At 59.7% G+C, this 57,671-nt stretch carries 46 protein-coding genes, 2 tRNA genes, 3 rRNA genes and 2 pseudogenes (2 of these 53 running past the window's edge); 38 read left to right on the top strand and 15 right to left on the bottom strand.

The genetic code is table 11. From position 1 onward, the window contains the following. A protein-coding gene (gene sfsA / locus GJU48_RS20530; protein WP_094950175.1) for a DNA/RNA nuclease SfsA crosses the window boundary here: on the top strand, positions 1–111 show its 3' portion. The gene continues 603 nt to the left of window position 1, outside the view; only the last 111 of its 714 coding nucleotides appear in the window; the start codon falls outside the window, past its left edge; the stop codon is at positions 109–111. Here sfsA and GJU48_RS20525 read toward each other — a convergent pair. Further along, positions 108–425, bottom strand: coding sequence for a Rieske (2Fe-2S) protein (locus tag GJU48_RS20525; RefSeq protein ID WP_094950174.1), 318 nt, complete (start codon positions 423–425; stop codon positions 108–110). The two genes, sfsA and GJU48_RS20525, sit on opposite strands and share 4 nt — an antisense overlap. A 156-nt stretch (positions 426–581) precedes the next feature. On the opposite strand from GJU48_RS20525, the gene GJU48_RS20520 reads away from it, so the two are divergent. From GJU48_RS20520 to GJU48_RS20510, 3 genes are read left to right on the top strand one after another with little or no spacing between them, the layout of a single operon-like run. Further along, positions 582–1,460 (top strand): heme/hemin ABC transporter substrate-binding protein, encoded by an 879-nt coding sequence (locus GJU48_RS20520; protein WP_094950173.1) that lies wholly within the window; start codon positions 582–584, stop codon positions 1,458–1,460. After that, positions 1,457–2,494, top strand: coding sequence for a FecCD family ABC transporter permease (locus GJU48_RS20515; RefSeq protein WP_094950172.1), 1,038 nt, complete (start codon positions 1,457–1,459; stop codon positions 2,492–2,494). The genes GJU48_RS20520 and GJU48_RS20515 overlap by 4 nt, the downstream gene beginning before the upstream one ends. An 8-nt stretch (positions 2,495–2,502) precedes the next feature. Then, complete coding sequence (locus GJU48_RS20510) at positions 2,503–3,267, top strand: heme ABC transporter ATP-binding protein (RefSeq protein ID WP_452603461.1); 765 nt, start codon at positions 2,503–2,505, stop codon at positions 3,265–3,267. Between the two features lie 222 nt (positions 3,268–3,489). Here the strand turns inward: GJU48_RS20510 and GJU48_RS20505 are convergent, their stop codons facing one another. From GJU48_RS20505 to GJU48_RS20495, 3 genes are all read right to left on the bottom strand, one after another. Continuing rightward, entirely contained in the window at positions 3,490–3,762 is a 273-nt protein-coding gene (locus GJU48_RS20505) for a TfoX/Sxy family protein (RefSeq protein WP_094950170.1), read from the bottom strand. 202 nt (positions 3,763–3,964) lie between these two features. Further along, a complete protein-coding gene (locus GJU48_RS20500; protein WP_094950169.1) occupies positions 3,965–4,309 on the bottom strand; it encodes a pentapeptide repeat-containing protein in 345 nt (114 codons plus the stop codon). 93 nt (positions 4,310–4,402) lie between these two features. Continuing rightward, a complete protein-coding gene (locus GJU48_RS20495) occupies positions 4,403–5,959 on the bottom strand; it encodes a bifunctional aminoglycoside phosphotransferase/ATP-binding protein (protein ID WP_094950168.1) in 1,557 nt (518 codons plus the stop codon). A gap of 118 nt (positions 5,960–6,077) precedes the next feature. On the opposite strand from GJU48_RS20495, the gene mrcB reads away from it, so the two are divergent. The 20 genes from mrcB (at position 6,078) to GJU48_RS20395 (ending at position 33,466) form a co-directional block, all read left to right on the top strand. Then, a complete protein-coding gene (mrcB, locus tag GJU48_RS20490; protein ID WP_094950167.1) occupies positions 6,078–8,402 on the top strand; it encodes a penicillin-binding protein 1B in 2,325 nt (774 codons plus the stop codon). Positions 8,403–8,418: 16 nt separating this feature from the next. Then, complete coding sequence (locus tag GJU48_RS20485) at positions 8,419–9,153, top strand: tetratricopeptide repeat protein (protein WP_094950166.1); 735 nt, start codon at positions 8,419–8,421, stop codon at positions 9,151–9,153. Next, positions 9,153–9,482, top strand: a complete 330-nt coding sequence (locus GJU48_RS20480) for a YqcC family protein (RefSeq protein ID WP_094950165.1) — start codon at positions 9,153–9,155, stop codon at positions 9,480–9,482. The genes GJU48_RS20485 and GJU48_RS20480 overlap by 1 nt, the downstream gene beginning before the upstream one ends. A gap of 431 nt (positions 9,483–9,913) precedes the next feature. Then, entirely contained in the window at positions 9,914–11,638 is a 1,725-nt protein-coding gene (locus GJU48_RS20475) for an acetolactate synthase 3 large subunit (protein ID WP_094950231.1), read from the top strand. A gap of 2 nt (positions 11,639–11,640) precedes the next feature. Beyond that, positions 11,641–12,132: an acetolactate synthase small subunit gene (gene ilvN / locus GJU48_RS20470; protein ID WP_003176102.1), complete on the top strand. Its 492-nt coding sequence runs from the start codon at positions 11,641–11,643 to the stop codon at positions 12,130–12,132. 46 nt (positions 12,133–12,178) lie between these two features. Continuing rightward, positions 12,179–13,195, top strand: coding sequence for a ketol-acid reductoisomerase (ilvC, locus tag GJU48_RS20465; protein WP_007948647.1), 1,017 nt, complete (start codon positions 12,179–12,181; stop codon positions 13,193–13,195). A 145-nt stretch (positions 13,196–13,340) separates the two neighbouring features. Beyond that, complete coding sequence (pssA, locus tag GJU48_RS20460; RefSeq protein ID WP_094950164.1) at positions 13,341–14,198, top strand: CDP-diacylglycerol--serine O-phosphatidyltransferase; 858 nt, start codon at positions 13,341–13,343, stop codon at positions 14,196–14,198. Positions 14,199–14,261: 63 nt separating this feature from the next. Continuing rightward, positions 14,262–15,275 carry a protein-methionine-sulfoxide reductase catalytic subunit MsrP gene (gene msrP, locus GJU48_RS20455; protein WP_094950163.1) on the top strand — a complete coding sequence of 338 codons (1,014 nt, stop codon included), beginning with the start codon at positions 14,262–14,264 and terminating at the stop codon, positions 15,273–15,275. Then, on the top strand, positions 15,275–15,895 hold the full coding sequence (gene msrQ, locus GJU48_RS20450) for a protein-methionine-sulfoxide reductase heme-binding subunit MsrQ (protein WP_094950162.1): 621 nt from the start codon (positions 15,275–15,277) through the stop codon (positions 15,893–15,895). The genes msrP and msrQ overlap by 1 nt, the downstream gene beginning before the upstream one ends. Before the next feature lie 545 nt (positions 15,896–16,440). After that, a 16S ribosomal RNA gene (locus tag GJU48_RS20445) occupies positions 16,441–17,976 on the top strand. Positions 17,977–18,058: 82 nt separating this feature from the next. Then, positions 18,059–18,135 (top strand) — tRNA-Ile (locus GJU48_RS20440). Between the two features lie 30 nt (positions 18,136–18,165). Beyond that, a tRNA-Ala gene (locus GJU48_RS20435) sits at positions 18,166–18,241 on the top strand. 251 nt (positions 18,242–18,492) lie between these two features. Further along, a 23S ribosomal RNA gene (locus GJU48_RS20430) occupies positions 18,493–21,384 on the top strand. A 170-nt stretch (positions 21,385–21,554) separates the two neighbouring features. Further along, positions 21,555–21,670, top strand: a 5S ribosomal RNA gene (gene rrf / locus GJU48_RS20425). Together the 16S, 23S and 5S rRNA genes with 2 tRNA genes alongside form the textbook arrangement of a ribosomal RNA operon. A gap of 130 nt (positions 21,671–21,800) precedes the next feature. Further along, positions 21,801–25,253 carry an exodeoxyribonuclease V subunit gamma gene (gene recC / locus GJU48_RS20420; protein WP_094951805.1) on the top strand — a complete coding sequence of 1,151 codons (3,453 nt, stop codon included), beginning with the start codon at positions 21,801–21,803 and terminating at the stop codon, positions 25,251–25,253. Further along, positions 25,250–28,921, top strand: a complete 3,672-nt coding sequence (recB, locus tag GJU48_RS20415; RefSeq protein WP_094951804.1) for an exodeoxyribonuclease V subunit beta — start codon at positions 25,250–25,252, stop codon at positions 28,919–28,921. Before recC ends, recB begins: the two co-directional genes overlap by 4 nt. Continuing rightward, a complete protein-coding gene (recD, locus tag GJU48_RS20410; RefSeq protein ID WP_094951803.1) occupies positions 28,918–30,984 on the top strand; it encodes an exodeoxyribonuclease V subunit alpha in 2,067 nt (688 codons plus the stop codon). The genes recB and recD overlap by 4 nt, the downstream gene beginning before the upstream one ends. 160 nt (positions 30,985–31,144) lie before the next feature. Then, positions 31,145–31,711: a YfiR family protein gene (locus tag GJU48_RS20405; RefSeq protein ID WP_094951802.1), complete on the top strand. Its 567-nt coding sequence runs from the start codon at positions 31,145–31,147 to the stop codon at positions 31,709–31,711. Beyond that, positions 31,708–32,970 carry a diguanylate cyclase domain-containing protein gene (locus GJU48_RS20400; RefSeq protein ID WP_094951801.1) on the top strand — a complete coding sequence of 421 codons (1,263 nt, stop codon included), beginning with the start codon at positions 31,708–31,710 and terminating at the stop codon, positions 32,968–32,970. The genes GJU48_RS20405 and GJU48_RS20400 overlap by 4 nt, the downstream gene beginning before the upstream one ends. 4 nt (positions 32,971–32,974) lie before the next feature. Further along, positions 32,975–33,466, top strand: a complete 492-nt coding sequence (locus tag GJU48_RS20395) for an OmpA family protein (protein ID WP_094951800.1) — start codon at positions 32,975–32,977, stop codon at positions 33,464–33,466. Positions 33,467–33,762: 296 nt separating this feature from the next. On the opposite strand, the pseudogene GJU48_RS20390 reads toward GJU48_RS20395, so the two are convergent. The 3 genes and pseudogenes from GJU48_RS20390 to GJU48_RS20380 all read right to left on the bottom strand — a co-directional run. Next, positions 33,763–33,924 (bottom strand): annotated as a pseudogene (locus GJU48_RS20390) (DUF3077 domain-containing protein); the annotation flags it as partial. A gap of 196 nt (positions 33,925–34,120) precedes the next feature. Then, positions 34,121–34,411 carry a DUF3077 domain-containing protein gene (locus tag GJU48_RS20385; RefSeq protein WP_094951799.1) on the bottom strand — a complete coding sequence of 97 codons (291 nt, stop codon included), beginning with the start codon at positions 34,409–34,411 and terminating at the stop codon, positions 34,121–34,123. 323 nt (positions 34,412–34,734) lie between these two features. Next, positions 34,735–35,682, bottom strand: coding sequence for a LysR family transcriptional regulator (locus GJU48_RS20380; protein WP_094951798.1), 948 nt, complete (start codon positions 35,680–35,682; stop codon positions 34,735–34,737). Positions 35,683–35,811: 129 nt separating this feature from the next. Between GJU48_RS20380 and GJU48_RS20375 the strand changes: the two genes are divergently transcribed. Continuing rightward, positions 35,812–37,329: a CoA-acylating methylmalonate-semialdehyde dehydrogenase gene (locus GJU48_RS20375; protein WP_094951797.1), complete on the top strand. Its 1,518-nt coding sequence runs from the start codon at positions 35,812–35,814 to the stop codon at positions 37,327–37,329. A 15-nt stretch (positions 37,330–37,344) separates the two neighbouring features. After that, a complete protein-coding gene (gene mmsB, locus GJU48_RS20370; RefSeq protein WP_094951796.1) occupies positions 37,345–38,232 on the top strand; it encodes a 3-hydroxyisobutyrate dehydrogenase in 888 nt (295 codons plus the stop codon). A 35-nt stretch (positions 38,233–38,267) separates the two neighbouring features. Here the strand turns inward: mmsB and GJU48_RS20365 are convergent, their stop codons facing one another. Beyond that, positions 38,268–38,612, bottom strand: a complete 345-nt coding sequence (locus GJU48_RS20365; RefSeq protein WP_003194115.1) for a cupin domain-containing protein — start codon at positions 38,610–38,612, stop codon at positions 38,268–38,270. A gap of 386 nt (positions 38,613–38,998) precedes the next feature. On the opposite strand from GJU48_RS20365, the gene kynB reads away from it, so the two are divergent. Further along, complete coding sequence (kynB, locus tag GJU48_RS20360; protein WP_094951794.1) at positions 38,999–39,649, top strand: arylformamidase; 651 nt, start codon at positions 38,999–39,001, stop codon at positions 39,647–39,649. Continuing rightward, the gene (gene kynA, locus GJU48_RS20355; protein WP_094951793.1) at positions 39,646–40,503 is read left to right on the top strand and encodes a tryptophan 2,3-dioxygenase; all 858 of its coding nucleotides are present in this window, start codon (positions 39,646–39,648) and stop codon (positions 40,501–40,503) included. Before kynB ends, kynA begins: the two co-directional genes overlap by 4 nt. 161 nt (positions 40,504–40,664) lie before the next feature. Here the strand turns inward: kynA and GJU48_RS20350 are convergent, their stop codons facing one another. The 4 genes and pseudogenes from GJU48_RS20350 to antA all read right to left on the bottom strand — a co-directional run bounded on the left by GJU48_RS20350 (position 40,665) and on the right by antA (position 45,037). Beyond that, entirely contained in the window at positions 40,665–42,068 is a 1,404-nt protein-coding gene (locus tag GJU48_RS20350; protein WP_094951792.1) for an amino acid permease, read from the bottom strand. A gap of 71 nt (positions 42,069–42,139) precedes the next feature. Continuing rightward, entirely contained in the window at positions 42,140–43,147 is a 1,008-nt protein-coding gene (antC, locus tag GJU48_RS20345; protein ID WP_094951791.1) for an anthranilate 1,2-dioxygenase electron transfer component AntC, read from the bottom strand. Between the two features lie 10 nt (positions 43,148–43,157). Further along, positions 43,158–43,646: pseudogene (gene antB / locus GJU48_RS20340) on the bottom strand (anthranilate 1,2-dioxygenase small subunit); the annotation flags it as partial. After that, positions 43,646–45,037, bottom strand: coding sequence for an anthranilate 1,2-dioxygenase large subunit (gene antA / locus GJU48_RS20335; protein WP_094951789.1), 1,392 nt, complete (start codon positions 45,035–45,037; stop codon positions 43,646–43,648). The pseudogene antB and the gene antA, both read right to left, overlap by 1 nt. Before the next feature lie 326 nt (positions 45,038–45,363). On the opposite strand from antA, the gene GJU48_RS20330 reads away from it, so the two are divergent. Further along, entirely contained in the window at positions 45,364–46,356 is a 993-nt protein-coding gene (locus GJU48_RS20330; RefSeq protein ID WP_094951788.1) for an AraC family transcriptional regulator, read from the top strand. A 131-nt stretch (positions 46,357–46,487) separates the two neighbouring features. Here the strand turns inward: GJU48_RS20330 and GJU48_RS20325 are convergent, their stop codons facing one another. Beyond that, positions 46,488–47,363, bottom strand: coding sequence for a LysR family transcriptional regulator (locus tag GJU48_RS20325; protein ID WP_094951787.1), 876 nt, complete (start codon positions 47,361–47,363; stop codon positions 46,488–46,490). Between the two features lie 114 nt (positions 47,364–47,477). Here GJU48_RS20325 and GJU48_RS20320 point away from each other — a divergent pair, with 114 nt between their 5' ends. The 3 genes from GJU48_RS20320 to catA are packed head-to-tail and all read left to right on the top strand — an operon-like array spanning position 47,478 to position 49,879. Further along, a complete protein-coding gene (locus GJU48_RS20320) occupies positions 47,478–48,605 on the top strand; it encodes a muconate cycloisomerase family protein (protein ID WP_094951786.1) in 1,128 nt (375 codons plus the stop codon). Positions 48,606–48,617: 12 nt separating this feature from the next. Continuing rightward, positions 48,618–48,908, top strand: a complete 291-nt coding sequence (gene catC / locus GJU48_RS20315; RefSeq protein WP_094951785.1) for a muconolactone Delta-isomerase — start codon at positions 48,618–48,620, stop codon at positions 48,906–48,908. Positions 48,909–48,949: 41 nt separating this feature from the next. Next, positions 48,950–49,879, top strand: a complete 930-nt coding sequence (catA, locus tag GJU48_RS20310) for a catechol 1,2-dioxygenase (RefSeq protein WP_094951784.1) — start codon at positions 48,950–48,952, stop codon at positions 49,877–49,879. A gap of 146 nt (positions 49,880–50,025) precedes the next feature. On the opposite strand, the gene GJU48_RS20300 is transcribed toward catA, so the two are convergent. Next, entirely contained in the window at positions 50,026–50,499 is a 474-nt protein-coding gene (locus tag GJU48_RS20300; RefSeq protein WP_003176072.1) for an Lrp/AsnC family transcriptional regulator, read from the bottom strand. 143 nt (positions 50,500–50,642) lie between these two features. On the opposite strand from GJU48_RS20300, the gene kynU reads away from it, so the two are divergent. Then, positions 50,643–51,893 (top strand): kynureninase, encoded by a 1,251-nt coding sequence (gene kynU / locus GJU48_RS20295; protein WP_094951783.1) that lies wholly within the window; start codon positions 50,643–50,645, stop codon positions 51,891–51,893. A gap of 157 nt (positions 51,894–52,050) precedes the next feature. Next, a complete protein-coding gene (locus GJU48_RS20290) occupies positions 52,051–53,457 on the top strand; it encodes an amino acid permease (protein WP_094951782.1) in 1,407 nt (468 codons plus the stop codon). Here GJU48_RS20290 and GJU48_RS20285 read toward each other — a convergent pair. After that, positions 53,403–54,299: a LysR substrate-binding domain-containing protein gene (locus GJU48_RS20285; RefSeq protein ID WP_094951781.1), complete on the bottom strand. Its 897-nt coding sequence runs from the start codon at positions 54,297–54,299 to the stop codon at positions 53,403–53,405. The genes GJU48_RS20290 and GJU48_RS20285 overlap by 55 nt on opposite strands. A gap of 189 nt (positions 54,300–54,488) precedes the next feature. On the opposite strand from GJU48_RS20285, the gene GJU48_RS20280 reads away from it, so the two are divergent. The 4 genes from GJU48_RS20280 to GJU48_RS20265 form a co-directional block, all read left to right on the top strand. Next, entirely contained in the window at positions 54,489–55,253 is a 765-nt protein-coding gene (locus GJU48_RS20280; RefSeq protein ID WP_094951780.1) for a sulfite exporter TauE/SafE family protein, read from the top strand. Positions 55,254–55,375: 122 nt separating this feature from the next. After that, positions 55,376–55,966, top strand: a complete 591-nt coding sequence (locus tag GJU48_RS20275) for an NAD(P)H-dependent oxidoreductase (protein ID WP_094951779.1) — start codon at positions 55,376–55,378, stop codon at positions 55,964–55,966. A gap of 31 nt (positions 55,967–55,997) precedes the next feature. Next, positions 55,998–56,894 (top strand): LysR family transcriptional regulator, encoded by an 897-nt coding sequence (locus GJU48_RS20270; RefSeq protein ID WP_094951778.1) that lies wholly within the window; start codon positions 55,998–56,000, stop codon positions 56,892–56,894. 103 nt (positions 56,895–56,997) lie between these two features. Further along, a protein-coding gene (locus GJU48_RS20265) for an NAD-dependent epimerase/dehydratase family protein (protein WP_094951777.1) crosses the window boundary here: on the top strand, positions 56,998–57,671 show its 5' portion. It continues 220 nt past the right edge of the window; 674 of the gene's 894 nt are visible here — the first part of the coding sequence; its start codon is at positions 56,998–57,000; the stop codon falls past the right edge of the window.

The following is a 57,671-nucleotide window of genomic DNA, read 5'->3' as shown; positions in this document are numbered from 1 at the left end:
GCGTTGCGCGAGGCCAAGGCCGCCGGTGTGGAGGTGCTGGCCTACGGTGTGCACGTCACGCCTGAGGAAATTTACGTCGACCGCCGTTTGGATGTGCTGATCGGCGACTAGAGTTCCACCCACAAGCCCTGTGCGTCTTCGCGGCCGGGCAGGGCGGTGAGGCTTTGGCCCGCGCAGGGGCCGGCGATGCATTCGCCGCTCTCGATCAGAAACAGTGCGCCGTGGGTGGCGCACTGGATCAGGCTGGCGCTGGTGTCGAGGAACTGGTCGGGCTGCCATTCCAGCGGGATACCGCGATGGGGGCAGCGGTTGATATAGAAGTAGGCAATGCCGTCCCGGCGTACGGCCAATAGCTTGCAACCGTCGATCTCAAAACCGAGGCTGCTGTTGGGCGCGAGGGTATCGGAGGGGCAGAGAAACTTCATTTCAATCCTTAAGTGCCTTGACGCACAAATGCAAACAATTATCAAATACCGGCTTCGCCCGTCAGCTGATTGGGCGCTCAGTACGATGCCAGGCAGGCTGAATCTGTCACATTGATGAGTGCTTGAGTGGCTCTGCCCTTGGAAGGAAACCCTGTTATGCGCTTGAGTACCAGCGCTATTGCGCTTGTTGCCTCACTGCTGGTCAACCACGGGGCGCAAGCCTCTGAACTGCCACAACGCTGGGTCAGTGCGGGTGGGGCGCTATCGGAATGGGTGACGGCCTTGGGCGGTGAGTCGAAGTTGGTGGGAGTCGATACCACCAGCCAGCACCCGGCGTCGTTGAAAGCGTTGCCGAGTATCGGTTATCAGCGGCAGTTGTCGGCTGAAGGCATCCTCAGCCTGCGCCCGCAAGTACTGGTGGGTACCGAAGAAATGGGGCCGCCGCCGGTGCTCGCGCAGATTCGTGGTGCGGGCGTGCAGGTGGAGATGTTCTCGGCCGAGCCGGACCTTCCAACCCTGAAGGGCAACCTGCAGCACTTGGGCAAGTTGCTGGGCAGCGAGGCAAAAGCCAACGAATTGTTTACCGGATATGAACAGGCACTTGAGCAGCAGAAGTACTGGGTCACCCAGGCCCAAGCCACGCAGAAGGCGCCGGGTGTGCTGTTGTTGCTCGGCCATGCGGGCGGCAAGCCGCTGATCGCGGGTAAAGACACCGCCGCTGATTGGCTGTTGCAACAGGCGGGTGGGCGCAACCTTGCGACCCACACTGGCTACAAACCCTTTTCGGTGGAGTCGCTGGCTGGGTTGAGCCCTGATGTACTGGTGTTTGCTGACCGTGCCCTGACCGGCGATGCCGCGCGTGCGGCCTTGTTCAAGGAAAACCCGATTTTGGCCTTAACGCCGGCGGCCAAAAATGGCCGGGTGTTCGAGCTGGACCCGACCCTGCTGGTCGGCGGCCTGGGACCGCGTTTGCCGCAAAGCCTGGTGCAACTGTCTGCCGGGTTTTATCCGTCCCAGGCTAACCCTGCCCCATGACCACTCTGGTTAAACCGAAAACGCTGTTTATCGGGCTGGCGCTGTTGTGTGTCTTGGCGATCTGGCTCTCATTGGCTCTAGGGCCTGTCAGCTTGCCGTTGTTGGATACACTCAGGGCCGCCTTGCGCTTGATGGGCGTGCCGATTGAAGCCCAAGGCCTGGAACAGGCCGAGCTGATCCTGGGGCAGATCCGCCTGCCGCGCACATTGCTCGGCCTGGCGGTCGGCGGCGTGCTGGCGTTATCGGGTGTGGCAATGCAGGGGTTGTTCCGTAACCCGCTGGCTGATCCGGGGTTGGTCGGGGTGTCCAGTGGCGCGGCGCTGGGGGCGGCGGTTGCGATTGTGGGTGGTTCGTTGTTTGGTGGGCTGCCGGATGCGGTTGGGCCGTACTTGCTGTCGTTATGTGCCTTTCTCGGTGGCTTGGGGGTCACGGCGCTGGTCTACCGCTTGGGGCGCCGTAACGGCCAGACCAATGTCGCAACGATGCTGCTTGCGGGCATCGCCCTCACGGCCCTCGCCAGCTCGGCGGTGGGGTTGTTTACCTACCTGGCGGACGACGCCACCTTGCGCACCCTGACCTTCTGGAACCTGGGCAGCCTCAATGGCGCAAGCTATTCGCGGTTGTGGCCGTTGCTGCTGGTGAGCGCCGGTGTGGCGCTGTGGTTGCCGCGCCGGGCCAAGGCGCTGAATGCATTGTTGCTGGGTGAGTCCGAGGCCAGTCATCTTGGGATTGATGTGGAAGGGCTCAAGCGTGAGCTGGTGTTCTGCACTGCCTTGGGGGTGGGCGCAGCAGTGGCGGCGGCGGGGATGATCGGGTTTGTCGGGCTGGTGGTGCCGCATCTGGTGCGGTTGCTGGCGGGGCCGGATCACCGGGTACTGTTGCCGGCCTCTGTGCTGGCGGGGGCGAGTTTGCTGTTGTTTGCGGATTTGGTGGCGCGCCTGGCCTTGGCGCCGGCGGAGTTGCCGATTGGTATCGTAACGGCGTTTATCGGCGCACCATTTTTTCTCTATCTGTTATTGCGGGGGCGTGCCTGATGCTGCGAGTGGAAGCGCTGCAGATCCGGCGCGGTCGCAAGACTGTGTTGGCTGATGTCAGCCTGGACCTGTTGCCGGGCGAAGTGCTCGGCGTGCTGGGGCCCAATGGTGCTGGCAAAAGTACATTGCTCGGCGCGTTGTGCGGTGAGCTGCATCCGGACCAGGGCAAGGTGTGGCTGGACCAGCACGAGTTGAAGAACTGGAGGGGTTCGCAGCGTGCCCAGCGGCTGGCGGTATTGCCGCAAACGTCGACCCTGGATTTTGCCTTTCGGGTTGAAGAGGTCGTTGGCATGGGGCGTTTGCCGCATCAGACCGGGCGAGTGCGTGACGACGAGATCATCAATGCAGCGTTGCACGCGGCGGATGTCGGGCACTTGAGTGGTCGCAGCTACTTAGCGTTGTCTGGCGGCGAGCGCCAACGTGTGCACCTGGCGCGGGTGCTCGCGCAGTTATGGCCGGGGGAGGCGGGCCAGACGTTACTGTTGGATGAGCCAACGTCGATGCTTGACCCGTTGCACCAGCACACGACCTTGCAGGCCATCCGCAGCTTCGCCGATCGAGGCGCGGCAGTCTTGGTGATCCTTCATGACCTGAACCTGGCGGCTCGCTACTGTGACCGCATTCTGTTGCTGGAGGATGGGCGTCCACATGCCTTGGATACACCCGCAGAGGTGTTGCGACCTGAGCCGCTCAAGGCTGATTGCGCGCTGAGGCGCGCTTTCTGTCGGCAGCTTTTTACAGGCAGCTTTTTACAGGCAGCTTTCTATAGGTAAAAAAGACCCGGCAAGAGCCGGGTCAAATAACCGTGATTAGCCTGATGAGGAGATAATCTGAGAGTCCGAACCAATGGTCTTTCAGTTATCGGCTGATCTCGCGACCAGTTGTGATAATCATAACGATTCTCATTTGAGAGTCAACATTTGTTTTTGTGCATCCTGCTGGTTTTCTCAATCACGTGTTCGCAAGGCTCGTAAACATTGGGTTTGGTCGCCGAACTAATTCTTCTGACGCGTTGAAAGGGCATCCAACTGACGGTTCAGTGCTTCCTTTCGCTCCGCAGAAATGTCGTTCCAGTGCACATCCATCAACGCGCCTTCAATTGCATACAGCAGTACTTTCGATGCTCGGAACCCGCGAGTTCTCACGGCCCGGTAGGCATCAACCGCTCCCAGGCGGCGCAAGTCGGACGCGCTGTGGATGCCCACCGCATGCAGCCACTGCGCCGACGTCTTGCCCAGGTTTTTCAGGTGTTGCAGCTCATCGTTCATCAAGCCTCCTTGCGACGGCCGAATGGTGCGGTGGGTATCGTGACCAGGCAAGCCTGAAAAGGAGTGTAGCGCTCAGTAGGAAAAGCGTGGTTCTTTGGTCAGGAAGGGCTGAAAAGCTTATAAGAATAGCTAGGAGGATTTGCGGTAGGCAGGCGCGAATCACCCGGCACGCAGGATGCGTAGCCGGGGTCGGTAGGTGGCGTCACTTGGTGCGGTAGCGCAGGCGAGTGCCGAAATTGACCGACATGAGGATCTCGTCGGCAGTCAGTTCAGCGGGGAAGTAAGTGCCGGAAATCTGTGCATGGGCCAGGCTGGCGCCTTCCAGCGAGCAGTCGCGCAAGTCCAGGCCGCGCAGGTCGGCAGAACGGAAGTAGGCGTCGGTGAAATCGACACCACCGGCGTTCAGGTCGCGCAGGTCCAGCCCTCGGAAGTCACCACCGCGCATGTCGATGATCCCGTCTTTAGGGCGTTCCTGGTTGAAACCTCGAATGTCGTCCTTGTGCAGGAGCGCGTAGAGCGGGGTATCAAGAAGCTTGGGGTGACTCATGACGGCGACTCCTGTTGGAATTATGACGCCATTATAGTGCCACTATTTCTCGGTCGTGCACCGTAGATCGGTGACACGACCAAGAAATATTTCTTACAGGCCTGGCAGGCGCTGGCGAATATGCGCCACCAGAGCATCCAAGGTTCCGCTTTCATTGGTCTCTACACGCTTGCTGAGCAGCAGCTCTTCGGCTGTCAGCGGGTCGCGATTGGCCTGTTGCTCTTCGATGACGGTCAGCGTCGCGTCGGACGGGTCGTTTTTATCCGCCTGACGCTGTGCCAGCCAGCTGGCGATAACGGCTTGTGGTGCGTTGCAATCCAGGATCAGGAAAGGCGCGCCGGTGGCTTCAGCAACCTTGGCGGCGGCGTCGCGCTGTTCGCGTTTCAGGAAGGTGGCATCCAGCGCGACTGGGTAGCCGGCGCGCAAGACCGTTTCGGCGATTTCGTTCAAGCGTGCATAGGTAGCAGCGCTGGCGTCGGCAGCGTATATGCCGGCCTGTGGCGTGTTCTCCACCTGCTGCTCGCCAAACAGGCGCTTGCGCTCTACATCCGAACGCAGGCGCACAGCGCCCAGCGCTTCTACCAGGCGCATGGCAACGTGGCTTTTGCCGACTGCCGATACACCGTGGGTAATTGCGAGGAAGCGCGAAGGAATGGTGCTGTAGCTTTCCGCCAGGTTGGCATAGTTGCGGTACTGGCGCAGCGTGGTGGCGCGTTGCACCGGGCTGGCTTCGCTCGGCATGCTGAACAGCGCAACCTTGGCGCGTACCAACGCGCGGTAGGCTTTATAGAAGTTCAGCACTTCGAGGCCTTGGTAGTCGCCGGTCAATTCCAAGTACTGGCTGATAAAACGGCGTGCCAGGGATTTGAGGCCCCGGTCTTCCAAGTCCATCGCCAAGAAGCCGGTGTCGGCCCATACATCGGTAAATCGGAACGGTTCGTTGAACTCGATGCAGTCGAAGATCACTACTTGGCCGTCGATCAGCGTGGCGTTGCCCAAGTGGATATCGCCGTGGCATTCGCGAGTGAAGCCTTCCAGTTTGCGCTGTGCCAGCAGTGGCTTGAGGCGCTCGAAGCTGCTTTCAGCCCAGGCTTGCAGGGCTTCCAGTTGTGCCAGGTCAGCCTTGTCGCTGAGGAAGGGGCGGATCTGCTCGAAGTTCTGACGTACTGGCGCCATCACCTCGTCCGGCGTGCCGGCCGGGTGCTCCTGGGGAACCTTAGGCGCGGTGAGATGGAAATGTGCGATCTGCGTGGCCATTTCATCAATGTGCGCGCTGGTCAGTTCACCATTGGCTTGCAGGGTGCTGAGCAGTTGGCTTTGCGGGAACTGGCGCATTTTCAGCGCGTACTCGATCGCCGGGCCGTCGCCGCCCAATTGCGGAGCTTCGGCAGTGCCGGTAATCGGCAACACTTCAAGATACAAATCTTCAGTCAGGCGCTGGTTGAGGCGCAGCTCTTCGTTGCAGAAGTGGCCTCGATCCTTGAGCTGGGTGAAATCCAGGAAGCCGAAGTTCATCGGTTTCTTCAATTTATAAGCGAAGGGGCCAGTCAGGATGACCCAGGAAATATGGGTCTCGATAACTTGAAACGCTTCAACCGGATGGGGATATAAAGCCGGGTTTTGCAGGGCAGCGATCAGGGACTGGCTCACGGGCGATCCTTCAAAGTCGGGGGGAAATCATGGCGGGCATTATGGCTGTTACAGCTGGTCGTGCAAACCGCTGTCCGGCTCATGTTGATCATCAATAAAGTGCGTATAATCCGCCGCCATGACTCGAACCCGATCTCCCCGTTCCCGTAAAAAACCTCCTTCGCGCGGCCTGCGCCCGTGGCTCGGCTGGGCGCTCAAGCTCAGCCTAGTGGGCCTTGTGGTGCTCGCTGGCTTCGCGGTGTACCTCGATGCCGTGGTCCAGGAGAAGTTTTCCGGCAAGCGCTGGACCATTCCGGCCAAGGTGTATGCACGCCCGCTGGAACTGTTCAGCGGCCAGAAGCTGAGCAAGGAAGACTTCCTGACCGAGCTCGATGCGCTGGGCTACCGCCGCGAAGCTGTGAGCAACGGCCCGGGCGCCGCAGCGGTCAGCGGCAATACCGTCGACCTGAACACCCGTGGCTTCCAGTTCTATGAAGGCCTGGAAAAAGCCCAGCCAGTGCGTGTGCGTTTCTCTGGTGATTACGTCGCCGAGCTGTCGTCGCTCAATGGCTCGAAGTTGCCCGTGGTGCGCCTCGAGCCGCTGCTGATCGGCGGTATTTACCCGAAGAACCTTGAAGATCGCATCCTGATCAAGCTCGATCAGGTGCCGCCATATCTGCTCGAAACCCTGGTTGCCGTGGAAGACCGCGATTTCTACAGTCACTGGGGCGTGTCGCCGAAGTCGATTGCCCGCGCGATTTGGGTCAACACCTCCGGCGGTAAGATGACTCAGGGCGGCAGTACGCTGACGCAGCAATTGGTTAAGAACTTCTACCTGACCAACGAGCGCAGCCTGACGCGTAAGCTCACTGAAGCCATGATGGCGATGTTGCTGGAGCTGCATTACAGCAAGCAGGAAATCCTCGAGGCGTACCTCAACGAGGTGTTCGTCGGTCAGGATGGCCAGCGCGCCGTGCACGGTTTTGGCTTGGCCAGTCAGTTCTTCTTTGGCCAGCCATTGTCCGAATTGAAGCTGCATCAGGTCGCATTGCTGGTGGGCATGGTCAAAGGGCCGTCCTACTACAACCCGCGTCGCAACCCGGAGCGTGCGCTTGAGCGCCGTAATCTGGTGCTGGATGTGCTGGAGCAGCAGGGCGTAGCCACCGCTGAACAAGTCGCGGCGGCGAAGAAAATGCCACTGGGTGTAACCACCCGCGGCAAGCTGGCCGACAGCTCGTTCCCAGGCTTTATCGACTTGGTCAAACGTCAACTGCGTGAAGACTACCGCGACGAAGACTTGACCGAAGAGGGCCTGCGGATCTTCACCAGCTTCGACCCGATTCTTCAGATGAAAGCCGAAGCGTCGGTGAGCGACACCTTCAAGCGCCTGACCGGCCGTAAAGGCTCCGATGAAGTCGAAGCTGCCATGGTCGTGACCAACCCGGAAACCGGTGAAGTGCAGGCCATGATCGGCAGTCGCCAAGCCAGCTTTGCCGGTTTCAACCGTGCGCTGGATGCCGTGCGGCCGATTGGCTCGCTGGTCAAGCCGGCGGTTTACCTCACGGCCCTGGAAAAACCGAGCAAATACACCCTGACCAGTTGGCTCTCGGATGACCCACTGTCGGTCAAAGGTGCCAATGGCCAGGTGTGGACGCCGCAGAACTTTGATCGACGCTCCCACGGTACGGTGTTCCTGTACCAGGGGATTGCGCACTCCTACAACATTTCCACCTCACGCCTGGGGCTGGAAGTGGGGGTGCCGAATGTGTTGAAAACCATCGCGCGCCTGGGTGTCACTCGTGAGTTTCCGGCCTTCCCGTCGATTCTGCTCGGCGCTGGCGCCATGACGCCGATGGAAGTGGCAACGATGTACCAGACCCTCGCCAACGGTGGCTTCAATACACCGATGCGCGGCATTCGCAGTGTGCTGACCGCCGAAGGCGAGCCGCTCAAGCGTTACCCGTTCCAGATTCAGCAACGCTTCGATGCGGGCTCCATCTACCTGATCCAGAACGCCATGCAGCGCGTGATGCGCGAAGGCACCGGGCGCTCGGTCTACAGCGTGCTGCCGTCGAACCTGACGCTGGCGGGCAAAACCGGTACCAGTAACGATTCGCGTGACAGCTGGTTCGCCGGCTTCGGCCAGGACGTGCTGGCGGTGGTGTGGTTGGGCCGTGACGATAATGGCAAGACGCCGTTCACCGGTGCGACCGGTGCGCTGCAGGTCTGGACCAGTTTCATGCGCAAGGCCGACCCGCTACCGTTGAACATGCCGCAGCCGGACAACATCGTGCAGGCCTGGATTGATCCGCATACGGGGCAGGGCTCCGATGCCAACTGTCCGGGCGCGGTGCAGATGCCGTATATTCGCGGCAGCGAGCCACCACCCGGAGCCGCATGCGGTGGCAGTGCCCCCGCTGACGCGGACTCGGTGATGGATTGGGTCAAGGGCTGGATGAATTAAGCAAAGAGGGTTTCAAGTGAACAAGTGGTTGATTACAGCTATTACAGCTCTAGCGGTGCTCAGCGGTTGCTCAAGCGTGCAACGCGGCTCAATTCCCGTAGTGGACTCGAGCACGGCCGTCTCGAATAACGATCGCATCTCGGCCAACGGTGGTTTCCGCCAGACCGTGGTCAAGCGTCCAGCCCAAGCTGCCGCTCAAACCATTGCGCAGGATTCGGGTGTGGTGGTGATGGTGCCGGGCGCTGGCGCTGCGACCTCGGCGCCGATCAGTGCCGAGCCGTGGACTCCAGGGCCAAGCACGTCGGGGCCGGTTGATGCCGCGCCGATCCAGACGGCGCCGGTCAATCAAGGCACCTACAACATGCCGTCGACGCCAAGCGGTATTCCGTCGTCGTCCAGTGCTGGTGGCCTGTCGGCCGACGAGCAGTTGGACGGGCCGGTATTGGCCTTGCTGACCACTGCTCAACAGCAGCAGTCCGGTGGCGACTTGAATGGTGCGTCGTCGAGTCTGGAGCGTGCCCAGCGCGTGGCACCGCGCGAGCCGCAAGTGTTGTATCGCCTCGCCCAGGTGCGCATGGCCCAGGGCGATGCGCCGCAAGCCGAACAGTTCGCACGACGTGGCCTGAGCCTGGCCAACGGCCGACCAGACCTGCAAGCCAACTTGTGGGCCTTGATTGGTGACGCGCGCGCCGCACAAGGCGATGCTGCCGGCGCCGCTCAAGCACGGCAAAAAGCCAAGGTCAGCCTCTGATGGATGTGCGTTTCCCAGCGATTGCCGAACAGTTGTTGCTGATTGAGCGCGAATTGCGTGTACAGGGCTGGTGGGACGAGGCGTCCCCCAGCGTCGAAGCGCTCAGCAGTGTCGAACCGTTTTCGGTCGACACCCTGGATTTCCATCAATGGCTGCAATGGATCTTCCTGGTGCGCATGAAGCAGATCCTCGAGCAGGATCTGCCATTGCCCAATGCATCGGGGATCATGGAAATGGCGGAGATGGTTTACGCCGATCGGCCGCTGGAGAGCCTTGGCTTGCGCAATGCGCTGAAAAAGTTCGACCAACTGATCGTCGACGCTCGTTAATTGCCTGACTGCCGGTTTTTCCGGCAGTCTTGCGCACATTTCTACCGCTTGACGACATTCAGGCGAGTTTTATCCCTCCTCAAGCCTCTTTCTTATACGTTCTCATGCGCTTAGTTGGAAAAAAGCGCAATTATTGCTTGACTTGAAGGGGCTGAAACAGAAGAATCCAAAGTCCGCTGTATCGGGACTGCCAGAAGCAGGCCCGCTCAGCAGATCATGAGGCGCACATCCGCGCCGACCTGTAACACCCGCAACGCGTTACCTCGCGCTGGGTGGGAAAAGCCCGCAACACTTGGGACGATCCCAATACTTGCTCAGTCAGTGCTGACGTAGTCGGCGACCACCGTCGCTCATGCTCTGTTGAGAAGTAAACCTATTAAGACCCGTCGGTTTTTAACGGACGGTATTCTGGCGTTTTAGAGGTGAACAACGTGGAGCTTTTATCTGGCGGTGAGATGCTCGTCCGCTTTTTGCGTGACGAAGGCGTCGACTATATCTACGGGTACCCAGGTGGTGCTCTGCTGCATGTCTACGACGCACTGTTCAAGGAACCGGCTGTTACCCACATCCTGGTTCGCCACGAACAAGCTGCTACCCATATGGCTGACGGCTACGCCCGTGCCACCGGTAAAGCCGGCGTGGTACTGGTAACCTCCGGCCCAGGCGCAACCAATGCCATTACCGGCATCGCGACTGCTTATATGGACTCCATCCCGATGGTGATCATTTCCGGCCAGGTCGCAAGCACCATGGTGGGGACCGATGCATTCCAGGAAACCGACATGATCGGTATCTCCCGGCCGATCGTGAAACACAGCTTCATGATCAAGCATGCGTCGGAAATCCCAGAAGTCATGAAAAAGGCGTTCTACCTCGCACAGTCCGGTCGCCCGGGCCCTGTAGTCGTAGATATCCCGAAAGACATGACCAACCCGGCCGAGAAATTCGAATACATCTTCCCGAAGAAAGCCAAGCTGCGTTCCTACAGCCCGGCCGTTCGTGGGCACTCGGGGCAAATCCGCAAGGCGGCAGAAATGCTCCTGGCGGCCAAACGCCCAGTGCTGTACTCGGGCGGTGGCGTGATTCTGGGTGGCGGTTCCGCACCGTTGACCGAATTGGCCAAACTGCTCAACCTGCCGGTCACCAACACCTTAATGGGCCTCGGCGCATTCCCGGGCACCGACCGTCAGTTCGTCGGCATGCTTGGCATGCACGGCAGCTACACCGCCAACCTGGCCATGCACCACGCCGACGTGATCCTGGCGGTGGGCGCGCGGTTTGATGACCGCGTGATCAACGGCGCGAGCAAGTTCTGCCCGAATGCCAAGATCATCCACATCGACATCGACCCGGCGTCCATCTCCAAGACCATCAAGGCCGACGTGCCGATCGTGGGTCCTGTTGAAAGCGTGTTGACCGAAATGGTTGCAGCGCTGAAGGACATCGGCGAGACGCCGAACAAGGAATCCGTTGCCAGCTGGTGGAAGCAGATCGACGAATGGCGCGGTGACCGCGGCCTGTTCCCTTACGACAAGGGCGACGGCAGCATCATCAAGCCACAAACCGTGATCGAGACCCTGTGCGAAGTGACCAAGGGCGACGCCTTTGTGACCTCCGACGTGGGCCAGCACCAGATGTTTGCCGCGCAGTACTACACGTTCGACAAGCCTAACCGCTGGATCAACTCCGGTGGCCTGGGCACGATGGGCTTTGGTTTCCCTGCGGCCATGGGTGTGAAGCTGAGCTTCCCGGACACCGACGTTGCGTGTGTCACCGGTGAAGGCAGCATCCAGATGAACATCCAGGAGCTGTCGACGTGCTTGCAGTACGGCCTTCCGGTGAAGATCGTCTGCCTGAACAACGGCGTGTTGGGCATGGTTCGTCAGTGGCAGGACATGAGCTACGGTAGCCGCCACTCCCATTCCTACATGGAATCGCTGCCGGATTTCGTCAAGTTGGTTGAAGCCTATGGCCACGTCGGCATTCGCATCACTGATTTGAAAGATCTGAAGCCGAAGATGGAAGAGGCGTTCGCCATGAAGGACCGCCTGGTGTTCCTCGATATTCAAGTGGACACCAGCGAGCACGTCTACCCGATGCAGATCAAAGACGGCTCGATGCGCGACATGTGGCTGAACAAGACGGAGCGTACTTAATCATGCGGCACATTATCTCCCTGCTTCTGGAGAACGAACCCGGCGCTCTGTCTCGTGTTGTCGGCCTGTTTTCGCAACGCAACTACAACATCGAAAGCCTGACCGTGGCCCCAACCGAAGACCCGACCCTGTCGCGCCTGACGTTGACCACCGTGGGCCATGATGAGGTGATCGAGCAGATCACCAAGAACCTCAACAAGCTGATCGAAGTGGTCAAGCTGGTCGACCTGTCGGAAAGTGCCCACATCGAGCGCGAGCTGATGCTGGTCAAGGTCAAGGCCACGGGTGCCCAACGTGCCGAGATCAAACGCACGACTGACATTTATCGCGGGCAGATCGTCGATGTGAGCGCCAGCGTTTATACCGTTCAACTGACCGGTACGAGCGACAAGCTGGACAGCTTCATCCAGTCGATCGGGACGGCCTCGATTCTGGAAACTGTACGCAGTGGTGTCACCGGGATTGCTCGTGGCGACAAAGTACTCAGCATCTAACCCAATTAGTGAATGGCCTAAGGGCCTGGATATATAGAGGAACCTCATGAAAGTTTATTACGAAAAAGATTGTGACCTGTCGATCATCCAGGGCAAAAAAGTCGCCATCATCGGCTACGGTTCCCAGGGCCACGCTCAAGCGTGCAACCTGAAAGACTCCGGCGTTGACGTGACTGTTGGCCTGCGCAAAGGCTCGGCCACTGTTGCCAAGGCTGAAGCCCATGGCCTGAAAGTGACTGACGTTGCTTCCGCCGTGGCTGCTGCCGACCTGGTCATGATCCTGACCCCGGACGAATTCCAATCCGCGCTGTACAAGAACGAAATCGAGCCGAACATCAAGAAGGGCGCCACCCTGGCCTTCTCCCACGGCTTCGCGATTCACTACAACCAGGTTGTGCCGCGTGCTGACCTCGACGTGATCATGATCGCGCCGAAAGCGCCGGGCCACACCGTGCGTTCCGAGTTCGTCAAAGGCGGCGGTATTCCTGACCTGATCGCGATCTACCAGGACGCTTCGGGCAATGCCAAAAACGTTGCACTGTCCTACGCCGCTGGCGTGGGTGGCGGTCGTACCGGCATCATCGAAACCACCTTCAAGGACGAGACCGAAACCGACCTGTTCGGCGAACAAGCCGTTCTGTGCGGCGGTACCGTTGAACTGGTTAAAGCCGGTTTCGAAACCCTGGTTGAAGCTGGCTACGCGCCGGAAATGGCCTACTTCGAATGCCTGCACGAACTGAAGCTGATCGTTGACCTCATGTACGAAGGCGGTATCGCCAACATGAACTACTCGATCTCCAACAACGCCGAATACGGCGAGTACGTGACCGGCCCGGAAGTGATCAACGCCGAGTCCCGTCAGGCTATGCGCAACGCCCTGAAACGTATTCAGGACGGCGAGTACGCCAAAATGTTCATCAGCGAAGGCGCAACCGGCTACCCTTCGATGACCGCCAAGCGTCGTAACAACGCCGCACACGGTATCGAGATCATCGGCGAGCAACTGCGCTCCATGATGCCGTGGATCGGTGCCAACAAGATCGTCGACAAAGCCAAAAACTAAGTCGTATGCATCAAGAGAAAACGCGGCTTAGGCCGCGTTTTTTCGTTTAAGGGGCGGGTTCTGGTATAAAGCTGCATCGTTTGCGGGCGAACACTCGCCGCAAGTATTTGTCGAATTTTTTTCACACCGTTGCAAGGTAAAGTCCATGAGCGAACGTCCCGAAGAGCCACACCAGGCCTCTGACGCCGAAAGCCTGCTGCCGATCGATGAGCATGTCGAGGAAGGGCACGATGCGGAAGGTCGCAAGGTCCGGCATCGTGGCATCTATCTTCTGCCCAACCTGTTCACCACGGCAAATCTGTTTGCCGGGTTCTATTCCATCATCAACTCCATGAGCGCTCAAAGCGCGTTGGCGGCGGGTGATGCGGCGAGTGCCAGCAAGTATTTCGGCTTTGCTGCCATCGCGATTTTCGTGGCCATGGTGCTCGACGGCCTTGATGGTCGCGTGGCGCGCATGACCAATACGCAGAGTGCCTTCGGCGCCGAGTACGACTCGCTGTCGGACATGGTTGCCTTCGGTGTTGCGCCTGCACTGCTGGCGTTTGCGTGGGCACTGGGTGATATGGGCAAGGTCGGCTGGATGGTCGCCTTCATCTATGTCGCCGGTGCCGCTTTGCGTCTGGCACGCTTCAACACCCAGGTAGGCACTGCCGACAAGCGTTACTTCATTGGCCTTGCCAGCCCGGCGGCTGCGGGCGTAGTGGCCGGTATTGTCTGGGCATTCAGTGACTACGGCATCCAGGGTTCGAAGATGTCGTTCCTGGTGGCTTTGATGGTTGCGGCCGCCGGCATGCTGATGGTCAGCAACATCAAGTACAACAGCTTCAAGGAGTTCGACCTCAAGGGGCGCGTGCCTTTCGTGGCTATCCTGGTGGTGGTGCTGGTGTTCGCGGTCGTCTTCAGCGATCCGCCGCGTATCCTGCTGCTGGCGTTCCTGGTCTACGCCGCTTCGGGGCCGATTCAGTACCTGCTGCATCTGCGCCGCGACAAAACATTGTCTTAATGTAATGTTCCCCATACTCCGCAGTCTATTGGTGCATCAGTCCTCCAAAGCTGCGGAGTTGCCATGTTAATCAAGATCCCCAAAGCGTCCGATTGTCACGAATCGGATGTCACGCCTGAATCTTTCTATCTCTCTCGCCGCAGCCTGCTCGGTGGTGCGCTTGCCGGAGTGGCTGCCAGCACCTTGCCGCGCTGGGCCAATGCCGACAATGCTGCGCGTTATGCCGATGTTGAGCCGGGCAAGGCGCCGAACTGGTTTGCCGAGAAATTGCCAAGTACTAAATGGCAGGCGGTTACCGTGAAGGACGAGGCCATCACGCCTTTCAAGGACGCGACCCACTACAACAACTTCTATGAGTTCGGTACAGGCAAGGGCGACCCGGCGACGAATGCCGGTTCACTCAAGACCGAGCCGTGGAGTGTTGTAATCGATGGGGAGGTTGCGAAGCCTGGGCGCTATGCCTTGGAAGACTTCATGAAGCCTTACCAGTTGGAAGAGCGGATCTACCGTTTGCGCTGTGTTGAGGCGTGGTCGATGGTCATTCCATGGATGGGCTTTCCGATCTCGGCCTTGCTCAAGCAGGTTGAGCCGACCTCCAAGGCCAAGTACATCCGCTTTGAAACCCTGCAGGACCCCAAAAGCATGCCGGGCCAACGCTCGAGTTTTGGCTTGATTGACTGGCCCTATGTAGAAGGGTTGCGTCTGGACGAGGCGATGAATCCTTTAGCGATCCTTGCGGTGGGCATGTATGGGCGGGAACTGCCTAACCAGAATGGCGCGCCGTTGCGTTTGGTGGTGCCGTGGAAGTATGGCTTTAAAAGTGTGAAATCCATTGTGCGGATCAGCCTGGTGAGTGAACAGCCCAAAACCACTTGGCAAAGTATTGCTGCGGATGAGTATGGGTTCTACGCAAACGTGAACCCTACGGTCGATCATCCTCGCTGGACTCAGGCGCGGGAGCGTCGCTTGCCGAGTGGTTTGTTCAGTCCGAATGTGCGCGAGACGCAAATGTTCAACGGCTACTCGGATGAGGTTGCCTCTCTTTATACCGACCTCGATTTGCGGAAGAACTACTGATGCGGTATCCGATCTGGCGCATTGGCGTCTTTATAGCTGCTGCGGTGTGGCCATTTTTCTGGCTGTATGAGGCGTGGAGTTCTGTTCTCGGACCTGATCCAGGCAAAGTGCTGATGGATCGGTTGGGGCTTGGTACGTTAATTCTGTTGCTTATTACGCTGGGCATGACGCCGCTGCAGAAGCTGAGCGGGTGGGCAGGGTGGATTGCCGTTCGCAGACAGCTGGGGCTCTGGTGTTTTGCGTATGTGGTTTTGCACTTGGCAGCTTACTGCGTATTTATCCTTGGGCTGGATTGGTCGCAATTAGGGGTGGAGTTGCGTAAGCGGCCTTACATTATTGTTGGCGCGCTGGGCTTCCTTTGCTTATTGGTGCTGGCGGTAACCTCCAATCGCTATAGCCAGCGCCGGCTGGGTAGCCGTTGGAAAAAGCTGCACCGCTTGGTGTATGTGATTGTTGGGCTCGGTTTGCTGCATATGTTGTGGATCGTGCGGGCCGATCTGAAGGAGTGGGCTATCTATGCAACTATAGGGGCACTGCTTTTGATCCTGCGAATTCCGCCTGTAATGCGCCGGATTCCCCGCCTTATCGCGAAAAAACCACTTTCTGCAACAAAAGCGTAATTAAGGGTTGACGGCAGAATCTGGAAGTCTATAATTCGCCCCACTTCCGGCGCAGTCGAAACGGAAAACTCCTTGGTAAACAAAGAGTTATGCAGAATTCGACAGCGGCTTGCTTCAGTTCATCGAAGCCCAGAAGGAGTTGGTAGAGCAGTGTTGTTTGGCTCTATTAACGTTTCGATCTTCTCGGTCGAAAGCGGAGAAAAAGAGGTGTTGACAGCAGCGTGTAACGCTGTAGAATTCGCCTCCCGCTAACGAGAGATCGGAGGCGCAAGTGGTTGAAGTTGTTGAAGAAATCTTCGAAGACTTCTGAAAATAATCACTTGACAGTAAATGAGGCTGCTGTAGAATGCGCGCCTCGGTTGAGACGAAAGATCTTAACCAACAGCTCTTTAACAACTGAATCAAGCAATTCGTGTGGGTGCTTGTGGAGTCAGACTGATAGTCAACAAGATTATCAGCATCACAAGTTACTCCGCGAGAAATCAAAGATGTAACCAACGATTGCTGAGCCAAGTTTAGGGTTTCTTAAAAACCCAAAGATGTTTGAACTGAAGAGTTTGATCATGGCTCAGATTGAACGCTGGCGGCAGGCCTAACACATGCAAGTCGAGCGGTAGAGAGAAGCTTGCTTCTCTTGAGAGCGGCGGACGGGTGAGTAATGCCTAGGAATCTGCCTGGTAGTGGGGGATAACGTTCGGAAACGGACGCTAATACCGCATACGTCCTACGGGAGAAAGCAGGGGACCTTCGGGCCTTGCGCTATCAGATGAGCCTAGGTCGGATTAGCTAGTTGGTGAGGTAATGGCTCACCAAGGCTACGATCCGTAACTGGTCTGAGAGGATGATCAGTCACACTGGAACTGAGACACGGTCCAGACTCCTACGGGAGGCAGCAGTGGGGAATATTGGACAATGGGCGAAAGCCTGATCCAGCCATGCCGCGTGTGTGAAGAAGGTCTTCGGATTGTAAAGCACTTTAAGTTGGGAGGAAGAGCAGTTACCTAATACGTGATTGTTTTGACGTTACCGACAGAATAAGCACCGGCTAACTCTGTGCCAGCAGCCGCGGTAATACAGAGGGTGCAAGCGTTAATCGGAATTACTGGGCGTAAAGCGCGCGTAGGTGGTTTGTTAAGTTGGATGTGAAATCCCCGGGCTCAACCTGGGAACTGCATTCAAAACTGACTGACTAGAGTATGGTAGAGGGTGGTGGAATTTCCTGTGTAGCGGTGAAATGCGTAGATATAGGAAGGAACACCAGTGGCGAAGGCGACCACCTGGACAATACTGACACTGAGGTGCGAAAGCGTGGGGAGCAAACAGGATTAGATACCCTGGTAGTCCACGCCGTAAACGATGTCAACTAGCCGTTGGGAGCCTTGAGCTCTTAGTGGCGCAGCTAACGCATTAAGTTGACCGCCTGGGGAGTACGGCCGCAAGGTTAAAACTCAAATGAATTGACGGGGGCCCGCACAAGCGGTGGAGCATGTGGTTTAATTCGAAGCAACGCGAAGAACCTTACCAGGCCTTGACATCCAATGAACTTTCTAGAGATAGATTGGTGCCTTCGGGAACATTGAGACAGGTGCTGCATGGCTGTCGTCAGCTCGTGTCGTGAGATGTTGGGTTAAGTCCCGTAACGAGCGCAACCCTTGTCCTTAGTTACCAGCACGTAATGGTGGGCACTCTAAGGAGACTGCCGGTGACAAACCGGAGGAAGGTGGGGATGACGTCAAGTCATCATGGCCCTTACGGCCTGGGCTACACACGTGCTACAATGGTCGGTACAGAGGGTTGCCAAGCCGCGAGGTGGAGCTAATCCCACAAAACCGATCGTAGTCCGGATCGCAGTCTGCAACTCGACTGCGTGAAGTCGGAATCGCTAGTAATCGCGAATCAGAATGTCGCGGTGAATACGTTCCCGGGCCTTGTACACACCGCCCGTCACACCATGGGAGTGGGTTGCACCAGAAGTAGCTAGTCTAACCTTCGGGAGGACGGTTACCACGGTGTGATTCATGACTGGGGTGAAGTCGTAACAAGGTAGCCGTAGGGGAACCTGCGGCTGGATCACCTCCTTAATCGACGACATCAGCTGCTCCATAAGTTCCCACACGAATTGCTTGATTCATTGAAGAAGACGATAAGAAGCAGCCCGAAATTGGGTCTGTAGCTCAGTTGGTTAGAGCGCACCCCTGATAAGGGTGAGGTCGGCAGTTCGAATCTGCCCAGACCCACCAATTTTGTGTGGGAAACGCCTGTAGAAATACGGGGCCATAGCTCAGCTGGGAGAGCGCCTGCCTTGCACGCAGGAGGTCAACGGTTCGATCCCGTTTGGCTCCACCACTACTGCTTCTGAAAGTTTTGAAAGCTTAGAAATGAGCATTCCATCGAAGTGATGGTGAATGTTGATTTCTAGTCTTTGATTAGATCGTTCTTTAAAAATTTGGGTATGTGATAGAAAGATAGACTGAACGTTACTTTCACTGGTAACGGATCAGGCTAAGGTAAAATTTGTGAGTTACTCGTAATTGAGTATTATCGAATTTTCGGCGAATGTTGTCTTCACAGTATAACCAGATTGCTTGGGGTTATATGGTCAAGTGAAGAAGCGCATACGGTGGATGCCTTGGCAGTCAGAGGCGATGAAAGACGTGGTAGCCTGCGAAAAGCTTCGGGGAGTCGGCAAACAGACTTTGATCCGGAGATGTCTGAATGGGGGAACCCAGCCATCATAAGATGGTTATCTTACGCTGAATACATAGGCGTAAGAGGCGAACCAGGGGAACTGAAACATCTAAGTACCCTGAGGAAAAGAAATCAACCGAGATTCCCTTAGTAGTGGCGAGCGAACGGGGACTAGCCCTTAAGTGGCTTTGAGATTAGCGGAACGCTCTGGAAAGTGCGGCCATAGTGGGTGATAGCCCTGTACGCGAAAATCTCTTAGTCATGAAATCGAGTAGGACGGAGCACGAGAAACTTTGTCTGAATATGGGGGGACCATCCTCCAAGGCTAAATACTACTGACTGACCGATAGTGAACTAGTACCGTGAGGGAAAGGCGAAAAGAACCCCGGAGAGGGGAGTGAAATAGATCCTGAAACCGTATGCGTACAAGCAGTGGGAGCCCACTTTGTTGGGTGACTGCGTACCTTTTGTATAATGGGTCAGCGACTTATTTTCAGTGGCGAGCTTAACCGAATAGGGGAGGCGTAGCGAAAGCGAGTCTTAATAGGGCGTCTAGTCGCTGGGAATAGACCCGAAACCGGGCGATCTATCCATGGGCAGGTTGAAGGTTGGGTAACACTAACTGGAGGACCGAACCGACTACCGTTGAAAAGTTAGCGGATGACCTGTGGATCGGAGTGAAAGGCTAATCAAGCTCGGAGATAGCTGGTTCTCCTCGAAAGCTATTTAGGTAGCGCCTCATGTATCACTGTAGGGGGTAGAGCACTGTTTCGGCTAGGGGGTCATCCCGACTTACCAAACCGATGCAAACTCCGAATACCTACAAGTGCCGAGCATGGGAGACACACGGCGGGTGCTAACGTCCGTCGTGAAAAGGGAAACAACCCAGACCGTCAGCTAAGGTCCCAAAGTTATGGTTAAGTGGGAAACGATGTGGGAAGGCTTAGACAGCTAGGAGGTTGGCTTAGAAGCAGCCACCCTTTAAAGAAAGCGTAATAGCTCACTAGTCGAGTCGGCATGCGCGGAAGATGTAACGGGGCTCAAACCATACACCGAAGCTACGGGTATCACTTAGGTGATGCGGTAGAGGAGCGTTCTGTAAGCCTGTGAAGGTGAGTTGAGAAGCTTGCTGGAGGTATCAGAAGTGCGAATGCTGACATGAGTAACGACAATGGGTGTGAAAAACACCCACGCCGAAAGACCAAGGTTTCCTGCGCAACGTTAATCGACGCAGGGTTAGTCGGTCCCTAAGGCGAGGCTGAAAAGCGTAGTCGATGGAAAACAGGTTAATATTCCTGTACTTCTGGTTATTGCGATGGAGGGACGGAGAAGGCTAGGCCAGCTTGGCGTTGGTTGTCCAAGTTTAAGGTGGTAGGCTGGAATCTTAGGTAAATCCGGGATTCTAAGGCCGAGAGCTGATGACGAGTTAACTTTTAGTTAACGAAGTGGTTGATGCCATGCTTCCAAGAAAAGCTTCTAAGCTTCAGGTAACCAGGAACCGTACCCCAAACCGACACAGGTGGTTGGGTAGAGAATACCAAGGCGCTTGAGAGAACTCGGGTGAAGGAACTAGGCAAAATGGCACCGTAACTTCGGGAGAAGGTGCGCCGGTGAGGGTGAAGGACTTGCTCCGTAAGCTCATGCCGGTCGAAGATACCAGGCCGCTGCGACTGTTTATTAAAAACACAGCACTCTGCAAACACGAAAGTGGACGTATAGGGTGTGACGCCTGCCCGGTGCCGGAAGGTTAATTGATGGGGTTAGCTAACGCGAAGCTCTTGATCGAAGCCCCGGTAAACGGCGGCCGTAACTATAACGGTCCTAAGGTAGCGAAATTCCTTGTCGGGTAAGTTCCGACCTGCACGAATGGCGTAACGATGGCGGCGCTGTCTCCACCCGAGACTCAGTGAAATTGAAATCGCTGTGAAGATGCAGTGTATCCGCGGCTAGACGGAAAGACCCCGTGAACCTTTACTATAGCTTTGCACTGGACTTTGAATTTGCTTGTGTAGGATAGGTGGGAGGCTTTGAAGCGTGGACGCCAGTTCGCGTGGAGCCAACCTTGAAATACCACCCTGGCAACTTTGAGGTTCTAACTCAGGTCCGTTATCCGGATCGAGGACAGTGTATGGTGGGTAGTTTGACTGGGGCGGTCTCCTCCTAAAGAGTAACGGAGGAGTACGAAGGTGCGCTCAGACCGGTCGGAAATCGGTCGTAGAGTATAAAGGCAAAAGCGCGCTTGACTGCGAGACAGACACGTCGAGCAGGTACGAAAGTAGGTCTTAGTGATCCGGTGGTTCTGTATGGAAGGGCCATCGCTCAACGGATAAAAGGTACTCCGGGGATAACAGGCTGATACCGCCCAAGAGTTCATATCGACGGCGGTGTTTGGCACCTCGATGTCGGCTCATCACATCCTGGGGCTGAAGCCGGTCCCAAGGGTATGGCTGTTCGCCATTTAAAGTGGTACGCGAGCTGGGTTTAGAACGTCGTGAGACAGTTCGGTCCCTATCTGCCGTGGACGTTTGAGATTTGAGAGGGGCTGCTCCTAGTACGAGAGGACCGGAGTGGACGAACCTCTGGTGTTCCGGTTGTCACGCCAGTGGCATTGCCGGGTAGCTATGTTCGGAATAGATAACCGCTGAAAGCATCTAAGCGGGAAACTAGCCTCAAGATGAGATCTCACTGGGACCTTGAGTCCCCTGAAGGGCCGTCGAAGACTACGACGTTGATAGGTTGGGTGTGTAAGCGCTGTGAGGCGTTGAGCTAACCAATACTAATTGCCCGTGAGGCTTGACCATATAACACCCAAGCAATTTGACTACTTCGGACTTGGAAACAAGTAGAAGCATCAGATTGCGGTGTGTGAAGACGATAGAACCGAAAGTTCGATCTCACAAAACACCGAAAGCTATCACATACCCAATTTGCTGAAGCGAGGCCATAAGGTCACGACTCAGTACCCGAATTTCTTGACGACCATAGAGCATTGGAACCACCTGATCCCATCCCGAACTCAGCAGTGAAACGATGCATCGCCGATGGTAGTGTGGGGTTTCCCCATGTGAGAGTAGGTCATCGTCAAGATTAAATTCCAGAACCCCTGTTTGCTAACGCAAACAGGGGTTTTGTTTTGGGCGTCGCCTCGTTTGCAGCTTGCGGTCGCCTTCAATGCTAAAGTCCATGCCTCGATTTTGCTTTTCCCAAGGAAGCCGTTATGCCGGATGCGACGTCCCTCAGCGCTGGATTCATGGTGGTTCACGGCAACCGCCTGGACGAACTGCGCAGCCTGGTAGTCAGCTGGATGCGCCGTTATCCGCTCGCTCCCCTGGAAAACGAAATCGCCCTGGTGCAAAGCAACGGCATCGCCCAATGGCTGAAACTAGCCCTGGCCGAAGACCCGGAAGAGGGTGACACGGGCGGCTGCGGCATTGCTGCGGCCATCGATGTGCAGCTCCCCGGCAGTTTCATGTGGCAGCTCTATCGCATGGTCCTGGGCAAAGACGAGATCCCACCCAAGTCCCTGCTCGATAAAGCCCCACTGACCTGGCGCCTGATGCGCCTGCTCCCGGAGCTCATCGACCAACCGCATTTCGAGCCCCTGCAGCGCTTCCTCACCCACGACACTGACCTACGCAAACGCTATCAACTCGCCGAACGTCTGGCCGACTTGTTCGACCAATACCAGGTCTATCGCGCTGACTGGCTAGAAGACTGGGCCGCCGGCCGCCACCAACTGCGCAATGGTCGAGGTGAATCAAAACCCCTTAACCCCGCGAACTGCTGGCAGGCAGAACTATGGCGTGCACTGCTGTTGGACGTAGGTGAAGAGGGCATGGCCGAAAGCCGCGCCGGTGTTCACCAGCGCTTCATCGAACGCATCAATACCCTGGAGAAAGCCCCGCCAGGCTTGCCGTCCCGAGTGATCGTTTTCGGCATTTCGTCACTGCCCGCGCAAGCCCTGGAGGCCCTCGCCGGCTTAGCAAGGTTCAGCCAAGTCTTGCTCTGTGTGCACAACCCTTGCCGCCACCATTGGTCCGACATCGTCGCCGACAAAGACCTGCTGCGTAACGAATACAAACGCCAAGCGCGCAAGGCTGGCATGCCGGTCGTCATCGACCCACAAACCCTGCACCAGCACGCACACCCGTTGCTCGCCGCCTGGGGCAAACAGGGCCGTGATTACATCAGCCTGCTGGACAGTTACGACGACCCCAACAGCTACCGCGCCGCCTTCCGCGACGGCCGCATCGACCTGTTCAGCGAAAGCGAGCCCACTACGCTGCTCAATCAGTTGCAGGACGACATTCTCGAACTGCGCCCACTCAACGAAACACGCGAGCTGTGGCCAGGCGTCGACCTCAATAGCGACAACTCCATCCGCTTCCATATCGCCCACAGCGCCCAACGCGAAGTGGAAATTCTCCACGACCAATTACTCCAGCGCTTCAGCGCCGATCCCACGCTGCGCCCGCGCGACATCATCGTCATGGTCCCCGACGTCGACAGCTACGCGCCGCACATTCGCGCCGTGTTTGGCCAGCTTGAGCGAAGCGACCCACGCTTTATCCCGTTCACTCTCACCGACCAAGGCCAGCGCGGCCGCGACCCTCTGCTGATCGCCGTCGAACACCTGCTCAAACTCCCCGACAGCCGCTTCCCCGTCAGCGAAATCCTCGACCTGCTCGACGTCCCCGCCCTGCGCGAACGTTTCGCCATCAAGGAACGCGATCTGCCTACGCTGCACCGCTGGATCGAAGGCGCAGGCATCCGTTGGGGCCTTAATGCCGAACAACGCGCCGGCCTCGGCCTTCCCCATGAGCTGGAACAAAACAGCTGGCGGTTCGGCCTGCGCCGCATGCTGCTGGGTTACGCCGTCGGCACCGGTGTCGCCTGCGACGGCATTGAACCCTACGACGAAATCGGCGGCCTTGACGCGGCCCTCATCGGCCCCCTGGTCTCGTTGCTCGATGCGCTAAACGACGCCCATCAAGCCCTGTCCCAACCGGCAGCCCCTCAAGCATGGGGCGAGCGCCTGCAACGCCTGATGCAACTGTTCTTCCTGCCCAGCAGCGAACACGACGACTACCTGCTGGGCCAACTCGAACAGCTCAGAGAAGACTGGCTGGAAACCTGTGAGTCCGTCGGCCTACAAGATGAGTTACCGCTCACCGTAGTTCGTGAAGCCTGGCTGGCCGGCTTGGACCAAGGCCGGCTGTCCCAGCGTTTTCTCGCTGGAGCTGTCAATTTCTGCACCCTGATGCCCATGCGCGCCATCCCGTTCAAACTCGTCTGCCTGCTCGGCATGAACGACGGCGACTACCCGCGCGCGCAACCGCCGCTGGACTTCGACCTGATGGGCAGCGACTACCGCCCCGGCGACCGTTCCCGCCGCGAAGACGACCGCTACTTGCTGCTCGAAGCCCTGCTGTCCGCCCGCGACCAGCTCTACATCAGTTGGGTAGGCCGCAGCATCCGCGACAACAGCGAGCGTCCGGCCTCGGTACTGATCGGCCAACTACGCGACCATATCGCCAGTGGCTGGCATAACGCACACACAGAACAACCGCTGCTGGATGCGATGACCCAGGAACACCCGCTTCAACCGTTCAGTGCCCGCTACTTCCATGCAGGCGATCCGCTGTTCAGCTACGCACGCGAGTGGCAGTTGCTCCACGAAGCACCCGACGCTCTCTTAAAAGAAGACGAACTGGCGCAACACCAACAAGAAGAACCCTTGAGCCTCGGCCAGTTGCAGGACTTCCTGCGCAACCCGGTCAAACACTTCTTCAGCCAGCGTCTGAAAGTGTTCTTCGAAGCCGCCGAAGTGCCGCTGGCCGATGAAGAACCCTTCGTGCTCGACGCGCTGCAACGCTACAGCCTCAGCGACAGCCTGCTGAACGCCGCACTGACCCAGCCCGACCACGTGGATCGAGCGCTCAACGCCCAAGCCCTGCGCCTGCAAGGCAGCGGCTTGTTGCCGATGGTCGGTTTTGGCGAATGCCTGCGTAACGAACTGATCGAGCCACTGCCCGATCTGCTGCAGCGCTACCAACACTTATTGGCGCTCTGGCCCACGCCACAAACAACCGCCGAACCGATCAGTTTTGAGCATCAAGGCCTCCAGCTGGAAGGCTGGATCAGCGGCCTGCATCGGCGCGGTGATGGCGGATTGCTAAGTGTGACCACCATCCCCAACAGCATCGGCTCAATCAAGACGCGCAAGTGGCATCGCCTTATCCGCCCGTGGGTCAATCACGTGGTCGCCTGCGCCTGCGGCCTGCCGCTCAGCACCGGGTTGGTCGCCAGTGACGACACCTTGCTCCTGGCCCCGCTGGAAAAGTTCGCTGCCCAGGAAATCCTCGGCAACCTGCTGCTGGCCTGGCACACCGGCATGCGCAAACCACTCCCGGTTGCCGTCAAAACCGCCTTCGCCTGGCTTGGCCAAACCGACCCCGCCAAGGCCCAGGCCGCCGCCAGTAAAGCCTACGAAGGCGACGGCCTGACCACCGACGGCGAACGCCGCGAAACCCCGGCGCTCACCCGCCAGTTCCCTGACTACGCCACGCTCATCGCCAGCGAAGAATTCGAAGGCTGGGCCGAAACCCTGTATCGCCCGTTGATCAACGCCCCCTGGCGATCGCTCAGCAGTGAGGAGGCCAGCGCATGATCACTAAACCTTTGGCTCTGGCCTTCCCGCTCAAAGGCAGCCAGCTGATTGAAGCCAGCGCCGGCACCGGCAAGACCTTCACCATTTCCGCCCTGTATCTGCGCCTGGTGCTGGGCCACGGTGGTGATGAGTCTGGCTTCGGCCGCGAACTGTTGCCGCCGCAAATCCTGGTGGTGACCTTCACCGACGCCGCCACCAAAGAGCTGCGCGAACGCATCCGCATTCGTCTGGCCGAGGCCGCGCGCTTCTTCCGCGAAGAAATCGAGCAACCGGACACCCTGATCGCCGACCTGCGCGACGAATACCCACCCGAGCAATGGCCAGCCTGCGCCAATCGCCTGGACATCGCCGCCCAATGGATGGACGAGGCCGCCGTCTCGACCATCCACAGTTGGTGCCAGCGCATGCTGCGCGAACATGCGTTCGACAGTGGCAGCCTGTTCACCCAAACCCTGGAAACCGACCACAGCGACCTGCTCGGCGAAGTGCTGCGCGACTACTGGCGGCTGTTCTGCTACCCGATGCACGACGACGCGCTCAATTGGGTACGCAAAAATTGGAGTGGCCCCGCCGCGCTGATGCCGCGCGTGCGTGCGCTGTTCGGCAGCGAACGGCCTACCGACGAAAGCCGCGAGCCCGCCGAGCTGATCAACGCCTGCCTGCAAGAGCGCCGCCAAGCGCTGGTCACCCTCAAGGCGCCGTGGCAACAATGGGCCGTCGAGCTGCGCGACATCTGCCTGCAAGCCGTGGCCGCCAAAGCCGTCGATGGCCGCAAGATGCAAGCGCGTTACTTCGAGCCCTGGTTCGAAAAGATCAGCGCCTGGGCCGCTGACGAAACCGTTGAGCAACTGGACATCGGCACCGGCTTCACCCGCCTGACGCCCGACGGCATGGCCGAAGCCTGGAAGGGCGAGCCGCCGCGCCATCCCGGCATCGACGCCATGGCCCACCTCAAAGCCAGCCTCGACGCGTTGCCCACCCCCGACGCCGCCGTGTTGCAACACGCCGCCGGCTGGGTAGGTAAACGCTTCGAAGAAGAAAAACGCCGCCGTGCCGAAATGGGCTTCGACGACATGCTGATCCGCCTCAACGCCGCCCTGCAAACAGACGGCGGCGAGCGCCTGGCCAGTGTGATCCGCGAGCAGTTCCCGGTCGCCCTGATCGACGAATTCCAAGACACCGACCCGGTGCAATACAGCATCTTCGACAGCATCTACCGCATCGAAGAAAACCACCTCGACAGCGGCCTGTTCCTGATCGGCGACCCCAAGCAGGCGATCTACGCCTTCCGTGGCGCCGACATCTACACCTACCTGCGCGCTCGCCAGTCCACCACCGGCCGCCACCACACCTTGGGCACCAACTTCCGCTCCAGCCATGCGATGGTCGAGGCGGTGAACCACGTGTTCCAGCGCGCGGAAACCGGCCGTGGCGCATTCCTGTTTCGCGAGCCGAATGGCGATAACCCGGTGCCATTCCACTCGGTGCTGTCCCAAGGCCGCAAAGAGCAACTGCAAGTCGATGGCCACACGCTGCCGGCGATGCACCTCTGGCACCTGCCCACCGATCAACCGATTTCCAACGCGGTGTATCGCCAACAACTGGCCGCTGCTTGCGCCACGCACATTGTCGAGTTGCTCAATGGCGGACAGCAAGGCACGGCCGGCTTCGTAAAAGAACACAGCTTTAAAGGCGTACTGCCGTCAGACATCGCCATCCTCGTGCGCGACGGCAAGGAGGCCCAAGCCGTGCGCGCCGAGTTGGCCGCCCGTGGCGTGCGCAGTGTGTACCTGTCGGACAAAGACTCAGTCTTCGCCGCCCAGGAAGCCCACGACCTGCTGGCCTGGCTCAAGGCCTGCGCCGAGCCGGACGTCGAGCGCCCACTGCGCGCCGCGCTGGCCTGCGTCACCTTGAACCTGTCATTGCCGGAACTGGAGCGTCTGAACCAGGACGAATTGGCGTGGGAAACCCGCGTGATGCAGTTCCGTGGCTACCGCGCGATCTGGCGCAGCCAAGGCGTGCTGCCGATGCTGCGGCGGCTGCTGCACGATTTCAAACTGCCGCAAACCCTGATCGCCCGCAGTGACGGCGAACGTGTGCTGACCAACCTGTTGCACCTCAGCGAGCTGCTACAACAGGCCGCGTCGGAGTTGGACGGCGAACAGGCGCTGATCCGCCATCTGGCTGAGCACTTGGCGCTGTCGGGCCAGGCCGGTGAGGAGCAGATCCTGCGCCTGGAAAGTGATGAGCAACTGGTCAAGGTGGTGACCATCCACAAGTCCAAAGGCCTGGAATACGACTTGGTCTTCCTGCCGTTCATCTGCTCGGCCAAACCGGTGGATGGCAGCCGTCTGCCGCTGCATTACCACGACGAACACGGCAAATCCCAGGTCAGCCTGCGGCCCACCGCCGAGCTGATTGCCCAAGCCGACGATGAGCGCCTGGCCGAAGACCTGCGCTTGTTCTACGTCGCCCTCACACGCGCCAAACATGCGTGCTGGCTAGGCATTGCCGACCTCAAGCGCGGCAATAACAGCAGCTCGGTACTGCACCTGTCAGCCCTGGGTTACTTGCTCGGCGCCGGTGCATCGTTGGGCGAGTCCGCCGCACTGGCGCGCTGGTTGCTGGACCTGCAAGAAGGCTGCGCCGCCATCCACTACGCCCCCGTGCCCGACGCGCAAGACAGCCTGTTCCACCCGCCGCGCAACGAAGCCATCTTGCTCGCGCCGTTGCTGCCCAAGCGCAAGGCCGCTGAAAACTGGTGGATCGCCTCCTACAGTGCATTGCGCATTGGCGACAGCATGAGCGCCGCGCCCCTCGAAGCGCCGGAAAGCCCACAAGCCCAGAAGCTGTTCGACGACGAGCGCCTCGACCCTGATGCACCGCGCGAAGTGGCGGCGTCCGGCGGCGACATTCACCGTTTCCCACGCGGACCTAACCCCGGCACCTTCCTCCACGGCCTGCTGGAATGGGCGGGAGAGGAGGGTTTCAACGTCTCCCCCGAGGCCATCGCAAAAGCCGTGGGCGCGCGCTGTAATCGGCGCGACTGGGAAGGCTGGATCGTCACCCTCAGCGGTTGGCTGGGCCACCTGCTGCAAACGCCGCTGCCTGTGGATAACGATCGCGTCACCCTGAGCAGCCTGCAGCAGTACCAGATTGAAATGGAGTTCTGGTTCGCCAGCCACAAAGTCGACGTACTCGCCCTCGACAAGCTGGTGTGCCAATACACCCACAACGGAGTGTCCCGCGTCGCCGCCGAACCGGTGCTGCTCAACGGCATGTTCAAAGGCTTTATCGACCTGACCTTCGAACACGACGGCCGCTATTACGTGGCCGACTACAAATCCAACTGGCTCGGCCCTGACGATTCGGCCTACACCTTGGACGCCATGGAACAGTCGATCCTCGAGCATCGGTACGACCTGCAATACGTGCTTTACCTACTGGCCCTGCACCGCCAACTCAAGGCACGCCTGCCGGATTACGACTATGACCGCCACGTCGGAGGTGCGCTGTACCTGTTCCTGCGCGGCACCCAAGCCGTGAGCCAGGGCGCCTATTTCACCCGGCCACCCCGGGAACTGATCGAAGGCTTGGACCTGTTGTTCCAGGGCAAACCCATACCGCCCAAGGTCGAGCCCGCCTGGGAACAAGGAGTGCTGTTATGAGCCTGTCGCCGTTACCGCTTGAGGCGTTAGTGCCCCTCAGCCGCGCCGCCGACCTGGTGCAACTGCTGGCGCGTTGGGTTGACCGTGGCTGGCTGCGCGCGCTGGACAAAGCCTTCGTCGGCTTCCTGCACGAACTCGATCCGCAGGCCGACCCGCTGGTCTTGCTCGCTGCCGCATTAACCAGCCACCAACTGGGCCATGGCCACGCGTGCCTCGACCTGTTCGAAACCCTCAAAGCGCCGGATTTCGCCTTGTCGCTGCCACCCGAAGGCGACCTGCAAACCGGCGCCATGGTGTTGCCGTCGCAATTGCTCGACGGCCTCGACGGCGCCCATTGGTGCCATGCGTTGGCCTCCAGCCAATTGGTCGCGCTGGCCGTCGATGGCAGCGACGCCGCGCAAAGCCGCCCCTTGGTGCTGTCCGGCAAACGCCTGTATTTGCGCCGCTACTGGACCTACGAACGGCGCATCGACACGGCTTTGCGCCTGCGCCTGGCCACCCAGGAAAACGTCGCGGCTGATTTGCCGCAGCGCCTCAACAGCCTGTTCGACCAGCCGCCGCCCGATGGCGTGATCGACTGGCAGAAACTCGCCTGCGCCCTGGCCACTCGCGGTGCCTTCAGCATCGTTACCGGCGGCCCGGGCACCGGCAAGACCACCACTGTGGTGCGCCTGCTCGCGCTGTTGCAGGCGCCCGCCGTGGAAGTCGGCAGCCCGTTGCGCATCCGCCTGGCCGCACCCACCGGCAAAGCCGCCGCACGCCTCACCGAATCCATCAGCCAGCAAGTGCTGTCGCTGAACGTGCCGGGCAGCGTGCGGGAAAAAATCCCGACCCAGGTCACCACTGTTCACCGCCTGTTGGGCAGCCGCCCGGGCACGCGGCACTTCCGCCACCACATTGGCAACCCATTGCCCCTGGACGTGCTGGTGGTGGACGAAGCCTCGATGATCGACCTGGAAATGATGGCCAACCTGCTGGACGCCTTGCCGCCTCACGCACGCTTAGTGTTGCTGGGCGACAAGGACCAACTCGCCTCGGTGGAAGCCGGCGCCGTACTCGGCGACTTATGCCGCGACGCCGAAGTCGGCTGGTACAGCCCCGAAACACGCCAATGGCTGCAAGCAGTGAGCGGCGAAGACCTCAGCGCCAGCGGCCTGCACGAAGACCTCGACGCCAGCCATCCCCTGGCCCAACAAGTGGTGATGCTGCGCTACTCGCGGCGTTTCGGCGAAGGCAGCGGCATCGGCCAGCTGGCGCGCTGGGTCAACCAGCAAAACGCCGAAGAGGCGCGCAAACTGCTCGCCGCCCGCAGCCACCACGACCTGTTCTGCCTCAGCCTCAAGGGCGAGCACGACCATGCCCTTGAGCGCCTGGTGCTGGACGGGCAGGGCGACGAAGCCCAGGGTTATCGCTATTACCTGAACCTGCTGCAAAGCGCGCGCCCAGCCCTCGATACACCCCGTGAAGACTTGGCCTGGACCCACTGGGCCCAGCAACTGCTGCAAGCCTTCGACGCGTTCCAACTGCTCTGCGCCGTGCGCAAAGGCCCCTGGGGTGTGGAGGGGCTGAACCTGCGCATCACCGCCGCCTTGCGCAAAGTGCGGCTGATCGAAGGCGACGACCAATGGTACGAAGGCCGCCCCGTGCTGATGACCCGCAACGATTACGGCCTGGGCTTGATGAACGGTGACATCGGCATCGCCCTCAAGCTGCCCGAAAGCGACGGCGGCCCCCACGTGCTGCGCGTGGCCTTCCCACGCAACGATGGCCAGGGCGGCGTGCGCTTTGTACTGCCCAGCCGTCTGAATGACGTCGAAACCGTGTACGCCATGACCGTGCACAAATCCCAGGGTTCGGAATTTACGCACACCGCGCTGATCCTGCCGGATGCACTGAACCCGGTGCTGACCAAAGAACTGATCTACACCGGCATCACCCGCGCCAAGCGCTGGTTCAGCTTGATCGAACCGCGTGGTGGCGTGTTTGAGGAAGCCGTACTGCGCAAGGTCAAGCGCTTGAGCGGGCTGATGCTGGAATTGGACGTGCCAGCTGAAAAAAACTGACTGATCGGTCATGAAATATTTCTGATTCAGTCGACTGATTTTTCTGAAAAAATAGCGGATCTCGCGAAGTCGGCTCTTCGCGGGGTTTTCCGTTGCTGTGCTATCGTTGCGGCATTAGCCTGAAAAAAAACCTGAAAAAACACCTGAGAGAATTGCTGCAATGACCGTGGCTGTCTCGCCCACAGAGCGTAGTTTGAGCTGGAGACGCATGTTACTGGTGGCGGTTCTGTGCCTGCTCGCGCCGCTTGCCAATGCGCAAACGCCAAGCCCGGCAGACCACCGTGCCCAGGCAGTCACCCAAGTGGTACTCGGCATCCTCAGTTACGCGCGCTGGCCGGTGGAGCCTGCACAACTGCGGCTGTGCATCGTCGGCCCCACCCAATACACCGATGATCTGATCAAAGGCACCACTCAGGCCACGGGGCGCCCGGTAGTGGTGAAGCGCCTGCTGGCCGACAATCCTGACATCCTCAGTGCTTGCGACGCCGTGTACATCGGCAAACTCTCCGACGATGAGCGCACTCGGCTGTTCGCGTCGCTGATCGGCCACCCGGTGCTCAGCATCAGCGAAGGCGGCGACCGATGCACCGTGGGCAGCCTGTTCTGCCTGCGCGTGGGCGATGCGCAGGTGTCGTTTGAGGTCAACTTGGACTCCGTCGCCCGCAGTGGCGTGCGCATTCACCCCAGCGTGTTGCAACTGTCCCGTCGTCGAGCGCCGACGCCATGAGTAACCCGAAAGCGCGGCCGACGTTGCGTTCGGTCATTGGCCGTGGGCATTTGATCCTGGCGTTGGTCGCCGTGACCTTGGCCAGCGTGTCCCTGACCCTGCTCGGCGTGCTGGCGCTGCGGGTGTATGCCGAGCACAACCTGCACCTGATCGCGCGTTCCATCAACTACACCGTGGAAGCGGCGGTGGTGTTCGACGACAGCGCCGCGGCTACCGAAGCCCTGAGCCTGATTGCGTCGACTGAAGAGGTGGCCCAGGCTGAAGTCTTTGATGCCAGCGGCAAGTTGCTCGCGCAATGGGTGCGGCCGGATACCGGGCTGCTGTCGCGGGTTGAACTGGCAGTCGCGCACACCTTGCTCGAGCAGCCCATCAGCCAGCCGGTTTTGCATCAAGGGCAAGCCGTCGGCAGCATTCACCTGGTCGGCCATGGCGGCAGCCTGCTGCGCTTCCTGCTCAGCGGCCTGGCCGGGATCCTCATCTGCACCGCCCTAAGCGCCTGGGTGGCGCTCTACCTGGCGCGCCGCTTGCTGCAGGGCATTACCGAACCGCTGCAAAGCCTCGCCGCCGTGGCCCACGCCGCCCGTAGCGAACGCGACTTTGACCGGCGCGTGCCACCGGCGCAGATCGCCGAACTCGACAGCCTGGGCAGCGACTTCAATGCCTTGCTCGGCGAGATGGAAGCTTGGCAAAGCCACCTGCAAAGTGAGAATGAAACCCTGGCCCACCAGGCCAGCCACGACAGCCTGACCGGCTTGCCCAATCGCGCGTTTTTCGAAGGCCGGCTGATTCGTGCCCTGCGCAGCGCCGCCAAGGTCAACGAACGGGTCGCCGTGTTGTTCCTCGACAGCGACCGCTTCAAAGACATCAACGACAACTTCGGCCACGCCGCCGGTGATGCCGTGCTGGTCGCCGTCGCCGAGCGCGTGCGTGCGCAATTGCGTGAAGATGATCTGGTAGCGCGCTTGGGCGGCGATGAATTTGCGGTGCTGCTGGCGCCGCTGCACAAAGTTGAAGATGCCCAGCGCATCGCCGACAAGATCATTGCCAGCATGGACAAACCGATCCCACTGCCCGGCAACACCCAGGTGTTGACCTCTCTCAGTATCGGCATTGCCGTTTATCCCGATCATGGTGCCACCCCCTGCACCCTGCTCAATGCCGCCGATGCGGCGATGTACCAGGCCAAACGATTATCCCAGGGCGGCCAGCAAACGGCGGAATCGGAGCCCACCGCCGCAAATGTTAACCACAGGAGTTGATCCCTTGTTCTCGACCGCACGTTTTATGTTTATTACCTTACTGGTGGCATTCCTTGCCCTCGGCGGCTGCCAGACGCCCCCACCCAAAGGCCTGACCCCGGCCCAAGTCGCGGTCCTCAAACAACAAGGCTTCGAACTCACCGACGAAGGCTGGGCCTTCGGCCTGTCGGGCAAAGTGCTGTTCGGCAGCGACGTTGAAAGCCTCAACAAAGCCAGCACCGACATCGTCGAACGCATCGGCAAAGCCCTGGTCGGCGCCGGCATCGACCGCGTACGCGTAGATGGCCACACTGACGCCTCGGGCAAAGAGAGCTACAACCAGCAACTGTCCCTGCGCCGCGCCAAAAGCGTGGGCAAAGTGCTGACCGGTGTGGGCATGAAAGAAGAAAACATCCAACTGCGCGGTCTGGGCAGCAGCGAACCGGTGGCGCCGAACACCACGGTAGCGGGGCGCACCGAGAATCGGCGCGTGTCGATTGTGGTGATCGCCGACTAAGCGCCTCACCGCTAGAAGCGGACGCAGAGCGTCCAGGGCGGTATTCCCACGCAGAGCGTGGGAACGATCTAAACGATCTCAAATGTTGCAATGCAATCCAAGGTGGGAGCTGGCTTGCCTGCGATAGCGGTGTATCAGTAGCCGATGTGCTGACTGACCCACCACCATCGCAGGCAAGCCAGCTCCCACACTTATATCCGATCGTTCCCACGCCCCGCGTGGGAATGCATCCTGTGACGCTCTGCGTCACGACTTCAACAGCAGAAAAATGTGGGAGCGGGCGTGGGATCTGGCGTTTAGCTCGCGGGCGTCATCGCCTGCGTCAAGTCATCCACCACGGCCTTGCCCATCTCACACAGGTAATGCGCGGCCCATGCGTATTGCTCGCCGCGCACATCCATGGCGGCTTCCATGGCGAGTTTCTTGGAGTAAAAAAGCAGGGTGGAGGCGTGTTCCAGGATAGCGGTGTATCAGTAGCCGATGTGCTGACTGACCCACCACCATCGCAGGCAAGCCAGCTCCCACACTTATATCCGATCGTTCCCACGCCCCGCGTGGGAATGCATCCTGTGACGCTCTGCGTCACGACTTCAACAGCAGACGCAGAGCGTCCGGGGCGGCATTCCCACGCAGAGCGTGGGAACGATCTGGCGTTTAGCTCGCGGGCGTCATCGCCTGCGTCAAGTCATCCACCACGGCCTTGCCCATCTCACACAGGTAATGCGCGGCCCATGCGTATTGCTCGCCGCGCACATCCATGGCGGCTTCCATGGCGAGTTTCTTGGAGTAAAAAAGCAGGGTGGAGGCGTGTTCCAGGGCTTGCTCAATCGGCATGCCGGAGTTGACGCGGAACAGGGGTTTTTGGTTTTCGCCGTAGTCGCCAAAGGTGACGATGCCGAGGGTGGTGATGGAGGAAAGCGGTGGATCGGGGACGATTTTTGACATGATGTTTCCCAAATTTGCAGTAGGGGTCACCACGGCATGTCGCTAAACATGAAGAGGTGGCAGCTGTACACGGGTTAGCGAACCGGTAAATTTGGGAACCCGGCAGACCCGAAGGTCTCCCGCGTACAGCCGCCATAAAACGGTAAAGACAGGTAGACCTGGCAATACTCTGGCATCACATCCCAACTAATCCGAGTCGCTAAACCCGATCGCTGATGAGCAGCGAAGTCAGGAGGCTAGTGACCCAAACGGTAAGGCGCAATAGGGCAGAGAGTCTCTAGGAAACGTCCTGCAAATTAAAGCGAATCGTCGTTGATGGCCCTTTAATCCGCGAATTTTATCTCCCTCGTCTCCCCCATCAACAGCCCCTGATTCTGCTCCGTCACTTCCCTGATGTAGTCCCACAACAACGTAATCCGCTTCAGCTTCCTCAAATCCTCCCGGCAGTACATCCAAAACTGCCGTGTAATCGCAATCTCCTCCCCCAACACCGGCAACAACCGCGGATCCTGCGCCGCCAAAAAGCACGGCAATATCGCCATCGACCGGCCCTGCTGCGCCGCGACGTACTGCGCTATCACGCTGGTACTGCGCAAACTCGCGCTGGCGCCGGGCACCACATTCGCCAGGTACAACAGCTCCGAGCTGAACGCCAAGTCATCCACATAGCTGATAAACGGATGCTCAGCCAAGTCCGCCGGGCGCTGGATGGGCGGGTGTTGGTCGAGGTAGTCCTGGGTCGCGTACAGCTGCAGTTTGTAGTCGCACAGTTTGCAGCACACGTACGGCCCGTGTTCCGGGCGTTCCAGGGCGATGACGATGTCGGCTTCGCGCTTGGACAGGCTGATGAAGTGGGGCAGGGGCAGGATGTCGACTGAGATGGCCGGGTAGGTGTCGACGAAGTGGCTGAGCTGCGGGGTGACGAAAAAGCTGCCGAAGCCTTCGGTGCAGCCCATGCGCACATGGCCGGACAGCGCCACGCCGGAGCCGGAGACTTGCTCGCAGGCCATGTGCAAGGTGCTTTCGATGGACTCCGCGTAACCCAGTAAACGCTGGCCCTCGGGGGTGAGCACAAAACCGCTGGTCCGGGATTTTTCGAACAGCAGCGTGCCGAGCGACACTTCCAACGAGCTGATACGCCGCGACACGGTGGTGTAGTCCACCGCCAGGCGTTTGGCGGCGACGCTGGCCTTGCGAGTGCGGGCCACTTCGAGGAAAAACTTCAGGTCATCCCAATTCAGGGAGCCCAGTGATGTGATGTTTTTTTGCATATTGGACCGGCTTTTATGTGCGTTCTTATTAGAGATTTGCACATCTATACTCCAAAAACAGTCCGAACGCCTCATTCCCAAGGCGATTCACGCGCCTTGTCTCTGCATAACTACAAGATTGGAGACCACATGAACGCTTCTGCCGACATTTCCGTGCAACAGGTCAAGTTGCTGATCAACGGTGAATGGGTCGAGTCAAAGACCACCCACTGGCAAGACATCGTCAACCCGGCCACCCAGCAAGTGCTGGCCAAAGTCCCTTTCGCTACCGCCGATGAAGTCAATGCGGCCATCGACGCTGCCCATCAGGCCTTCCAGACTTGGAAGCTGACGCCGATTGGCGCGCGCATGCGCATCATGCTCAAGCTGCAAGCCTTGATCCGTGAACATTCCAAACGCATCGCTGTGGTCCTCAGCGCCGAGCAGGGTAAGACCATTGCCGATGCCGAGGGCGATATTTTCCGTGGCCTGGAAGTGGTCGAGCACGCGTGCTCTATCGGCACCTTGCAGATGGGCGAATTTGCTGAAAACGTCGCCGGTGGCGTCGACACCTACACCCTGCGCCAGCCTATCGGCGTGTGCGCGGGTATCACGCCGTTCAACTTCCCAGCGATGATTCCACTGTGGATGTTCCCGATGGCGATTGCATGCGGTAACACTTTCGTCCTCAAGCCGTCCGAGCAAGACCCGCTGTCGACCCTGCTGCTGGTAGAGCTGGCGCTGGAAGCTGGCGTGCCGGCTGGCGTGCTCAACGTCGTACACGGCGGCAAAGATGTGGTGGATGCGCTGTGCACCCATAAAGACATCAAGGCGGTGTCCTTCGTCGGTTCGACTGCTGTGGGTACTCACGTGTACGACCTGGCCGGTAAACACGGCAAGCGCGTGCAGTCGATGATGGGCGCCAAGAACCACGCCGTGGTGCTGCCGGACGCCAATCGCGAACACACGTTGAATGCACTGGTCGGTGCCGGTTTCGGCGCGGCGGGCCAGCGTTGCATGGCCACCTCGGTGGTGGTGCTGGTGGGCGCGGCCAAGCAATGGCTGCCGGACCTCAAGGCGTTGGCGCAAAAGCTCAAAGTGAATGCCGGCAGTGAAGCCGGTACGGATGTCGGCCCGGTGATTTCCAAACGTGCCAAGACGCGCATCCTGGAACTGATCGAAAGCGGCGTGAAAGAAGGCGCGAAGCTGGAGCTGGACGGGCGCGACATCAAGGTGCCGGGCTTCGAGCAAGGCAACTTTGTTGGCCCGACCCTGTTCTCGGGCGTGACCACTGACATGCAGATTTACACCCAGGAAATCTTCGGCCCGGTGCTGGTGGTGCTGGAGGTTGCGACCCTCGATGAGGCCATCGCGCTGGTCAACGCCAACCCGTTCGGCAACGGCACCGGCCTGTTCACCCAAAGCGGTGCGGCGGCTCGTAAGTTCCAGAGCGAAATCGATGTAGGCCAAGTCGGCATCAACATCCCGATCCCTGTGCCGGTGCCGTTCTTCAGCTTCACCGGTTCGCGTGGTTCCAAGCTCGGCGACCTGGGCCCGTACGGCAAGCAAGTGGTGCAGTTCTACACCCAGACCAAAACCGTGACGAGCCGCTGGTTCGACGACGACACGGTCAATGATGGCGTCAATACCACCATCAACCTGCGCTGATTTGGGGAGACGACCATGAAGATTGCATTTATCGGCTTGGGCAACATGGGCGCGCCCATGGCCCGCAACCTGATCAAGGCCGGGCACGCGCTGAACCTGTTCGACCTGAACCAAACCGTGCTCAAAGAATTGGCCGAGTTGGGCGGCACCATCAGCGACTCACCACGCGATGCCTCGAAAGACGCCGAGCTGGTGATTACCATGCTGCCGGCCGCAGCCCATGTGCGTAGCGTGTGGCTGAATGAGGACGGCGTTTTGGCCGGCATCGGCAAAGGCGTACCTGCCGTGGATTGCAGCACCATCGACCCGCAAACTATCCGCGATGTGTCCGCAGCCGCGGCCAAGCAAGGTGTGGTGGTGGCCGATGCGCCTGTCTCCGGCGGCACCGGCGGCGCCCAGGCAGGGACTTTGACCTTCATGGTCGGCGCCCCCCTGGAACTGTTCGCCACCCTGCAACCGGTGCTGGCGCAGATGGGCCGCAACATCGTGCATTGCGGCGACATCGGCACCGGCCAGATCGCCAAGATCTGCAACAACCTGCTGCTCGGCATCAGCATGGTCGGCGTCAGCGAAGCCATGGCCCTGGGCGATGCACTGGGCATCGACACCCAAGTGCTGGCCGGCATCATCAACAGCTCCACCGGGCGCTGCTGGAGTTCCGACACCTACAACCCATGGCCGGGCGTGATTGAAACCGCGCCGTCTTCGCGCGGTTACACCGGTGGTTTTGGCGCCGACCTGATGCTCAAGGACCTGGGCCTGGCCACCGAAGCGGCGCGCCAGGCCAAGCAACCGGTGATTCTCGGTGCCGTGGCCCAGCAGTTGTATCAATCGATGAGCCAGCGCGGGGAAGGCGGCAAGGACTTCTCGGCGATCATCAACAGTTATCGCAAACCCAAGTAGGGGCGTTTCCGAGAGCCCGCCTTGCGCGGGCTTGGTCAGGCAAATACAAAGTACTTACGCACCGTCTCGACCACTTCCCAGGTCCCTTTCATGCCGGGCTCCACCACAAAGATATCCCCAGCGCGCAAGTGAATCGGCGCCATCCCTTCGGGGGTGATCACGCAGTAGCCTTCCTGGAAGTGGCAGTATTCCCACTTCACGTATTCCACGTACCACTTGCCCGGGGTGCAAATCCAGGTGCCCATGATCTTGCTGCCGTCTTCGCTGGTGTAGGCGTTGAGGTTGACGGTGTGCGGGTCGCCTTCGAGTTTTTCCCATTTGCAGGCATCCAGGACCGGCAGTGGGTGGGTGTCGCGCAATACGGTGATGGGCTTGGACATGATGGCTCCGAGGCAGTGAATGCAAAGATGCACCCTAAGGCCTTGGGCGTTGTGTCAGTGGTCTGAACTCGACATCGGGATGCTCAGAAGCGCAACCGCACAGTGATTCATCATGCCCCCTAGAACCCTGTGGGAGCCGGGCTTGCCCGCGATGACGGCGCCACAGCTTGCCTCTCATCGCCTGACACGGCGCCATCGCGGGCAAGCCCGGCTCCCACAAGGATTTGAGTTGTTTGAACGATTGCGGCCGGGCGCTAGATTTGTGCGTCAATCCCCCACTTCCTCGCAGTATGTGCGAAAGAATTCCCGCCTGGCGCTGGAATAAGCAAGAAAATGCACGGCTGGCCCTCGTATCATTCACCCAGGTAACAGCCGAGAGCCTTGAAATGAACCCAATAAAAACGTGGTGGGATATCAGCCCGCCCTTGAGCACGGCCACCCCGACTTGGCCGGGCGATACGCCGTTCCAGGAAGAGCGCGTGTGGCAGTTTGGCCCCGAGTGCCCAGTGAATGTGGGCCGCGTGACCTTCTCGCCGCACACCGGCGCCCATGTGGATGCACCGCTGCATTACAGCGCGGACGGCGCGCCGATTGGTGAGGTGTCGCTGGACGTGTACATGGGCCCGTGCCGGGTGTTGCATTGCCTGGGCAGTGGCGCGCTGGTGCAGCCGCATCAACTGCAAGGGCGTGTGGATAACCTGCCGGAGCGCGTGCTGCTGCGGACTTATCCACAAGCGCCGCTGACGGAATGGGATTCGAACTTCACCGCCATCGCGCCGCAAACCATTGAGCTGCTCGCCAGCCTGGGTGTGCGCCTGATCGGTATCGATACGCCCTCGCTGGACCCGCAACAGTCCAAGACCATGGATTCCCACAACGCCGTGGCCCGCCACGGCATGGCGATTCTCGAAGGCATCGTGCTCGATGACGTACCGGAGGGCGACTATGAACTGATCGCGCTGCCGCTGCGCTTTGCCAACTTGGACGCGAGCCCGGTCCGCGCCATTCTTCGCCCGCTCAAGGAGCTTACGCGATGAGCCAATGTCCCTTCTCTGCTGACTACCAACCGCCGGAAGAATGGCATAACGCCGAGCTGAATTTTTCCGAGTCGATGAGCTACGGCGATTACCTGGACCTGGGCAAAGTCCTCAGCGCCCAGCATCCGTTGTCGCCGGACCACAACGAAATGCTCTTCATCATCCAGCACCAGACCTCCGAGCTGTGGATGAAACTGATGCTCCACGAACTCAAGGCCGCCCGCGAACACGTGCGCCTGGGTGAGCTGTCGCCGGCGTTTAAGATGCTGGCGCGGGTGTCGCGGATCTTCGATCAACTGGTGCACGCCTGGGCGGTGCTGGCCACCATGACGCCGTCGGAATACAAGGCGATCCGCCCGTTCCTGGGGCAGTCGTCGGGGTTTCAGTCGTTCCAGTACCGCGAGATCGAATTTATTCTCGGCAACAAGAGCGCAGCGCTGTTGCGCCCGCATGCGCACCGGCCTGAGTTGTTGCAGGAGTTGCAGGTGGCGATTGCCACACCGTCGCTGTATGACGAGGCGGTTAACCTGATGGCTAAAGCCGGTTTGACGATTGACCCCAAACGCGCCGAGCGCGACCCGACGGCGGCCACGGTTCACGATGAGTCCGTGGAAGCGGCCTGGCGTGAGGTGTATCGCGACCCGAGCCGGTATTGGGATTTGTATCAGTTGGCCGAGAAGTTTATTGATTTGGAGGATTCGTTCCGCCAATGGCGCTTCCGGCATGTGACCACGGTGGAGCGGATTATCGGCTTCCAGCCGGGTACGGGCGGCACCGAGGGCGTGGGTTACCTGCGCAAGATGCTCGACACCGTGCTGTTCCCCGAGCTGTGGCGAGTGCGTTCCACGCTCTAAACAAAAAAGCCCCGGAATCCCGGGGCTGATCGTTCCCACGCTCTGCGTGGGAATGCCGCTTCAAAATGTGGGCGCTGGCTTGCCTGCGATAACGGTGTGTCAGTCACCACATCCGCTGGCTGACACACCGCTATCGCGGGCAAGCCCGGCTCCCACAGGGATCACTGTGCATTCACTACAGCGTTACCCTTTCTGATCCGCAACCGATACGCCACATAGATAACCCCCACCCAAATCGGCATCGCATACACCGACTCACGAATGCCCGGAATCGCCAGCATCACGCTGATGATCATCACCATGAACGCCAGGCACAGGTAGTTGCTGAACGGGAACCAGAAGGTCTTGAACGACGGCACCACGCCTTGCTCGCCCATGGCTTTGCGGAACTTGATGTGGGTGAGGCTGATCAGCGCCCAGTTGATCATCAGCGAGGCAACCACCAGTGCAAACAGCAACTCCAGCGCGCTGTGCGGTGCGACGTAGTTGACCACCACGCACAGCATCGTCACCAGCGCCGAAATCGCCAGGGCGCGCAGCGGTACGCCTTGCTTGTTTAGCTTCATCAGCGCTTTGGGCGCATCGCCTTGCTCGGCCAGGCCGAACAGCATGCGGCTGTTGCAGTACACGCCGCTGTTGTACACCGACAACGCTGCGGTCAGCACCACGAAGTTGAGGATGTGTGCGGCGGTGTCGTTACCGATCAGCGAGAAGATCTGCACAAACGGGCTGCCGCTGTAGGCATCGCCCGAGGCGCCGAGGGTTTGCAGCAGTTGGTCCCACGGGTACAGCGACAGCAGCACGGTCAGGGCGCCGACGTAGAAAATCAGAATCCGGTAGACCACCTGGTTGATCGCTTTGGGGATCACTTTGCGCGGCTCGCTGGCCTCGGCGGCAGTGATGCCCACCAGCTCCAGGCCACCAAACGAGAACATGATGAAGGCCATCGACATCAACAGCCCCATGCCGCCATTCGGGAAGAACCCGCCGTGGCTCCACAGGTTGCTCACCGAGGCTTGCGGGCCGCCGGTGCCGCTGAACAGCAGGTAGCAGCCGAGCACGATCATGCCGACAATCGCCACCACCTTGATGATCGCAAACCAGAACTCGGCTTCACCGAAGAACTTCACGTTGAGGGTGTTGATCAGGTTCACCGCGACAAAGAACACCAGTGCGCTGACCCAGGTCGGGATCTCCGGCCACCAAAACTGAATGTATTTGCCCACGGCCGTCAGTTCGGCCATGCCCACCAGCACGTAGAGGACCCAGTAGTTCCAGCCGGCCAGGAAGCCGGCGTAACCGCCCCAGTATTTGTGCGCGAAGTGGCTGAAGGAGCCGGCTACCGGTTCTTCGACGATCATCTCGCCGAGCTGGCGCATGATCAGGAACGCGATGAACCCCGCAATCGCGTAACCCAGGATCATCGACGGCCCCGCCGACTTAAGCACCCCGGCCGAGCCGAGGAACAACCCCGTGCCAATCGCCCCTCCCAAGGCAATCAGCTGAATATGCCGGTTCTTCAGGCCACGCTTGAGGCCTACCGGGTTAACCATGTCATCCGCCATTAACATTCCCTTCTACTTGTTTTTCTCAGGGTTGATTGCACGCCGCACCGCCCCTCAGAACTGCTGAGGGGTCAGATATTACTCTGCGTAAACTTTTCGTAATACAGCTGAACGCCATCAAGTGCCTGATCCGCCAGCCATTGTTGGATGGATTCGACCATCGGCGGGGGGCCGCACACGTACATATCTGCCGATCTGTCCCGCAATTCGGCCAGGTCGAAATGTTCGGTGAGGTAGCCGCGCTTGCCGGTCCACGCAGGTGATGGGTCGCTCAGTACTTCGGTGTAGCGAAAATTCGGGATTTTTGCAGCGTAGGCGTGGATGCGCGCCGCTTCGCATAAGTCTTCGGCCCCGCGAACGCCGTAGTACAGGTGCACCGGCTGCTCGCAACCGTTGGCTGCCAGTTCATCGAGCATGCCCAGTAACGCCGACAACCCGGTGCCGCCTGCCACCAGCACCAGCGGTTGGGTGACATGGCGCAGGTAGAAAGCACCCAATGGCGCCTCCATCAGCACTTCGTCACCGACCTGGCAACGCTCGCGCAGGTAGTTGCTCATGACGCCATCGGGCAGCAGGCGCACCAGAAACTGCAATTGATTGCCCGGGCGGTTGGCGAAGGAGTAGGAGCGCCAACTGTCGGTGCCGGGAACCGACAGGCGGGCGTATTGGCCTGGCAGGAAGTCCAGCGGCGCCTCCATTTGCACCTGCAAAATGGCCGTGCTGGCCGAGACCTGCTGCACTTCGCTCACCGTGCCGCGCACTTGCACTGGCCCCGGCGCATTGCACAAGCTCGAATCAAAATCGAAGTAAAACGTTGCGTCGGACTTCACCCTAGTCTGGCAACTGAGCATCTTGCGTTGTTGCAGGTCGAGGCTGGAGAGGGCTTCTTCGTCGACATAATCCTGGCTGTAATCGCCGGACTCGCAACGCCCCTGGCAGGTGCCGCACACGCCTTCGCGGCAATCCAGGGGGATCTTGATGCCGTTGCGCAGCGCAGCGTCCAACAGGATTTCGTGGGCGCCCACCGGGAAAAACAGGGTTTTGCCATCGGCAAAGCTGAAGGCCACTTTGTGATTCATTTGTTTCGCTCAGGTGATAAAAATCCAGCACCGAGTTGATGGTGTCGTTGAGCAGCAAGGCGTGTTTGCGGGTGATCAACCAGCTGTCGCCATGGGGTTTGAGGCTGTAGGTGGCGCTGCCATAGAACTGCTCCGACATGGCCAGCCGATAGAACAGCGTGTGCCAGTTCAGCTTCACGTCCAGTAACCCACCCGGTTGCTCGGCAATCCGCACGTTATTGATCAGGTGCAACGTGCGCGGCATTGGTGTGGCCGACGCCGCCTTGCCGGTGCGCAGTCGGAACACGCGGTCTTCCAGCCCCGAACGGTTGGCGTAATAGATCAGCGACATCTCGCGCTTGGGGTCGCGGGTGTAGACGTGTTCCGAGTCCCACTGCGGCAGGTGGAACTCACTTTGCGGGTCGAACAACTGCACGTAGGCGTCCCAGTCCTGAGCGTCGCACAGCTCGGATTTACGGTAGAAGAACTGCTCGATCTGGTACTGCAATTGCGCATTCATCACTTCACCTCCCGCAGTGTCAGCGCTTGTTGGTCCAGGCCCTTGAGCAGGAACTGCTGCCAATTGCGGTGCTGGTTCACGTACAGGCCTTCGTGGGTGAACTCGGTGCCGGTCATCGCCGGTTGGATGCCGATGGCTTCGCTGTTCGGCGTCGGGCCGGTTTCCCAGCGGTGGCTGCCGCGTGAGATATCACTCCAGCGCTCCAGGCGGCCCTGGAAGCCGCGTTGGGCTTCGCGAAATTCCACCAGGTCATCGGGTGTGCCCATGCCGGACACGTTGAAGAAGTCCTCGAACTGGCGGATACGGTTTTCGCGGTCGGCGTCAGATTCGTTTTTCACGCCCAGGCACTGGCTGATGATCTCGGTCTTGTTCCACGCCACCGGGCGAATAATCCGCAGCTGCGAGCTGATCTGGTCGAGGAAGAACAGGCTTGGGTAGATATTCAGGTTGCGCAGGCGGTGCATCATCCACTCGGCCTTCTGCTGGCCGTGCTCTTCCACCAGGCGCGGCATGATGGTGGCGTAGCCGGAACGCACGGTGGGGTTGGGCATGTCGCTGAACAACAGGCTGTGGCCGTTGTTGAAGGCGAACCAGCCGTCATCGGTGTTCGCATCGCCCGCGCCGAGCTTGCTGTAGTCCAGTGTGGTGCCTGAACCCGTGCCGTTTTCGGTGTTCACCTGTTGGCGATGCTGCACCGTGGCCACGTAGTTGTAGTGCACGGTGCTGACGTGATAACCGTCCAGGCCGTTTTCGTTTTGCAGCTTCCAGTTGCCGTCGTAGGTGTAGGCGGATTTACCCGGCAGCACTTCCAGCTCGCCGGTGGCGGACTGCGCGACCATCATGTCGAAGAACATTGTGGCGTCGCCGAGGAAGTCTTCCAGGCTGTTTGTGCCGTTCACGTCCAGGCTGATAAACACAAAGCCCTTGTAGCTTTCGATGCGTGCCTTTTTCAGACCGCGGGTGGCTTTGTCGAAACTTTCCGGGTATTCGCCCGGCGCCTTGACCTTCACCAGCCGGCCGTCGCTCTTGTAGCACCAGGCGTGGAACGGGCAGGTGAAGGTCGATTGGTTGCCCTTGCCGACCCGCGTGAGCGTGGTGCCGCGATGCTGGCAGGCGTTGATCAGCGCGTTCAGTTGGCCTTCGCCATCGCGGGTGATGATCATCGGCTGACGCCCGGCGCGCATCGTCACGAAGTCGTGGTTATGGGCCAGCTCGCTTTCGTGACAGGCGTAGATCCAGTTCTTTTCGAAGATCAGTTCCATCTCCAGGTCGAACAGTTCCGGCTCGGTGAACATGTCCCGGGCGATGCGGAACACTTCATCGGCCGGGCGAAAATCCAGGCAGCTTTCGATAAACGCTTTCCACTGCTCGACGCTTCTTGCACCACTCATGGGAGGCACCTTTTTGATAGGGGCTAATCGGTGGTTCATTAAAGGCAGCGGGGCAGGGCGCGGGCTATCCGCTTAATGGGGGAAGGTAAGCCGCAAAGTTGCGCCGTAAATGTGGGCAGCAAATACCCAGTTCGGTGCAGCTCGGTGACGCGATGCGCTACTGTCATATCAAGGGAAAGTCGCAAAAAACCTGCGACTTATCCACATAGTCGACCGTTGCTATCCACGCAGTTGCATTGAGGCTGGCGTGGCTTGGAACTTGCTGTCGATTGCTAACGACGCGCCGCCAGAGCGCGCAACAGCCTAACCGCCGTGGGTGCACCCTGATGAGTAGCCATACACGCGATATCCATATTCAACGCTTCGACCTGGAAGGCGCCTGCAGCTGGATGTCCGGCATTTGCGGGCCACACCGCCTGGCGACGGCCACGCCCGAACGCCTGCGTTTTCACCACAGCGCCAACGTGTTCAAGTCCCGCGCCACCACCTTGGGCGTGATCGAATACGGCACCGACGTGACCATCGACATCGAAGACGCCGAGCACTTCAGCAGCTACAGCCTCAGCCTGCCGCTGGTGGGTGAGCAGGAATTGAGCAAGGACGGCGTGCGCCTGAGTTCCAACCGCGATCAAGGCGTAATCATCTCGCCCAACGAGCATCAGGTGCTGGCGATTTCCGGCGACTGCCGCAAGCTGCAGGTGGTGATCACGCGCGCGGCGATGAGTGAATCCCTGGAAGGCTTGCTGCAACGGCCGATTGAAGCGCCGCTGCGCTTTGAGTCGGTGATGGACGCGGTGGACGGCGCTTCGGCATCCTGGTGGCGCATGGCGCGCTACTTCATTGCGGAGCTTGAGCGCAGCAGCGAGTTGTATGAGCAGGCGGCGTTTACCCGTGACCTGGAAAGTTCGCTGATCAAGGGGTTGATCCTCGCCCAGCCGAACAACTATTCAGAGGAATTACGCGACGTACTCGGTGTGAAGCTGCCGCACTACTTGATTCGGGCGCGGCAGTTCATCCATGAAAACGCCCGCGAAGCGGTGCATCTGGAAGACCTTGAAACCGCTGCGGGTGTGTCGCGGTTCAAGCTGTTTGATGCCTTTCGCAAATACTTTGCGCTGTCGCCCATGGCATATCTGAAGAAATACCGGCTGGGGGCCGTGCGCCAGGAAATACTCGAGCACGGCTCGACGTGCACTATTTCCGAAATCGCCCTGGGCTGGGGCTTTACGCACTTGGGACGGTTTTCAGCGGAATACCGCAAGCTGTTTGATGAATCCCCCAGTCAAACCCTGCAACGCACGCGCCTGCGCAGCCTTTGAAAACAATGAGGATCAAACTGTGGGAGCTGGCTTGCCTGCGATAGCGGTGGGCCAGTTAGTAAAGATGCCAACTGATCCACCGCCATCGCAGGCAAGCCAGCTCCCACATTGGATAGGGGGGCTTTGTGAGCTCAGATCAACTCTTCCACCAGTTGCAAACAATGACTCAGCCCCGGCGACTGATCATTCACCCGGCGGCTAAGAATGATCGGCGAAGTCGCGGTGGTTTCCACAATCGGCGTGTAGCCGATATCCGCGCGGTGCAGCACCTGCACCGAGGCCGGCACCAGCGTCACGCCCATGCCCGCGCCGACCAGGCCGATGGCGGTCTGCAATTCGTTGGTCCACTGCGCCACCTTGAGGCTCAAGCCGTGGGCGTCGAACAGTGCGATCACATGGTCGGCATAGCTGGGGCGCGGGTTGCCGGGGTAGAGCACAAACGGCTCGGCGGCCAATTGGGCGAGGGTGGTGGGTGCGCCGAGCAACGGGTGGCCGGCGGGCAGTACGGCGACCAGTCGATCCTCTACCAGCACGCGCTGGACGATGGCCGGGTCGTCGATGCGAATCCGCCCGAAGCCTACGTCAATACGCCCAGCCTTGAGCGCTTCGACCTGCTGCAAGGTGGTCATCTCCGACAAGCCCAATTCCAGCTCCAGCGCCTCATGGTTGCGCAGGCGCCGAATCAACTCCGGCAGCACGCCGTACAAGGTCGACGGCGCAAAGCCGATACCCAGCCAGGTCTTCTCGCCCTGGCCGATACGCCGGGTGGTGTCGCAGACCTTGCCCAGCTGTTCGAGCAGCACATTGGCGTGCTCATAGAAGAATCGCCCGGCCTCAGTCAGCCGCAGCGGTCGGCCGCGCTCGAGCAGAATCACGCCCAATTCATCTTCCAATTGCTGGATCTGCCGGCTCAACGGCGGTTGGGCGATGTGCAGGCGTTCGGCGGCACGGGTGAAGTTGAGGGTCTCACCCAGCACCTGGAAATAGCGCAGATGACGCAGTTCCATGACGGCTCCTTTCATACCTTGAGGGTATTGTGCGAGACCCATTCTATATTGGAAGCCAGGGAAAATACGGCACAGAATCGGCTCAAACATATAAAGAACCCAACGGGTATAGCCATGCCGATTTGCGCCATCGAGTCGATCGACACCATCATCGTCGACCTCCCCACCCTTCGCCCGCACAAGCTGGCGATGCACACGATGCAAAACCAGACGCTGGTGATCATCCGCCTGCGCTGCGCCGATGGCATCGAAGGCATCGGCGAAGCCACCACCATTGGCGGCCTGAGCTACGGCAACGAAAGCCCCGACAGCATCAAGATCAACATCGACCGCCACTTTGCGCCGCTGTTGATTGGCCAGGACGCGAGCAATATCAACGCGGCCATGTTGCGCCTGGAGCGCAGCATTCGTAGCAACACCTTTGCCAAGTCCGGGATCGAAAGTGCTTTGCTCGATGCCCTCGGCAAACGCCTCAACCTGCCGGTCAGCGAACTGCTCGGCGGGCGCGTGCGCGATGCCTTGCCGGTGGCCTGGACCCTGGCCAGTGGCAACACCGAACAAGACATTGCCGAAGCTGAAAAGATGCTCGACCTGCGCCGCCACCGCATCTTCAAATTGAAGATTGGTGCCGGTGAAGTCGGCCGCGATCTGGCCCATGTAATCGCGATCAAAAAAGCCCTGGGCGAACGCGCGAGTGTGCGTGTCGACGTCAATCAGGCCTGGGACGAAGCTGTGGCCCTGCGCGCGTGCAAGGTGCTCGGTGATAACGGTATCGACCTGATCGAACAACCGATCTCGCGCAACAACCGCAGCGGCATGGCCCGGCTGAACCTGTCGAGCCCGGCGCCGATCATGGCCGACGAGTCCATCGAATGCGTGGAAGACGCCTTCAACCTGGCCCGCGAAGGCGCGGCCTCGGTGTTCGCCCTCAAGATCGCCAAGAACGGCGGCCCGCGCGCGGTGTTGCGCACGGCTGCGATTGCCGAAGCGGCCGGTATCGGTCTGTACGGCGGCACCATGCTCGAAGGCGGCATCGGCACCCTGGCCTCGGCGCATGCCTTCCTGACCTTGAACAAGTTGGCCTGGGACACCGAACTGTTCGGCCCGCTGCTGCTCACCGAAGACATCCTCACCGAGCCGCCGGTGTACCGCGATTTTGCGCTGCATGTCTCCACCGCGCCGGGCCTGGGCCTGACCATTGATGAAGAGCGTTTGGCGTTCTTCCGTCGTGACAAACACTAAGAGGCGCCTGCCATGTTGTTCCACGTAAAAATGACTGTGAACCTGCCACTGGACATGAACCCCGAGCACGCCGCTGGTCTGAAGGCGCAAGAGAAAGCCCTGGCGCAGCGGCTGCAACAAGAGGGCAAATGGCGCCACCTGTGGCGCATCGCCGGGCACTACGCCAACTACAGCGTGTTCGACGTCGACAGCGTGCAAGACCTGCACGACCTGCTGATGCAACTGCCGCTTTTTCCCTACATGGCCATCGAAGTGAACGCCTTGTGCCGACACCCTTCGTCGATCCATGAGGACGACCGCTGAGCCTGTTTTGCCCCCAATAATGACAAGATGAGGATTGCACCATGTCCATCCGACTTTCCCAGACTGCCCACGCTCAACAGTTTCTCGAAGAAGCCAGCGGCAACCTTAACGACGCCGGCAACCCGCGCACCAAGGCGCTGATCTACCGGATCCTGCGTGACGCGGTGAACATCATCGAAGACCTGGAAGTGACCCCGGAAGAGTTCTGGAAGGCGGTCAACTACCTCAACGAGTTGGGCAAGAACCAAGAGGCGGGTTTGCTCGCCGCCGGGCTGGGCCTGGAGCATTACCTGGATTTGCTGATGGATGCTGCGGACGAGGAGGCCGGTAAATCCGGCGGCACCCCGCGCACCATCGAAGGCCCGCTGTATGTGGCCGGCGCGCCGCTGAGCAAGTACGAAGCGCGGCTGGACGATGGCAAGGATGACGCAGTGCCGCTGTTCATGCACGGGCAAGTGCGCGACACCGACGGCAAGCCGCTGGCGGGGGCGATTGTCGATGTGTGGCAGGCGAATACCGGTGGCACCTATTCGTGGTTTGACCCGACGCAGTCGGAATTCAACCTGCGTCGGCGCATTGAGACCGATGCCCAGGGCAACTACCGTTTTCGCAGCATCGTGCCGTCCGGCTACGGCTGCCCGCCGACTGGGCCGACTCAACAGCTGCTCGACCAACTGGGGCGTCATGGACAGCGGCCGGCGCATATTCACTTCTTCATCTCGGCGCCGGGGTACCGGCATTTGACCACGCAGATCAACCTCTCGGATGACCCGTACCTGCATGATGATTTTGCTTATGCGACGCGTGATGAGTTGATTGCGCAAATTCGCTTCAGTGAGGATCAGCAACTGGCGCGGGAGTTTGGGGTGGAGGGGAGGTTTGCGCAGATTGATTTTGACTTTGAGTTGCAGGTGGCTGACGCACCGGTAGAGCAAAAACGCATGCAGCGCGTGCGCGCCCTAGAAGACTAAACACGGGCTGATCGTTCCCACGCTCCGCGTGGGAATGCTGCCTTGGACGCTCTGCGTCCGATTGACGCTCTGCGTCCGATCTTAAAGGCGTGACACAGAGCGTCACAGGATGCATTCCCACGCGGAGCGTGGGAACGATCATGGTGCTATTTGCGCACGACTAAGTCCAACACCTCATCCCGATCCTTGATCTTCTGCAACACAATCTCCGAGCGAATATCCATCACCCCGGCCGTGCGGTTCAGGTGGTTCACGATGAAGTCCGAAAAGTGCTTCAAGTTCCTCGCCTGCACGCGCAGCACATAGTTGCTGGCGCCGGTAATCACATACGCACTGGCCACCTCCGGCCAGCCTTGCACCTTCTTGATAAACGTCTCATGCCAATCCTCCACGTCCTGGCGCAAGGACAGGTGCACGATGGCTTCCAACTCGATTCCCAGCTGTTCGGCGTTCAACACTGCGCGGTAGCCGCTGATGATTCCCTCGCTCTCCAGCAGGCGCAAACGGCGCAGGCAGGCGGAGGGCGACAGGGCGACTTTTTCCGCCAGTTCCTGGTTGCTGATGCGCCCATCCTGTTGCAAAAAATGCAGGAGGCGCAGGTCGGTGGCGTCGAGAATCATGCTTAGAATAAATCCGCGTGTTTTAGGGTTAAATTCGAATTTCCTACAGCTTAATTAGCCTGTTACCCACCACTTTGCACGAAAATTCTCTAAAACTTCGTTCATTATTTGGTCCATATTCACTTATAAAAACAGGACAACCCATGACCACCCGAAGCCACTGCCAAGCCCTCGACGCCCAGGACCCGTTGGCGCCGCTGCGCCATCAGTTCGCCTTGCCTGAGGGCGTGATTTACCTCGACGGCAACTCCCTCGGCGCACGCCCGGTGGCGGCGTTGGCGCGGGCGCAGCAGGTGATCGCCGACGAGTGGGGCAATGGTTTGATTCGCAGCTGGAACAGCGCCGGCTGGGCGGATTTGTCCCAGCGTTTGGGTAACCGTCTGGCGCCTCTGATTGGCGCGCGCGACGGTGAGGTGGTAATCACCGATACCACCTCGATCAACTTGTTCAAGGTGCTCAGCGCCGCGTTGAGCGTGCAGCGCCAACGTGTGCCCGGGCGTAAGGTGATCGTCAGCGAGGCGAGCAACTTTCCCACCGACCTGTACATCGCCCAAGGCCTGGCCGAGTTGTTGCAACAGGGCTATTCGTTGCGACTGGTGAACAGCCCCGATGAACTGCCGCAGGCCATCGACCAGGATGTGGCAGTGGTGATGCTTACCCACGTCAACTACAAGACCGGCTACATGTACGACATGCAGGCGCTCACCGCCTTGAGCCACGAATGTGGCGCGTTGAGCATCTGGGACCTGGCGCATTCGGCGGGCGCGGTGCCTATCGACCTGCACAAGGCGGGGGCCGATTACGCGATTGGCTGCACCTACAAATACCTCAATGGCGGGCCGGGTTCCCAGGCGTTTGTGTGGGTCAACCCAGCGTTGGTGGACCTGGTGCGCCAGCCGTTGTCGGGCTGGTTCGGGCATACCCGGCAGTTTGCGATGGAAGCTCAATACGCCCCGAGCAGCGGCATCGCACGTTACTTGTGCGGCACCCAGCCGATCACCTCGCTGGCCATGGTCGAATGCGGTCTGGAGATTTTTGCCCAGACCGACATGGCCAGCCTGCGGACTAAATCCCTGGCGTTGACTGACCTGTTTATCACGCTGGTGGAAGCCCGCTGCGCCGCCCACGGCCTGGTGCTGATTACGCCACGTGAACACGCCAAACGCGGCAGCCATGTGAGCTTCGAACACCCCGAAGGGTATGCGGTTATCCAGGCGCTGATCGCCCGGGGCGTGATCGGCGATTACCGTGAGCCGCGCATCATGCGGTTTGGTTTTACCCCGCTGTACACCAGCTTTACCGAGGTATGGGACGCCGTGGAAATCCTCGGTGACATTCTCGATAACCACACCTGGGATCAACCGCAGTTCAAAGTGCGCAACAGCGTCACTTAAGAGCACCGCAAAACTAATCTGGGAGCTGGCTTGCCTGCGATAGCGTCAGTGAATTCAGCGCCGCTCGGCTGAATTCAGCGCCGCTATCGCAGGCACGCCAGCGCCCACAGGGTTCGGCACCGGCAGTAACAACCACAATAATAAAGGGGCACACCACGTGACCACGCCAGACAACGGTTTTGCAGAGATCACCCACCGCGAGCTGGGCCTGCGGCGCCAGCTCACTTCCGGCCAGATGAGCATGATCGCCATCGGCGGTGCTATTGGCACCGGGCTTTTCATGGGCAGCGCCTATGCCATCGGCTATGCGGGGCCGAGTGTGTTGGTGAGCTATGCCATCGGCGCGCTGATCACCTTGCTGTTGATGGGCTGCCTGGCGGAAATGACGGTGGCGCATTCCACCTCGGGCTCGTTTGGCGCCTACGCCGAGTTCTACATCAGCCCGCTGGCCGGGTTCCTGGTGCGTTATGCCTACTGGGCGGCGATTGTGCTGGCCGTGGGCGCCGAGGTCACGGCGGTGGCGATGTACATGAAGTACTGGTTCGCCAACGTGCCGGAGTGGGTGTGGATCGTGTCATTTTCCAGTGTGCTGGTCCTGCTCAATGCGATCAGCGTGAAGACCTTCGGCAACTTCGAGTACTGGTTCTCGACGATCAAGATCAGCGCCATTGTCGGCTTCATCATCCTCGCGGTGTACGTGGTGTTCGGCTCGGGTAACCCGCAATTTGGCGTGCAGAACTACACGGCCCACGACGGCTTTTTCCCGCATGGTTTGAGCGGTATGTGGATCGCGGTGATCGTGTCGATCTTCAGCTACCTGAGTGTCGAGATGATTGCAGTGGCCGCCGGTGAAGCCGCCGACCCGGAGCAGGCGGTGAAGAAAGCCTTCCGCGCTACCATCGTGCGGCTGGTGGTGTTCTACCTGCTGACCCTGGCGCTGATGCTGGCCATTGTGCCGTGGAATCAGGCCGGCCAGACCCAGAGCCCGTTTGTCACAGTGATGCAGACCATTGGCATTCCCGGCGCCACCGGGGTGATGAACTTCGTGATTCTGATCGCAGCGCTGTCGGCGATGAACAGCCAGCTCTACATCACCACACGCATGATGTTCAGCCTGTCTCGCGCAGGCTTTGCGCCCAAGTCCATGGGCGCCTTGAGCAAGAACGGGATTCCGCTGAATGCGCTGCTGCTGTCCAGCTCGGGCATTGCCCTGGCGACCTTGCTCAACGTGGTGTACCCGGAAAGCTCTTTCACCTTGATGATGGCAATCTCGATGTTTGGCGCGATCTTCACCTGGTTCATGATCTTCCTCACGCACCTGTTCTTCCGCCGTTATCGCAAGCGCCATGGCGGGGCGAAGCTGTCGTTCCAACTGCGCCTGTTTCCCTACAGCACGCTGTTGGGCCTGGTGCTGATGGGCGCGGTGATGATCACCACGTACTTCACCGAGGCGTTCAAGATGACCCTGGTGTTCGGCGTGCCGTTCCTGCTGATTCTGTCGGCGGTGTACTACGGGTTTTTCCGCAAGGGCAGGGCCAAGGCGTCGAACAAGGCCTTGGCATAGCCGGGCAATTGCTCGAAGGACCGCGCGCATAACAGCAGCGTGCGACAGGCCCAGTCTTCTTGCAGAGGGTGGGCCTTGACGCGGCGCTCCAGCGGCCAGCGCTCCAGTGCGGCCTGGGGCACGATGCCCAGGCCCGCGCCGCCGGCGACCATGCGAATCAGCCCGTCAAAACCATCGGCACGGATCCGGGTTTGCAGACGAAAGCCCGCGTGCAGCGCCTGTTCTTCCAGGTACACCGCCAGTGCACTGTTGGCGGTGAGGCCTACGTAGTCGTATGGCAGGCTGTCGATGAAACTCACGGTGTCCGCCGTCAGCGGATGGTCCAGAGGCATGATCAGCACTAACGGGTCGTCGCGAAACGCCAGGGTCTGCAGGCCGTGGGTGTCCACCGCGTCGGAAATAATCCCAAGGTCCGCCGTGCCTTGGCGCAACGCCTGGGTGATGCGCAGGCTGGGCAGCTCTTGCAGGTCGATATCGAGGTTGGGGTGTTCGCGTAGAAAATCTGCGAGTAGCTCCGGCAGGTATTCGCTCAGGGCCGTGGTGTTGCACAGCAGGCGCACCTGGCCTTTGACCCCATTGGCGTATTCGGCCAGGTCCTGTTGCAGGTGCTCGGCCTGTTGCAGCAGCAGGCGCGCGTGGCGGGCCAGGGCCTTGCCCGCTGGCGTCGGTGTGACGCCACGACGGCCGCGCTCGAGAAATTCGATGCCCAATGAAGCTTCCATCGCACGGATGCGAGCGCTGGCGGCGGCCAGGGATAAATGGCTGCGGGCCGCGCCTGCGGTGATGTTGCCGGCGTCGAGAATGTTCAGGTAGAGGCGCAGGTCGATCAGGTCAAAGTGCATGGCTGGGTCTCTCGGGTGACTGAACTGGCCTCATCGCAGGCAAGCCAGCTCCCACACTTGGATTTGTGAACACATTTAAGTGTGGGAGCTGGCTTGCCTGCGATGGCGCCCTCAGCCTTATGAAAAACAAGAGGCTGCCTCAGTATATGGCGAATTTTCATAACCGCCTTAACACCCCACAATCGACCGATGACTACCTTCCTAGCGTTCTACCAAAACCTCGGCCCCGGCTTGACGCTGCTGGTACTTGGCACTTTCCTGCTGGCGGGTACCGTCAAAGGCGTCATCGGCCTGGGCCTGCCTACCGTGGCCATGGGCATGCTCGGCCTGGCTATGCTTCCGGCGCAGGCTGCGGCATTGCTGATCATTCCTTCGACGGTCACCAACCTCTGGCAACTGGCATTCGGCGGCCACTTGAGCGCTTTGCTCAAGCGCCTGTGGCCGATGCTGTTGCTGATTTTCCTTGGCACCGGGCTCGGCACGCTGTGGTTGGGCATGGACGGTGGGCATTGGGTGGTGCGCGCGCTGGGCGCGGCGTTGTTGGCGTATGCCTTGAGCGGGCTGTTCCTGCCTGCATTCAAGGTGAAACCTCACACCGAGCGCTGGCTGGGCCCGTTGTGTGGGCTGATCACCGGCATCATCACCTCGGCCACTGGTGTGTTCGTGATTCCCGCCGTGCCGTACCTGCAAGCCTTGGGCTTGAGTCGGGATCAGTTGGTGCAGGCCTTGGGGCTGTCGTTTACTGTGTCTACGCTGGCGTTGGCTGCCGGCTTGGCCTGGCGTGGGACCTTGGGCGGTGGCGAAATCAATGCCTCGCTGTTGGCGCTGCTGCCCGCGTTGTTGGGCATGTGGCTGGGCCAGGCGCTGCGTCAGCGCATCAGTGCGGTGTTGTTCAAACGGGTATTTTTTATCGGCATGGCAGTGTTAGGTGGTCATCTGCTGATCAGCGGCTAAGGCAAGAGTACGGCGTTATTCGTGCGTTTTGGTCAAATGTATTTTGCCGCACCGCTGCTTATTCACAGGGTTGAATGTCGATAGCCTGCCGGCAGATATTTTCAACCCTCTGGATACCTCCCATGAAAAAAGTACTCCTGCTGAACGGCGGCAAGCAATTCGCCCACTCCGACGGCCGTTACAACACCACCTTGCATGACGCCGCCGTGGCCGTGCTCGACCGTGGCGGCATCGACGTCAACGTTACCCACATCGACGAAGGCTACGACGTGGCCGAAGAAGTGGCCAAATTCCTCTGGGCTGATGTGATCATCTATCAAATGCCCGGCTGGTGGATGGGCGCGCCATGGATCGTCAAAAAGTACATCGACGAAGTCTTCACCGAAGGCCACGGCAGCCTGTATGCCAGCGATGGCCGCACGCGTTCCGATTCGTCGCAAAAGTACGGCAGCGGCGGCCTCATTCAGGGCAAGCAATACATGCTGTCGCTGACCTGGAACGCGCCGCAGCAAGCCTTCGACGCCCCCACCGACTTCTTCGAAGCCAAGGGCGTGGACGCGGTGTACTTCCCGTTCCACAAGGCCAACGAGTTTCTCGGCATGACCAGCCTGCCGACCTTCCTGTGCGTGGACGTGATGAAACGCCCGGCCATCGAGGCTGACGTGGCGCGCTACCAGCAGCATCTGGCGCAGGTGTTTAACCTGCCGGTGTAAGCTGCTACCCACCGATCAAGAAGGACAGCCTGTGAAAGCCCGATCCGATGAGTTACAGATCTTCGTCAGCGTGATTGAGTGCGGCTCGATTTCCGCCGCGGCGGAGCAGGTCGGGCAGACGCCCTCGGCGGTCAGCCGCACCTTGTCGCGCCTGGAAGCCAAGCTCGACACCACACTGATCAACCGCACCACGCGGCGCATGGACCTGACCGAAGAGGGCAAGTACTTCTTCGAGCAGGCCAAGGTGATCCTGGCGCAGATGGATGACTTGGAAGAACGCCTGTCGTCGCGCCAGAAAAACCCGGCCGGGCGCCTGCGCATCAATGCCGCCGTGCCGTTCATGCTGCACGGGATCGTGCCGTACATTGCCGAGTTCCGCAGCCTCTACCCCGAAATACAGCTGGAGCTGAACAGCGATGACTTGATCATCGACCTGCTGGAACAGAGCACCGACATTGCCATTCGCATCGGCGCGCTCGCCGACTCCACATTGCACGCCCGTTCCCTGGGCTGTACGCCGCTGCATATCCTCGCCAGCCCCGACTACCTCAAGCAATACGGCACGCCCACCACGGTTGCCGAATTGGCGGACCACACGTTGCTCGGCTTCACCCAAACTGAAACCCTCAACCATTGGCCGCTGCGCCATGTGGAAGGCGACCGGTGGCTGATCCAGCCGAGCATCGCCGCCTCCAGCGGCGAAACCCTGCGCCAGTTGGCGTTGGAAGGGCAGGGCATTGGCTGCCTGTCGAACTTTATGACGGTCGAAGACATCAACGCCGGGCGCCTGGTGCCGGTGCTGGAGGCGTTCAACAGTGGCTATCGCCAGCCGATCCACGCGGTGTTCTACCGCAACTCGCAGTTGGCGCTGCGCATCCAGTGCTTCCTGGACTTCATTCAGGCCAAGCTGGCGCGGTATGCCTGCTGATTCGTGATCTGTGCGCAAGATTGAATTGGGCAACAGGGTCTTATTCGACAGGGATGGGGCCTCGATACTGGACGCATCACTTACCCAGTCAGGAGCACACTCCATGAACGTATTCGTTACCGGCGCAGCAGGGTTTATCGGCGGTTCCATTGCCACCGGCCTGGTCAAGGCTGGCCATAGCGTTACCGGCCTGGTGCGCAGCGCCGAGCAGGCCGCTGAAATGACCGCCCTGGGCATCACTCCGGTGATCGGCACCCTGGACGACGCAGCCGTGTTGACCGAGCAGGCTTCGAAGGCTGATGCGGTGATCAACGCCGCCAGCAGCGACCATCGGGCTGCAGTGGAGACCTTGCTGGCTGCGTTGAAAGGTTCGAACAAGCCGTTCCTGCACACCAGTGGTTCGAGCATCGTTGGTGATGCATCGGGCGGTAAGGCCAGTGATGTCATCTACTTCGAAGACAACTTGCCGGCGCCGACCGTCGATAAGGCCGCGCGTGTGGCCATCGACAACCTGATCCTGGCGGCCGCCCAAGACGGCGTGAATTCGGCGGTGATCTGCAACACGCTGATCTACGGCCACAGCTTGGGCGTGAAGCGTGACAGCGTGCAATTGCCGCGACTGCTCAAGCAGGCGCGCAAAAGTGGCGTGGTACGGCATGTGGGCACTGGGCAGAACATCTGGTCCAACGTGCACATTGAAGACGTGGTGGCGCTGTACCTGCTGGCACTTGAGAAGAATGTGCCGGGCACTTTCTACTTTGTGGAAAGCAGCGAAGC

Origin of the sequence: Pseudomonas sp. IB20 (assembly GCF_009707325.1) — a bacterium.
Classification (GTDB): domain Bacteria; phylum Pseudomonadota; class Gammaproteobacteria; order Pseudomonadales; family Pseudomonadaceae; genus Aquipseudomonas.
Note: the sequence above shows the minus strand (reverse complement) of the source record. Positions and strands in the feature narration are given on the sequence as shown.

Bases quoted from the DNA above. Each gene is read 5' to 3' on its own strand.
- GJU48_RS20525 (WP_094950174.1), bottom strand. From the start codon at position 425: ATGAAGTTTCTCTGCCCCTCCGATACCCTCGCGCCCAACAGCAGCCTC.
- GJU48_RS20520 (WP_094950173.1), top strand. From the start codon at position 582: ATGCGCTTGAGTACCAGCGCTATTGCGCTTGTTGCCTCACTGCTGGTC.
- GJU48_RS20515 (WP_094950172.1), top strand. From the start codon at position 1,457: ATGACCACTCTGGTTAAACCGAAAACGCTGTTTATCGGGCTGGCGCTG.
- GJU48_RS20505 (WP_094950170.1), bottom strand. From the start codon at position 3,762: ATGAACGATGAGCTGCAACACCTGAAAAACCTGGGCAAGACGTCGGCG.
- GJU48_RS20500 (WP_094950169.1), bottom strand. From the start codon at position 4,309: ATGAGTCACCCCAAGCTTCTTGATACCCCGCTCTACGCGCTCCTGCAC.
- mrcB (WP_094950167.1), top strand. From the start codon at position 6,078: ATGACTCGAACCCGATCTCCCCGTTCCCGTAAAAAACCTCCTTCGCGC.
- GJU48_RS20480 (WP_094950165.1), top strand. From the start codon at position 9,153: ATGGATGTGCGTTTCCCAGCGATTGCCGAACAGTTGTTGCTGATTGAG.
- ilvN (WP_003176102.1), top strand. From the start codon at position 11,641: ATGCGGCACATTATCTCCCTGCTTCTGGAGAACGAACCCGGCGCTCTG.
- ilvC (WP_007948647.1), top strand. From the start codon at position 12,179: ATGAAAGTTTATTACGAAAAAGATTGTGACCTGTCGATCATCCAGGGC.
- pssA (WP_094950164.1), top strand. From the start codon at position 13,341: ATGAGCGAACGTCCCGAAGAGCCACACCAGGCCTCTGACGCCGAAAGC.
- msrP (WP_094950163.1), top strand. From the start codon at position 14,262: ATGTTAATCAAGATCCCCAAAGCGTCCGATTGTCACGAATCGGATGTC.
- msrQ (WP_094950162.1), top strand. From the start codon at position 15,275: ATGCGGTATCCGATCTGGCGCATTGGCGTCTTTATAGCTGCTGCGGTG.
- recC (WP_094951805.1), top strand. From the start codon at position 21,801: ATGCCGGATGCGACGTCCCTCAGCGCTGGATTCATGGTGGTTCACGGC.
- recB (WP_094951804.1), top strand. From the start codon at position 25,250: ATGATCACTAAACCTTTGGCTCTGGCCTTCCCGCTCAAAGGCAGCCAG.
- recD (WP_094951803.1), top strand. From the start codon at position 28,918: ATGAGCCTGTCGCCGTTACCGCTTGAGGCGTTAGTGCCCCTCAGCCGC.
- GJU48_RS20405 (WP_094951802.1), top strand. From the start codon at position 31,145: ATGACCGTGGCTGTCTCGCCCACAGAGCGTAGTTTGAGCTGGAGACGC.
- GJU48_RS20400 (WP_094951801.1), top strand. From the start codon at position 31,708: ATGAGTAACCCGAAAGCGCGGCCGACGTTGCGTTCGGTCATTGGCCGT.
- GJU48_RS20385 (WP_094951799.1), bottom strand. From the start codon at position 34,411: ATGTCAAAAATCGTCCCCGATCCACCGCTTTCCTCCATCACCACCCTC.
- GJU48_RS20380 (WP_094951798.1), bottom strand. From the start codon at position 35,682: ATGCAAAAAAACATCACATCACTGGGCTCCCTGAATTGGGATGACCTG.
- GJU48_RS20375 (WP_094951797.1), top strand. From the start codon at position 35,812: ATGAACGCTTCTGCCGACATTTCCGTGCAACAGGTCAAGTTGCTGATC.
- mmsB (WP_094951796.1), top strand. From the start codon at position 37,345: ATGAAGATTGCATTTATCGGCTTGGGCAACATGGGCGCGCCCATGGCC.
- GJU48_RS20365 (WP_003194115.1), bottom strand. From the start codon at position 38,612: ATGTCCAAGCCCATCACCGTATTGCGCGACACCCACCCACTGCCGGTC.
- kynB (WP_094951794.1), top strand. From the start codon at position 38,999: ATGAACCCAATAAAAACGTGGTGGGATATCAGCCCGCCCTTGAGCACG.
- kynA (WP_094951793.1), top strand. From the start codon at position 39,646: ATGAGCCAATGTCCCTTCTCTGCTGACTACCAACCGCCGGAAGAATGG.
- GJU48_RS20350 (WP_094951792.1), bottom strand. From the start codon at position 42,068: ATGGCGGATGACATGGTTAACCCGGTAGGCCTCAAGCGTGGCCTGAAG.
- antC (WP_094951791.1), bottom strand. From the start codon at position 43,147: ATGAATCACAAAGTGGCCTTCAGCTTTGCCGATGGCAAAACCCTGTTT.
- antA (WP_094951789.1), bottom strand. From the start codon at position 45,037: ATGAGTGGTGCAAGAAGCGTCGAGCAGTGGAAAGCGTTTATCGAAAGC.
- GJU48_RS20330 (WP_094951788.1), top strand. From the start codon at position 45,364: ATGAGTAGCCATACACGCGATATCCATATTCAACGCTTCGACCTGGAA.
- GJU48_RS20325 (WP_094951787.1), bottom strand. From the start codon at position 47,363: ATGGAACTGCGTCATCTGCGCTATTTCCAGGTGCTGGGTGAGACCCTC.
- GJU48_RS20320 (WP_094951786.1), top strand. From the start codon at position 47,478: ATGCCGATTTGCGCCATCGAGTCGATCGACACCATCATCGTCGACCTC.
- catC (WP_094951785.1), top strand. From the start codon at position 48,618: ATGTTGTTCCACGTAAAAATGACTGTGAACCTGCCACTGGACATGAAC.
- catA (WP_094951784.1), top strand. From the start codon at position 48,950: ATGTCCATCCGACTTTCCCAGACTGCCCACGCTCAACAGTTTCTCGAA.
- GJU48_RS20300 (WP_003176072.1), bottom strand. From the start codon at position 50,499: ATGATTCTCGACGCCACCGACCTGCGCCTCCTGCATTTTTTGCAACAG.
- kynU (WP_094951783.1), top strand. From the start codon at position 50,643: ATGACCACCCGAAGCCACTGCCAAGCCCTCGACGCCCAGGACCCGTTG.
- GJU48_RS20285 (WP_094951781.1), bottom strand. From the start codon at position 54,299: ATGCACTTTGACCTGATCGACCTGCGCCTCTACCTGAACATTCTCGAC.
- GJU48_RS20280 (WP_094951780.1), top strand. From the start codon at position 54,489: ATGACTACCTTCCTAGCGTTCTACCAAAACCTCGGCCCCGGCTTGACG.
- GJU48_RS20275 (WP_094951779.1), top strand. From the start codon at position 55,376: ATGAAAAAAGTACTCCTGCTGAACGGCGGCAAGCAATTCGCCCACTCC.